This is a genomic window from Streptomyces sp. PH10-H1 (assembly GCF_030063355.1).
Classification (GTDB): Bacteria; Actinomycetota; Actinomycetes; order Streptomycetales; family Streptomycetaceae; genus Actinacidiphila.
In genome coordinates, this window is the sequence record NZ_JASISZ010000005.1 from 115344 (window position 1) to 173014 (window position 57671).

General features: G+C 69.2%; 50 protein-coding genes and 2 pseudogenes (2 of these 52 cut by a window edge). 19 read left to right on the forward strand and 33 right to left on the reverse strand.

Annotation, left to right across the window (positions count from 1 at the left end; genetic code table 11):
* Positions 1-1424, forward strand: partial view of an ABC transporter permease gene (locus QMK24_RS05400; RefSeq protein WP_283463972.1) — the 3' portion only. The gene continues 883 nt to the left of window position 1, outside the view; the window shows 1424 of its 2307 coding nt (coding positions 884-2307); its start codon lies off the left edge, out of view; it ends in the stop codon at positions 1422-1424.
* 89 nt (positions 1425-1513) lie between these two features.
* On the opposite strand, the gene QMK24_RS05405 is transcribed toward QMK24_RS05400, so the two are convergent.
* Positions 1514-2068: a hypothetical protein gene (locus tag QMK24_RS05405; RefSeq protein ID WP_283463973.1), complete on the reverse strand. Its 555-nt coding sequence runs from the start codon at positions 2066-2068 to the stop codon at positions 1514-1516.
* A 43-nt stretch (positions 2069-2111) separates the two neighbouring features.
* Between QMK24_RS05405 and QMK24_RS05410 the strand changes: the two genes are divergently transcribed.
* The gene (locus QMK24_RS05410; RefSeq protein WP_283463974.1) at positions 2112-2432 is read left to right on the forward strand and encodes a hypothetical protein; all 321 of its coding nucleotides are present in this window, start codon (positions 2112-2114) and stop codon (positions 2430-2432) included.
* A gap of 307 nt (positions 2433-2739) precedes the next feature.
* Here QMK24_RS05410 and QMK24_RS05415 read toward each other — a convergent pair whose 3' ends face one another.
* The 3 genes from QMK24_RS05415 to QMK24_RS05425 all read right to left on the reverse strand — a co-directional run bounded on the left by QMK24_RS05415 (position 2740) and on the right by QMK24_RS05425 (position 5720).
* Positions 2740-3009, reverse strand: coding sequence for a peptidoglycan-binding domain-containing protein (locus tag QMK24_RS05415; protein WP_283464064.1), 270 nt, complete (start codon positions 3007-3009; stop codon positions 2740-2742).
* Between the two features lie 255 nt (positions 3010-3264).
* The gene (locus QMK24_RS05420) at positions 3265-3951 is read right to left on the reverse strand and encodes a response regulator (protein ID WP_283463975.1); all 687 of its coding nucleotides are present in this window, start codon (positions 3949-3951) and stop codon (positions 3265-3267) included.
* The gene (locus QMK24_RS05425; RefSeq protein WP_283463976.1) at positions 3948-5720 is read right to left on the reverse strand and encodes an ATP-binding protein; all 1773 of its coding nucleotides are present in this window, start codon (positions 5718-5720) and stop codon (positions 3948-3950) included. The genes QMK24_RS05420 and QMK24_RS05425 overlap by 4 nt, the downstream gene beginning before the upstream one ends.
* Positions 5721-6019: 299 nt before the next feature.
* Here QMK24_RS05425 and QMK24_RS05430 point away from each other — a divergent pair, with 299 nt between their 5' ends.
* The 3 genes from QMK24_RS05430 (at position 6020) to QMK24_RS05440 (ending at position 8974) form a co-directional block, all read left to right on the forward strand.
* Positions 6020-6865: an ABC transporter ATP-binding protein gene (locus tag QMK24_RS05430; RefSeq protein WP_283463977.1), complete on the forward strand. Its 846-nt coding sequence runs from the start codon at positions 6020-6022 to the stop codon at positions 6863-6865.
* Complete coding sequence (locus QMK24_RS05435; RefSeq protein WP_283463978.1) at positions 6862-7857, forward strand: ABC transporter permease; 996 nt, start codon at positions 6862-6864, stop codon at positions 7855-7857. The genes QMK24_RS05430 and QMK24_RS05435 overlap by 4 nt, the downstream gene beginning before the upstream one ends.
* Before the next feature lie 73 nt (positions 7858-7930).
* The gene (locus QMK24_RS05440; protein WP_283463979.1) at positions 7931-8974 is read left to right on the forward strand and encodes an ABC transporter substrate-binding protein; all 1044 of its coding nucleotides are present in this window, start codon (positions 7931-7933) and stop codon (positions 8972-8974) included.
* 219 nt (positions 8975-9193) lie between these two features.
* On the opposite strand, the gene QMK24_RS05445 is transcribed toward QMK24_RS05440, so the two are convergent.
* From QMK24_RS05445 to QMK24_RS05540, 20 genes and pseudogenes are all read right to left on the reverse strand, one after another.
* Complete coding sequence (locus QMK24_RS05445) at positions 9194-9889, reverse strand: hypothetical protein (protein WP_283463980.1); 696 nt, start codon at positions 9887-9889, stop codon at positions 9194-9196.
* A gap of 102 nt (positions 9890-9991) precedes the next feature.
* Positions 9992-10582: an Rv1363c family protein gene (locus QMK24_RS05450; RefSeq protein ID WP_283463981.1), complete on the reverse strand. Its 591-nt coding sequence runs from the start codon at positions 10580-10582 to the stop codon at positions 9992-9994.
* The gene (locus QMK24_RS05455; RefSeq protein ID WP_283463982.1) at positions 10555-11829 is read right to left on the reverse strand and encodes an MCE family protein; all 1275 of its coding nucleotides are present in this window, start codon (positions 11827-11829) and stop codon (positions 10555-10557) included. Before QMK24_RS05455 ends, QMK24_RS05450 begins: the two co-directional genes overlap by 28 nt.
* Positions 11826-13133 (reverse strand): MCE family protein, encoded by a 1308-nt coding sequence (locus tag QMK24_RS05460; RefSeq protein WP_283463983.1) that lies wholly within the window; start codon positions 13131-13133, stop codon positions 11826-11828. The genes QMK24_RS05455 and QMK24_RS05460 overlap by 4 nt, the downstream gene beginning before the upstream one ends.
* Positions 13130-14299 (reverse strand): MCE family protein, encoded by a 1170-nt coding sequence (locus QMK24_RS05465; RefSeq protein ID WP_283463984.1) that lies wholly within the window; start codon positions 14297-14299, stop codon positions 13130-13132. Before QMK24_RS05465 ends, QMK24_RS05460 begins: the two co-directional genes overlap by 4 nt.
* A complete protein-coding gene (locus QMK24_RS05470; protein WP_283463985.1) occupies positions 14296-15300 on the reverse strand; it encodes an MCE family protein in 1005 nt (334 codons plus the stop codon). The genes QMK24_RS05465 and QMK24_RS05470 overlap by 4 nt, the downstream gene beginning before the upstream one ends.
* A complete protein-coding gene (locus tag QMK24_RS05475; protein ID WP_283463987.1) occupies positions 15297-16325 on the reverse strand; it encodes an MCE family protein in 1029 nt (342 codons plus the stop codon). The genes QMK24_RS05470 and QMK24_RS05475 overlap by 4 nt, the downstream gene beginning before the upstream one ends.
* Positions 16322-17557, reverse strand: coding sequence for an MCE family protein (locus QMK24_RS05480; protein ID WP_283463988.1), 1236 nt, complete (start codon positions 17555-17557; stop codon positions 16322-16324). The genes QMK24_RS05475 and QMK24_RS05480 overlap by 4 nt, the downstream gene beginning before the upstream one ends.
* Before the next feature lie 6 nt (positions 17558-17563).
* Positions 17564-18391 (reverse strand): MlaE family ABC transporter permease, encoded by an 828-nt coding sequence (locus tag QMK24_RS05485; protein WP_283463989.1) that lies wholly within the window; start codon positions 18389-18391, stop codon positions 17564-17566.
* A gap of 2 nt (positions 18392-18393) precedes the next feature.
* A complete protein-coding gene (locus tag QMK24_RS05490) occupies positions 18394-19164 on the reverse strand; it encodes an MlaE family ABC transporter permease (RefSeq protein WP_283463990.1) in 771 nt (256 codons plus the stop codon).
* Positions 19161-20120: an ABC transporter ATP-binding protein gene (locus tag QMK24_RS05495; protein ID WP_283464065.1), complete on the reverse strand. Its 960-nt coding sequence runs from the start codon at positions 20118-20120 to the stop codon at positions 19161-19163. Before QMK24_RS05495 ends, QMK24_RS05490 begins: the two co-directional genes overlap by 4 nt.
* A 280-nt stretch (positions 20121-20400) precedes the next feature.
* Positions 20401-21417 carry an RNA polymerase sigma factor gene (locus QMK24_RS05500; RefSeq protein WP_283463991.1) on the reverse strand — a complete coding sequence of 339 codons (1017 nt, stop codon included), beginning with the start codon at positions 21415-21417 and terminating at the stop codon, positions 20401-20403.
* Positions 21418-21614: 197 nt separating this feature from the next.
* A complete protein-coding gene (locus QMK24_RS05505; RefSeq protein WP_283463992.1) occupies positions 21615-22232 on the reverse strand; it encodes a sarcosine oxidase subunit gamma in 618 nt (205 codons plus the stop codon).
* A pseudogene (locus QMK24_RS05510) lies at positions 22225-25334 on the reverse strand (sarcosine oxidase subunit delta family protein). Before QMK24_RS05510 ends, QMK24_RS05505 begins: the two are co-directional and overlap by 8 nt.
* Positions 25335-25345: 11 nt before the next feature.
* The gene (locus tag QMK24_RS05515) at positions 25346-26578 is read right to left on the reverse strand and encodes a sarcosine oxidase subunit beta family protein (protein WP_283463993.1); all 1233 of its coding nucleotides are present in this window, start codon (positions 26576-26578) and stop codon (positions 25346-25348) included.
* Positions 26579-26719: 141 nt separating this feature from the next.
* A complete protein-coding gene (locus tag QMK24_RS05520) occupies positions 26720-29167 on the reverse strand; it encodes a GcvT family protein (RefSeq protein WP_283463994.1) in 2448 nt (815 codons plus the stop codon).
* Between the two features lie 207 nt (positions 29168-29374).
* The gene (locus QMK24_RS05525) at positions 29375-30322 is read right to left on the reverse strand and encodes an ABC transporter substrate-binding protein (protein ID WP_283464066.1); all 948 of its coding nucleotides are present in this window, start codon (positions 30320-30322) and stop codon (positions 29375-29377) included.
* Between the two features lie 69 nt (positions 30323-30391).
* Positions 30392-32377, reverse strand: a complete 1986-nt coding sequence (locus tag QMK24_RS05530) for an ABC transporter permease (protein ID WP_283463995.1) — start codon at positions 32375-32377, stop codon at positions 30392-30394.
* Positions 32377-33438, reverse strand: coding sequence for a quaternary amine ABC transporter ATP-binding protein (locus QMK24_RS05535; RefSeq protein ID WP_283464067.1), 1062 nt, complete (start codon positions 33436-33438; stop codon positions 32377-32379). Before QMK24_RS05535 ends, QMK24_RS05530 begins: the two co-directional genes overlap by 1 nt.
* Positions 33439-33572: 134 nt before the next feature.
* Positions 33573-35042 (reverse strand): aldehyde dehydrogenase family protein, encoded by a 1470-nt coding sequence (locus tag QMK24_RS05540; protein WP_283463996.1) that lies wholly within the window; start codon positions 35040-35042, stop codon positions 33573-33575.
* 220 nt (positions 35043-35262) lie between these two features.
* Here QMK24_RS05540 and purU point away from each other — a divergent pair, with 220 nt between their 5' ends.
* Positions 35263-36135 carry a formyltetrahydrofolate deformylase gene (gene purU / locus QMK24_RS05545; RefSeq protein ID WP_283463997.1) on the forward strand — a complete coding sequence of 291 codons (873 nt, stop codon included), beginning with the start codon at positions 35263-35265 and terminating at the stop codon, positions 36133-36135.
* 53 nt (positions 36136-36188) lie between these two features.
* On the opposite strand, the gene QMK24_RS05550 is transcribed toward purU, so the two are convergent.
* On the reverse strand, positions 36189-37064 hold the full coding sequence (locus tag QMK24_RS05550; protein WP_283463998.1) for a methylenetetrahydrofolate reductase: 876 nt from the start codon (positions 37062-37064) through the stop codon (positions 36189-36191).
* A gap of 18 nt (positions 37065-37082) precedes the next feature.
* Entirely contained in the window at positions 37083-38777 is a 1695-nt protein-coding gene (gene betA, locus QMK24_RS05555) for a choline dehydrogenase (protein ID WP_283463999.1), read from the reverse strand.
* A 169-nt stretch (positions 38778-38946) separates the two neighbouring features.
* Between betA and QMK24_RS05560 the strand changes: the two genes are divergently transcribed.
* The gene (locus QMK24_RS05560; RefSeq protein WP_283464000.1) at positions 38947-39744 is read left to right on the forward strand and encodes an IclR family transcriptional regulator; all 798 of its coding nucleotides are present in this window, start codon (positions 38947-38949) and stop codon (positions 39742-39744) included.
* A 70-nt stretch (positions 39745-39814) separates the two neighbouring features.
* Here the strand turns inward: QMK24_RS05560 and QMK24_RS05565 are convergent, their stop codons facing one another.
* The 3 genes from QMK24_RS05565 to QMK24_RS05575 all read right to left on the reverse strand — a co-directional run bounded on the left by QMK24_RS05565 (position 39815) and on the right by QMK24_RS05575 (position 42796).
* Positions 39815-40948: an aromatic ring-hydroxylating oxygenase subunit alpha gene (locus QMK24_RS05565; RefSeq protein WP_283464001.1), complete on the reverse strand. Its 1134-nt coding sequence runs from the start codon at positions 40946-40948 to the stop codon at positions 39815-39817.
* Between the two features lie 307 nt (positions 40949-41255).
* Positions 41256-42437 (reverse strand): NAD(P)/FAD-dependent oxidoreductase, encoded by a 1182-nt coding sequence (locus QMK24_RS05570; protein ID WP_283464002.1) that lies wholly within the window; start codon positions 42435-42437, stop codon positions 41256-41258.
* Entirely contained in the window at positions 42434-42796 is a 363-nt protein-coding gene (locus QMK24_RS05575; RefSeq protein WP_283464004.1) for a bifunctional 3-phenylpropionate/cinnamic acid dioxygenase ferredoxin subunit, read from the reverse strand. The genes QMK24_RS05570 and QMK24_RS05575 overlap by 4 nt, the downstream gene beginning before the upstream one ends.
* Before the next feature lie 242 nt (positions 42797-43038).
* Here QMK24_RS05575 and QMK24_RS05580 point away from each other — a divergent pair, with 242 nt between their 5' ends.
* On the forward strand, positions 43039-43251 hold the full coding sequence (locus tag QMK24_RS05580) for a hypothetical protein (protein ID WP_283464005.1): 213 nt from the start codon (positions 43039-43041) through the stop codon (positions 43249-43251).
* 103 nt (positions 43252-43354) lie between these two features.
* On the opposite strand, the gene QMK24_RS05585 is transcribed toward QMK24_RS05580, so the two are convergent.
* Positions 43355-44440: an S-(hydroxymethyl)mycothiol dehydrogenase gene (locus QMK24_RS05585; protein WP_283464006.1), complete on the reverse strand. Its 1086-nt coding sequence runs from the start codon at positions 44438-44440 to the stop codon at positions 43355-43357.
* Between the two features lie 455 nt (positions 44441-44895).
* On the opposite strand from QMK24_RS05585, the gene QMK24_RS05590 reads away from it, so the two are divergent.
* From QMK24_RS05590 to QMK24_RS05605, 3 genes are all read left to right on the forward strand, one after another.
* On the forward strand, positions 44896-46026 hold the full coding sequence (locus tag QMK24_RS05590; RefSeq protein WP_283464007.1) for a site-2 protease family protein: 1131 nt from the start codon (positions 44896-44898) through the stop codon (positions 46024-46026).
* Positions 46027-46573: 547 nt separating this feature from the next.
* On the forward strand, positions 46574-48166 hold the full coding sequence (locus tag QMK24_RS41695; RefSeq protein ID WP_502962484.1) for an HD domain-containing phosphohydrolase: 1593 nt from the start codon (positions 46574-46576) through the stop codon (positions 48164-48166).
* A gap of 95 nt (positions 48167-48261) precedes the next feature.
* Positions 48262-48561, forward strand: a complete 300-nt coding sequence (locus QMK24_RS05605) for a hypothetical protein (RefSeq protein WP_283464009.1) — start codon at positions 48262-48264, stop codon at positions 48559-48561.
* Positions 48562-48634: 73 nt separating this feature from the next.
* Here QMK24_RS05605 and QMK24_RS05610 read toward each other — a convergent pair whose 3' ends face one another.
* The 3 genes from QMK24_RS05610 to QMK24_RS05620 form a co-directional block, all read right to left on the reverse strand.
* Complete coding sequence (locus QMK24_RS05610; RefSeq protein ID WP_283464010.1) at positions 48635-49060, reverse strand: TIGR03667 family PPOX class F420-dependent oxidoreductase; 426 nt, start codon at positions 49058-49060, stop codon at positions 48635-48637.
* A 425-nt stretch (positions 49061-49485) separates the two neighbouring features.
* Positions 49486-49857, reverse strand: coding sequence for a MerR family transcriptional regulator (locus tag QMK24_RS05615; protein WP_283464070.1), 372 nt, complete (start codon positions 49855-49857; stop codon positions 49486-49488).
* Between the two features lie 26 nt (positions 49858-49883).
* Entirely contained in the window at positions 49884-50666 is a 783-nt protein-coding gene (locus QMK24_RS05620) for an SDR family NAD(P)-dependent oxidoreductase (protein ID WP_283464011.1), read from the reverse strand.
* A gap of 265 nt (positions 50667-50931) precedes the next feature.
* Between QMK24_RS05620 and QMK24_RS05625 the strand changes: the two are divergent.
* The 8 genes and pseudogenes from QMK24_RS05625 to QMK24_RS05660 all read left to right on the forward strand — a co-directional run.
* Positions 50932-51135, forward strand: a pseudogene (locus QMK24_RS05625) (ADP-ribosylglycohydrolase family protein); the annotation flags it as partial.
* 97 nt (positions 51136-51232) lie between these two features.
* Positions 51233-51601, forward strand: coding sequence for an ArsR/SmtB family transcription factor (locus tag QMK24_RS05630; protein ID WP_283464072.1), 369 nt, complete (start codon positions 51233-51235; stop codon positions 51599-51601).
* Between the two features lie 770 nt (positions 51602-52371).
* Entirely contained in the window at positions 52372-53148 is a 777-nt protein-coding gene (locus tag QMK24_RS05635; protein WP_283464012.1) for a GVDTG sorting domain-containing protein, read from the forward strand.
* Positions 53145-53879, forward strand: a complete 735-nt coding sequence (locus QMK24_RS05640; RefSeq protein ID WP_283464013.1) for a class F sortase — start codon at positions 53145-53147, stop codon at positions 53877-53879. The genes QMK24_RS05635 and QMK24_RS05640 overlap by 4 nt, the downstream gene beginning before the upstream one ends.
* Before the next feature lie 125 nt (positions 53880-54004).
* Positions 54005-54361 (forward strand): hypothetical protein, encoded by a 357-nt coding sequence (locus QMK24_RS05645; RefSeq protein ID WP_283464014.1) that lies wholly within the window; start codon positions 54005-54007, stop codon positions 54359-54361.
* Positions 54362-54752: 391 nt separating this feature from the next.
* Positions 54753-55928 (forward strand): branched-chain amino acid ABC transporter substrate-binding protein, encoded by a 1176-nt coding sequence (locus QMK24_RS05650; RefSeq protein WP_283464016.1) that lies wholly within the window; start codon positions 54753-54755, stop codon positions 55926-55928.
* A gap of 104 nt (positions 55929-56032) precedes the next feature.
* Positions 56033-56962 (forward strand): branched-chain amino acid ABC transporter permease, encoded by a 930-nt coding sequence (locus QMK24_RS05655; protein ID WP_283464017.1) that lies wholly within the window; start codon positions 56033-56035, stop codon positions 56960-56962.
* On the forward strand, positions 56959-57671 hold the 5' portion of the coding sequence (locus QMK24_RS05660) for a branched-chain amino acid ABC transporter permease (RefSeq protein WP_283464018.1). The gene runs 634 nt beyond the window's last position; the window shows 713 of its 1347 coding nt (coding positions 1-713); it begins with the start codon at positions 56959-56961; the stop codon falls past the right edge of the window. The genes QMK24_RS05655 and QMK24_RS05660 overlap by 4 nt, the downstream gene beginning before the upstream one ends.

Sequence of the window (57671 nt, forward strand, 5' to 3'; positions counted from 1 at the left end):
CCCCCGGGCAGGTCGCGCGCATGTTCCTGATCCAGCACGCCTTCCTCGCCGTGCTGGGTGTCGCCTGCGGGGTGGCGTCCACGCAGGCGCTCGGCACGCGCCTTCCGGGGCCGATCGGCGAGGCGATGAAACTGTGGCAGGCACTGCCCGAACACCGGTGGACCCTGGCGTACACCTGCCTGTCCACCGTGGCCGCGATCGCGGCCGCCACCGTGCTCGCCGCATGGCGCGCCGGTCGCGTCCCGCCGATACCCGCCGCCCGCACCGCGGCCCCGGGCCGCCACCGGATGTCGCGCACCGCACGACTGGCACTGCGCCTCCGGACACCTGCCGTGCTGGTCCTGGGGTGGCGCGGTGTCTCCCACCGGTCGGCGCGTTCCACCGCATCCGTCGCGCGGCTGACTCTCCCCCTGCTCATGATCACCGTTGCGCTGGGGACCCTGGCGACACTCGACCGGTTCACGAACGCCCCCGAGCAGGTCGGCCTCGCCGGGCAGCTGTCCGTGCGAGCGGACGGGCCCGACCAGACCGGTCTGGAACCGCTGCTGACACGACAGCCCGGTGTCGCAGCGGCCTATCCGGCGACCGAGGTCGCGGCCCTCGCGCCGGGCCAGAGCAGAATGATCACCCTGCGCGGGGTGGGCACGTCCCAACGCCAGTACCCCTTCGCCGCGGTCGAGGGCCGTGCCGCCACCGGGCTGCACGAAGCGATGGCGGGGCAAGGACTGCTCGACACCCTTCATGTGAGTGTGGGCCAGTGGGTGCGCGTCACGGTCGGCGGGACGCCTCAGATCCTGCACCTGGTCGGGCGCACCATCGAGCCGGAACACAACGGCGTGGTCATCTCAACCTCTTTGGACACCCTCCAGGAGCAGGACAGGACGCTCCGCGCCCAGTTCTACGAACTCCGGCTGCGTCCCGGCGCCGATCCGTCCGCGGTACGAACCGCTCTGCTCGCCGGGCACAGTGGCCTGGAGATCCGTAAGGTTCCCAACCCCGCCGAGGACCTGCTGCCCATCCGCGGTGTGGTCGCCGGACTCATCGCCGTCCTGGTCCTGATCGGTCTGGTCGAGCTGTCCACCGTGATCAGCGCCACCGTTCGCGAACATGGCCGGGATCTGCGGGCCTATCGATCCATCGGCCTCACACCCCGGCAGACGGTGGCGATCGTCACGACCAGCACCGGGCTCATCGCCCTGGCCGCGGCGGCCGTCGGCACCGTGCTTGGTGTCGTCGCGTCGAACTGGCTGATCAACCTCCAGGGCCGGTCGAGCGGAATCGGCGCCGGCATCGCGCGGTCACCCTCGGCCGGCTCCCTGGCGATGACCGCCGGCGCGGCGATCGCGATCGCCGTCGCCGCCTCCGTCCTCCCTGCGGCAAAGGCCGCTCACCGCACCTCGCTCGCGGGAATGGACCTGCGGTAGAGCCGGCTTCCGGACGACTGCGGCCGGCCGGTCTCCGCGCCTGCCGGAAAAGGTCATACCCGGTCCGCGGCACCGGTGTTGTTCCCACCTCACCAGTCGGCCTGCGCCGCCAGTTCCTGCGCCAGCTTCTGAACGGCTCCCGCGGAGAGCGACGTGCGGCCGTCCTCCCCCGCCACCGTCACGACGACCAGGATGTCCCCCGAGCCTGTGGTCGGCAGCTCCACGGAGACGACGTTACCGCTCGGCGTGAGCGTGCCGGTGCGCGGCTGGGCGTCCTGGAGCTTCTTGACGTAGGGGGCCAGGTCGTCGCGGCGCATCCCGGCGTCGCGCTGGATCAGCGGGAGCATCATCGGGAGCGCCGCACCCTTCTTGCCCGTGCCGACCGTGTAGACCTCCACCGGCTCGGACCCGATCCGGTAGTTGCAGTACAGGATCGTGCCCTGGTTCTGCGCCAGCGGAGAATCCGCGCCGACCGTGTGCTCGGTGTCCGCGCTCACCGTGTCGGAGCCGGTCGCGGGAACGGCGTTCCCGGCCGCGCCCGCGCTCTTCGCCGCCTTGGCGATGTCGTACGGCACGGGACAGGTCGTGGCCGGCTTGGCGTGCACGGCGTCCGCGAGCTTCACCAGCCCACCCCGCGAAGCCACGGCCACTTCCCGGACATGGGGACCGGTGCGCCTCATGCACGGGATGAACGTCGTCTACGGCGACACCGACGGCGACAATCGCGACGAGGCTGCCATCTACGTCGGCTGCAGTGACGGATTCACTCAGAATGGGCAACTCGTCGCCGGTTACGTGGTGTTCATCCATGCGGGAGACCGCCTCGCTGTCATCGGCTCGATCACCCCGCGACAGAATCCGCCGGGCGTATACCCCACGGCGCTCACGCAACTGGAGTTCGCACCAGGCCGGATCGTCGTGCAGGAGAAGTGGTATCGGCCCGCCGACGCTCATTGCTGCCCAGCGGTGGCGCCACCACCGTCTGGACCCGCGAGGGAAACCGGCTGACACCGGGCGATCCCCACATCACCTCCTGACCGGACGGGGCGGGCGGCCACACACGACGGCACCTTCGGCCCCTGCCCGGAGCCGTGCCTGCCCCGAGACCCCGAGGCGGTCTGCCTCCACGCTCTGTCCGCCCACCCCCTGCTGCGGCGGAACGCCGCGAAAGACCGTGCTCGTTCACTTTGCCCCCGGGCGAGTGGCCGTAGCGGGCGATCGTCTTGGTCAAGCGCTTCTCGTCAGCGGCCTCGACGAGCGCGGTCATCTCTCCGTCAACGGGTGACCGCGCCCGTCAAGGCCGGCTCAGATGAGGTCAGCCACAGGCGCTTGCGCTGTTGTAGTAGGCGATCTGATTGCCGTGACCGTTGTCGACGTAGTAATAGCGGGCGGCGCGATCGAAATACTCGGACTTGAGCATGCCGTTGTAGATGGCGAAATGCTGGCCGGAGTCCATGACAAGGTGAGAACTGGCTGCACCGAAAGTCGCGTTACCGACCACGCCGTCAGGGTACAAGCCGTGCGCGGACTGCCACTTCTTGGTTGCGGCAGTGGTGTCGTTCCCGAACCAGCAGTCAACCGACATTACGTATGGACATGCGTTATCTCTCCTGAACTGCCCATGAGGGAACTCCCCCACGCCTGAGGCGCCAAACCGCGTCCGAGGGACGCTGCCCGCTGACTTGATCGTCACGGCATGGAGGATCTTGCGACACGGCCGCCCTGCGCTGCAAACGGCTCGGCGCGTGAGACGTCCCCTACTCGTCCCACGCCCCTGACCTGGGGTTTGGGACGTCTCTAGTCCTACGCGCGGGGCGCCATCCCCCGCCTGACGGGCAGTTCACAGCCCCGAGCGGTAGCGGTGTTCGGGGCGGCCGGTCGTGCCGTAGCGAAGTTCCAGATGGACCATTCCTTCCCGGGTCAGGTAGGACAGATAGCGCTGCGCCGTTGCCCTGGAGACCCCGGTGAGTTCGGCGACGTCGGTTGCCGACAGATCGGCGCGGGCCGAGCGCACCGTCTCCCAGACGCGGGTCAGGGTCGGTGCCGAGTGGCCCTTGGCCGGGACGGGTGGCAGCGAGGTGGGCCGCGTGGCACTGAACAGGGCGTCCACTTCGGCCTGGTCGGTCTCCGCCTCCGGTGGAAGGGAGTCCAGGCGCCGGCGTAGCGCCTGATATGCCGTCAGCCGTTCATCAAGCGCGGCGAATCCGAAAGGCTTGACGAGGTAGCCGACGACGCCCAGCGTCATGGCGGTGCGCACCGAGGCGACATCCCGCGCCGCGGTGATCATGATCGCGTCGGGGCGGGATCCGCCGTCCTCGGTCAGCCGGCGCAGGACCTCCAGACCGCTGCCATCGGGGAGATAGACATCCAGGAGCAGCAGGTCGGGCTGGTGCTGCCGGACCGCATCCAGCGCGGCGGCGACACCGGCCGCCTGGCCGACCACTTCGAATCCGCCGGCCCGGGTGAGGTAAGCGGCGTGAATGGCGCTGACGCGGAAGTCGTCGTCCACCACCAGGGTTCTGATCACTGCCGTTCTCCCGTACGGACACGCGTGACTGCCCCGGCGCCCGTGACTGCCCCGGTGCCCGTGGCTGGTCCGACGCTCGTGACGGTCCCGGCGTCCATGCCTGGACCCACTCCGGCCGCCATCCCCGCGCCGACCGTGAAGACCTCGCTCAGCGGAGCGGGATCGGTGTCCGGCAGAGGCAGGAGCACGGTGAAGGACGCGCCGGGGCCCTCGGTGACGGTGATCGAACCGCCGTGCCGCTGCACCAGCCGGTGCACCAGGGCCAGGCCCAGGCCGCGGCGGGCTGTCCCCCGGTCCGGCCGGGTCGACCAGCCGTCCTCGAAGATCGATTCTGCCGCGCCGGGCGGGATTCCGGGGCCGGTGTCCCCCACGCTGACCAGCACCGCGGAGTCCGCTTCGATCAGTACCAGCCGCACTTCGGGCCCGGTGGCAGCGGAGCTGCCGGAAGCCGCCGCGTCCACGGCGTTGTCCAACAGGTTGCCGACGATGGTCAGCAGCCGGCGCAGATGCGGGGGCTGCTCACACAGCGCGGAGTCGTCGCTGAGCTCGATGCGCACCCCACGCTCGGCGGCGACCGTGGTCTTGGCCACGATCAGGCCGACCATCAGGGCGTTGCCGATGCGTTCCCGTACCGATTCGGCCAGCGCGGGTTCTGATACGGCCGAGCCCACCACGTACTCCAGAGCCGCCTCGCACTCGCCCATTTCCAGCAGGCCGGCGAGAGTGTGCATCCGGTTGGAGAATTCGTGCTGCTGGGCCCGTAGCGCGTCCGTCAGGCCCCGTACGGAGTCCAGCTCGCGCAGCAGACCGACCAGTTCTGTGCGGTCTCTCACGGTGACCACGGCGCCCAGTTCCTGGCCGTGCAGCACCACGGGCATCCGGTTGATGGCCAGGCAGTGGCTGTCGGTGAGCACGGTGAGGTCCACCCCGCTGAGGCTGCCGTCCAGGGCGCGGCGCAGCCGACCGTCCGGGATCACCTCCCGCAGCCGGGAGCCGAGTGCGGTTCCAAGTCCCAGCAGTCGTCGGGCCTCGTCGTTGACCACAGTGATCCTGCCGTACGGATCGAAGGCGACCACGCCCTCCCTGATGCCGTGCAGCATCGCCTCGCGGTCCTGGAGCAGCCCTGAGATTTCCTCCAGTTCCAGGCCGAAGGTGGAGCGTTTGAGCCGACGCGCGAGGACGTAGGAGGCGACGGAGCCCAGCGCGAGGGCCATCCCGGCGAACAGCCCGAAAGTCGGCAGTTCCCGCTTCAGCTCGCCGATGATCTCCTTGTCGCGCAGTCCCACGGAGACCTCGCCGACGAGGGTGCCCGTGGGCCCGTAGAGAGGGGCCTTGCCGTTGGCCGAACGGCCGGTGGCGCCCTGGTCGATCCCGGCGTGGTCCTTCGTGTCCAGCGCCATGATCGGTTCTTCCACGCGCTTGCCGATCAGATCGGGGTGGGGGTGCGAGTGCCGGATTCCGTGCAGGTCGATGACGACCACGTAGGAGGCGTCCGAAGCGGCCCGGATCCGTTGGGCGATGGTCTGCACGACACCGTTCCCGCCTCCGTACTCCATGGCCTGCTGGATCTGCGGGTCGGCGGCAGTGGTGTGCGCAATGGCCAGCGCCCGCTGCTCGTACTGGCGATCGAGCTGAGCACGCTGGGCGAAGGCCAGCAGGACGAAGCCGATGGCGCTGGTGACACCGAGGATCGCCAGTTGGCCGATGAGGATGCGCGTGGAGAGCTTCCTGTTACCACGCTGTGAAGGGTTCTGCTCACGGAGCGGCATCGACGGCACCTCCCTCAGCACGGCCGGGGTTGCGCAGATCGTGCCTGGTGAGAGCCGCCTTGTCCACCCCCGGTGCGCTGAGCACAACGTGCAGAACCTCGATGAATGCGGGGAAACCGCGCAACGCGCGCAAGGCTCGCCGCCCCGCGGCCGCCGCTCTATGTTCTCGGCACCCCCCGGAAACGCCGGCGAAACGCCGGTGAAACGCAAGCGGATCACCGGGTGTATCCGGCTTTACGCGACACCGCATCAGCGGTCGAACGAACGGCACCACGAGCAGTCCCAAGGCGGTGCGAATAGTGAACGAGACAGCGAGCAGCGCGGTTCCCGCGATCGAGCTGCGCGGTGCGACCAAGAGGTTCCGCACTCCATCGGGCGGGATCTACACCGCCCTGCGCGATCTGGACATGACGGTCGCACCGGGCGAATTCTGCGCGGTGGTCGGACCGACCGGCTGCGGAAAGTCGACCACCCTTTCCCTCGTCTCCGGTCTGGAGCAGGCCAGCGTCGGCCAGACCCTGATCCATGGCGAGCCGGTCAACGGTATCGACCCCCGGGTCGGCTTCATGTTCCAGACCGACGCCGTCTTCCCGTGGAAGTCCGTGCTGGACAACGTCGCCGCCGGGCCGCAGTTCCGTGGCGCTCCGAAGAAGGAGGCCGTGGCGAGGGCCCGCGACTGGCTGCGCCGAGTGGGCCTGAGCGGATTCGAGGACCGGCTTCCGCACCAGCTCTCCGGCGGCATGCGCAAGCGTGTGGCCCTCGCCCAGACGCTGATCAACGAACCCGAGATCCTCCTGATGGACGAGCCGTTCTCTGCGCTCGACGTACAGACCCGGCAGATCATGTCCGACGAACTGCTGTCGCTGTGGGAGCTGACCCGGCCGGCCGTCGTGTTCGTCACCCATGACCTGGAGGAGGCGATCGCACTCGCCGACAAGGTCGTGGTGCTCACAGTCGGCCCGGGCACGGTGAAGGACACGTACCACATCGACCTGCCACGGCCCCGCAAGGTCCAGGAGATCCGCTTCCACCCGCGCTTCATCGAGCTGTACGAGCACATCTGGTCGAGCCTGCGCGACGAAGTGCAGACGGCGTACGCCCGCACGGCGGGTGTGCCCCCGCAGAAGGCGGGCGTCCCCTCATGACCGAGCTGATCTCCACAGCAGCGCCCTCCGTCCCCGGGAGCAGCAACATGACCGCAGACACCGAACCCCCCGGCCAATCCGGCCTTTCCGGCCTTTCCGACCCTTCCCACCCTTCCAACCAATCCAACCAATCCGATCCTTCCGTCCTCTCCGACCTCGACGAGGCGGCGCTGATCCGTTCCGCCAAGGCGCGCGTGCGCCGTCGCAAACTTCTCATCCACGTGGTGCAGATCGTCCTCGTCGTCGTGGTGCTCGGCGGCTGGCAACTGGGCGCCTCGCAGGGCTGGCTGGACACCTTCACCTACGGCTCGCCCTCCGGCGTCGTCGACCAGCTGAAGACCTGGTTCTCCGAAGGGACCGCGCTCGGCTCCATCTGGCACAACATCGCCGTCACCCTGCAGGAGACCGTTCTCGGCTTCCTCATCGGGACGGTCTCCGGAGTGGTGCTGGGCATCGCCCTCGGCCGGATCCATGCGCTGGCCGAGGTCATGGCGCCGTTCATCAAAGCCGCCAACTCGATCCCGCGCATTGTTCTCGGCTCGATGTTCATCATCTGGTTCGGCCTCGGCCAGACCGGCAAGGTCGCCCTGGCCGTGGTGCTCGTCTTCTTCTCGGTCTTCTTCAACGCCTTCCAGGGGACCCGCGAGGTGGACCGCAATCTGATGGCCAACGCACGGGTCCTCGGTGCCTCCGAATGGCGGGTCACCACGCAGGTCGTCCTGCCCTCTGCGATGACCTGGATCGTCGCCTCCCTGCACGCCGCCTTCGGCTTCGCGCTCATCGGCGCGATCGTCGGCGAGATGCTCGGCGCGCAGGCCGGACTCGGCCAGCTGATCGCCCAGTCGCAGGGCCTCTTCAATGCCGACGGTGTGTACGCCGCGACCCTGATCATTGCCGTCCTGGCTCTGGCCGCCGAATTCATCATCGCCCGCTTCGAGAATCGCGTACTGCGCTGGCGGCCCACCCAGCTCTCCGAATCCGCGGCGCTGTGACCTTGATCCCCGCCGCGCGGCGCCGACCCGCCGCTACCTGTCCCCCGCTCGACTCACCCGAAGGAGACCAGCAATGATGCCGGTCAAGAAGTCCGTTCTCGTCACCGCATGTGCCGCGCTCGCCCTCTCCCTGACCGCCTGCGGCGGGGGCGCCGCCAAAGCGGCCCCGAAGAACGCCGCCGGTGAAACCACCGTCAAGATCATGGTCGGCGGTCTGGAGAAGCAGATCTATCTGCCGGTGATGCTTGCCAAGCAGCTGGGTTACTTCAAGGCGCAAGGCATCAATGTGGAGCTTCAGAACGAGCCGGCCGGCGTGGACGCAGAGACCGCGATGATCGCCGGACAGGTGGACGCGGTGGTCGGCTTCTACGACCACAACATCGACCTGCAGTCCAAGGGCAAGTCCACCGAATCGGTGGCGCAGTTGCTCCAGGCCCCCGGAGAGGTCGAGATGGTCCGCAGCGACCAGGCCGACTCCGTGAAGAGCCCGGCCGACTTCGCGGGTAAGCACCTGGGGGTGACAGGACTCGGTTCGTCCACCAACTTCCTCACCCAATACCTGGAGGAGAAGAACGGCGTCAAGCCGGGACAGGCCACCTCGGTGGCGGTGGGAGCCGGCTCCACGTTCGTCGCCGCGATGCAGAACAAGCAGATCGACGCCGGCATGACGACCGAGCCGACCATCTCCATGCTCCAGCAGAAGGGCCTGGCCAAGCCCTTGATCGACATGCGGACGACGGACGGCGCCAAAGCCGCCCTGGGCGGTACATATCCGGCGTCATGCCTGTATCTGACCACCGGCTACGTCCAGAAGAACCCGGAGGCGGTGCAGAAGCTCGTCAACGTGTTCGTCCAGACGCTGAAGTGGATCCAGGGTCACAGCGCCGCCGAGATCACCGACAAGATGCCGGCCGACTACTACGCGGGCGTCGGCAAGGACGTCTACACCAAGGCCCTGGACAACGAGAAGGGCATGTATTCGCCCGACGGCCTGATGCCCGCCGACGGCGCACAGACCGTGCTGAAGGTGCTCAGCTCCTTCGACCCCACGGTGAAGGGCCACACCATCGACCTGTCGAAGACCTACACCAACGACTTCGTCCAGAAGGCGAAGTGATCTGAAGACGGTCGCTGCCCGGAGCCGGACGACTCCGGGCAGCGACCATACTGCTGTCCCGGTCGGGTCATCCGGGCGCTCTGACTTCCGGGCGACCGCCAGGGCGTCCGACCTCGGCGGACCGCGGGAGTCCGGGCCCCGCCGAGTCGAGACGCACGCCCTCAGATACCCGCGCCAGAGACTACGTCTGACACAGGATCTGTCAGCTGATCAAAGACGCTACAGCGCGTCGACGGCGCTGACCTTCCAGCCCTGGGATGTGCGTACGAGGGTCATCCGCACGCGGTTGAGGTCCAGGCGCGGGCCTGCGACCTTGGTGCTGGTGGTGACCTGGTTCATGAACAGCAGGACGGTCACCTTGTCGGCCGAGCCGGAGAGCACCGAGACCGCCGGGGCGCCACCGGCCGGGGGTTTCGCTACGGTGGCCTTGACCACGCCGTGGTACTGCGCGGCGGTCGGCTTGACCACGGTCGTGGTCGTCTTGCGGTACTGGTCGCGGAAGGAACCCGTCAGGAAGCGATCCGCGGCGGCGAAATCCCGGTCCAGGTACCGGTAGTCGTACGACAGGATCACCGGCGCCGCCGTCAGCACCGCGGCCAGTGCGTCCGCCTTCGAGTGGCGCGTCCGCTCGGTCTCCCGGTACTGCCAGCCGAGCATCGATGTGGCGAGCAGACCCGCCACGACCAGGACGGCGAGTACCGCGCTGAGGAGGCCGGACCGCCGGCGGGACGGTTTCGCCGCCGCCGTTGCCTCCTGCTCCCTCTGTTCCTTGCGCGGCTCCTGCGCGGGCGGCTGCCGCTGCCCTTTGGGAGGCTCGGCCGTCTCCGGGGGCTCGACCACGACCACTCTCCCGAAGAGCTGCGCACGGTGTGCCTTCTCGGCTCGCTTGGCCGCGGCGCGGGCGGCGGCCGTCACGGAACGCTGCCGAGTCGTACCGGTGCCGGCACGCCCTCGAACAGACGGGTTCACCACGATGTTTCTCCCAACTGGCGTTACGGGTGGGGGGAGGTGTCCGGATCAGCCGACGAACTCGACATCGGACGTCAGCCATCGCCCGCCCTGGAGCACGAGGTCGAGCTGCAAGCGGTAGTTGCGGGCCTGCCCCTGGGGTGCGGCGATGTTGGTCACCTTGCTGTCGACGACGATCAGGACGCGCGCGGAGTGCCCGTCGGACCTGGCGATCCCCGCCTCCAGCACCTGTCCCTCTGAGACGGACTTGTTGGTGCCGACCAGTTTTGTCAGTTCCGTGGTCTGGGCGGCGAACTGCTTCTTGAAGTCGCCCGTGGCACCGTTCAATACGTTCGCGCTGTCGCGCTCGTAGTGCCGGTAGTCCAGGGAGGTGAAGTTGAGCGCCGACTGGCGGGCCGCCGCCACGATGTCCTGATCGCGCCGCTCCTGCTGATGCTGCTGGTACAGCCGCAGACCGAGGTCGCCGGAAAGCGCCGTCAGGAGAACAGCCGCGCCGGCGAGTGACGCCGGGAGCACCCGGCTGCGGCGGGCGGAGCCCACCACTGTGGCCGGGAGCCGGCGCAGCGGCCCCGCCACCCGGGCCAGGAGCCGGTGGTCCAGGAGCCGGCGGGTCATGCCATCGGTCCGACGAGCAGCCATTGCCACGAGTCCTTTCCGAACAAACTCTGTTCACCGCCGGTCGAGCCGATCTCGACGGTGCTTCCGTCCGGGCCGCCGGCGGCGCCGGTCGCGGGGTCGTAGGGCGTGAGGTACGACGCCTGGCCGTACGAGGACCCGCCCGGCCCGGATGCCCGCGGGGCGTTCTGCGCGCCGCGGACGGACGTCTTGCCGCCGCGTGGAGCCGTACAGCGGGCGGAGGTGTTCGCCGAGCGCTCACTCGTGTCCCCGGGGTCGCGCCGCTGCGTGCCGTATCCGCTCCGGCACGACGGCGGGTCGTCGGCGTTCAGCACCATCCCGAAGTGACTGGTGCCGTCCCCCGGCAGCACGGTGAAACTGCCGGCGACCACCACCGGGAAGGTGACCAGGGTCTGCTCCATGGCCGGGAGCCGCGCCACGGCGATCTGGGCCCCGCTGATCAGGTTCCCCAGCAGGACCGGCACGGCCGTCCGGTTGGCCTTGAGCAGACCGTCCAGCTCCCGCGAGGCGGACACCCCGCCGTCCACCAGCTTGCGCAGGTCCCTGTCGCTGGTCCTGAGCTGGTCGGTGAGGGCCGCCAGGTCGCGGGAGAACGACTTGATCGCCGAGCCTTTGTCGGCCTGCGTCTTCAGGACCTTCCTGGAGTTCTCGATCAGGGCGGTCGTCTCCGGCAGCGCGTCGGTCGCCGACCGGACCAGCGCGTTGCCCGAATCGACCAGCCGGGTCAGGTCCGGCCCGGTTCCGGCGAATGCCTTGCCCAGCTCGTCGACCGTGATCCGCAGGTCGTCCTTGCCGACGGAGTTGACCAGCCGGTCCAGGCTGAGTATCAGCGTCGTGGTGGGCAGTGGTGTGCGCGTGTCCCGGCGGGCGATGGTGCTGCCGTCCCGCAGATAGGGGCCGTTCCCGGCACGGGGCTGCAGGTCCACGTACTGCTCGCCGACCGCCGAGCGGTTGGCCACCACGGCGAGCGTGTCCGCGGGGATCCGCGGGCCGCCGTTGATCCGCAGGTCCACCCTGACGCCGCCGGAATCCAGGCGGAGCCCGCCCACCCGGCCAACGGGCACCCCGCGGTACGTGACCTCCGCGCCGGGGAAGACGCCGCCGGCGTCGGCGAAGTCGGCCCGCACGGTGTAGCCGCGGCCGAGGGCCCAGTCGGCCAGGCCCACGTATTCGGCACCGACGTACGACACGCCGATCGCGGTGACGGCGGCGAAGGCGAGCAGTTGTGTCCTGACCATTCGAGTGATCACCCTTGCATCCCCTTCGTCATCAGTGCCGCGAGAGACAGGTCGATACCGCTGAGGGCATCGGATCCACCGCCGGATCCACCGCCGGAACCGTCGCTGTACGAGGCGTAGTAGCCGCTGGTGCACACCGGGGGGCACAGCACGCCGGTGCCGCCCGGCGGCGGACTCGGGCCGGACGGGATCGTGGGCGGATCAGGCAGATCCGGCAGACCAGGCAGCTTGGGGATCGTGGGGAGACCGGAGGGCTTGGGGAGCCCCGGGAGCGTCGGTACCGGTGCCGGTTTGCCCGGGGGCTTGGGTGCCGGGGAGCCGGGGGCGACGTTGCCGTAGAGGCTCTTGAGGTCGAGATCGGCGGTGACGTCCAGGTTGGTGTAGTCGCCCTTGATCGCGTCCACCACGTTGCGCGGGAACGGATACGTGGTCAGCAGCTCCAGCGCGTTGGGCAGGTCGTCGCCCGCCTGGTTCAGCCTGGTGAGGATCGGCTGCAGCTGCCGCAGGCCGGCGATGGTGTCGTCCCGGGATGCGTTGATCACCTTCGTGCCGACCGTGCCGAGTTTCGACAGGGCGGTCAGCATGAGGGTCAGTTTGGGGCGTTGGGCGGCCAGCACCTTCAGCGCCGGCGGGATGGTGTCGACCGCCTGGCCGATGGTGGCGCTCTGCGCGCCCAGGGTCTTGGCCAGCTTGTCGATGCCCTCCATCGCGCGGATGATCTCTGCCCGCTGCTTGTCGAGTCCGCCGACGAAGGTGTCCAGCTGCTTGAACAGGTCCTTGACCCGGTCCTCACGGCCCTCCAGGGCCTTGTTCAGCTCCACGGTGATCGTGTGGAGCTGGGCCACCCCGCCGCCGTTGAGCAGCGCCGACAGGGCCGACAGCACCTCCTCTATCTCCGGGTTGCGGCCGCTGCGGGACAGCGGGATCGTCGCACCGTCGCTGAGCGTGCCGGCCGGCGCGACGTCCGGCGGAGCGGAGAGCGAGATGTACTTCTCGCCGAGCATGCTGGTCTGGCGCACCTCTGCGATCGCATTCCCCGGCAGCTTCACCGAGTCGGCGACGCGCAGCAGTACCTGGGCGTGCCAGCCGTCCAGCCGCACCTTCTCGACGGCGCCCACGGTGACGTTGTTGACCTTCACCGCGGACTGCGGCACCAGGTCGAGGACGTCGGTGAATTCCACGGTGACGTGGTAGGCGTGGCCATCCGCGGCGGCGCCGCCGGGCAGCTGGACGTCGGACAGTCCGTTGAACTCGCAGCCGGTCATCAGCACCGATGCGGCTACGACCCACAGCGCCGCGGTACGCGGACCCCTCATACCGTGCCTCCCAGAATTCCGCCGAGCGTCCTGTCCACCGAGGACGACCCCGGCACCGGCCGGGCGGCTCCGGTGACGGGGTTGGCCGACGGCAGATCCGGGAGGGAGTCGAACAGCCTCCGCATCTCCCTGCAGTCGGTCTTCTTGCCGGCCGAATTCAGCAGGGAGCACAGGAGGCCACCCGGATCCTGGGCCTGGTCGGCGTTGTTACGGGTGTCGAGCGTGCCCGATGCCGGGTTGTAGGCGTTCTGCAGGTTCGACAGACCGGCGGGAGCCACCTGCAGGAACTCCTCCAGCGCGGCACGCTGTTTGACCAGCACGCCGGTGATCTCGCTGAGGCCCTTCACATCGGAGGTGAGCGACTTCTTGTTGTCGTGGACGAAGCCGGCCACATCGGTCAGCGAGGTCGCCAGGAGCTTCAGTGCCGCCGCGAGGTCCGTGCGTTCGCCGGCAAGCTGATCGGCCACCCCCGCCAGGCTGTCGTTGAACGACCGGACGTTGCCGTCGTCGGCGGCCAACGCTGCGGTGAACACCTGGAGATTGCGTACTGTCCCGAACAGGTCCTTCCGGCCGTCCGCCAGGGTGGTGACGGCCTGTGAGAGGTCCTGGACGGTCTGGTGCAGTCGGTCGCCCTGGCCGTCCAGGTTGTCCGCGCCGACCCCGAGCAGCCGGGACAGCGAACCGTCCTTGTTGGCGCCGTTCGGGCCCAGCGCGTCCGCTGTCGTATGGAGGCTGTCGAAGATCCGGTCCAGTTCGACGGGGACGGCCGTCCGCTGCTCGGGGATGACGCTGCCGCTCTTCATCGCCGGGCCGCCGCGGTACACCGGGAGCAGCTGGAGGTAACGGTCGCTCACCACCGAGGAGTTGATGATCGCGGCCTTCGCGTCCGCGGGGACCTTGCGACCCGCCTCGTACTCGATCTCGACGCGGACCTTGCCGCCCTCCGGCGTGATGCTCGTGACCTCGCCGATCCTGACGCCCAGGACGCGCACGTCGGAGCCGGGGTAGATGCCGACGGTGCGGGGGAAGTACGCGGTGACCTGGACCGTTTGCGACCGGGGCCAGTAGGCGGTGGCCAGAGTGACGGTCATCAGCAGCGCCGCGACGAGCGCCACGCGGCGGACACCGTGCCTTTTCAGCGGGAACGTCCCGCGAAGCCGGCTCATCGTGACCCTCCTGAAGGTATCCGCGCGGAGGATCCGACCCGCGGAGTCGGGGGAACGGCGACGAGATTCTGGATGTAGCTGTCGAACCAGCGCCCGTTCCCGAGGGTGTTGGTGAAAACCCGTGCGAAGGGGGCGAGCAGCGCGACGCTGCGGTCCAGGCTGCTCTGGTTGCGCTGCAGGAGGGCGACCACCGCGTTCAGGTGGTTCAGGGCCGGGCCGATCTGCGCGCGGTTGTCGTCGACCAGGCCGGAGAGCTGGACGCCGAGTGCGGCGGCGTTGCGCAGCAGCGCGTGGATCACCTGGCGCCTGTTCTGGATCTCCTTGAACAGTGCGTCGCCGTCGTCGATCAGCGTGGTGAGCTGTCCCGACCGGTCGGAGAGCACTTTGGTCACGCCGCCCGCGTGGCCGAGCAGCTCGCGCAGCGCGTCGTCGCGCGATGACACGGTCCTGGAGAGCCGGGACAGTCCGCTGATGGACGCCTTGACCTCGGCCGGAGAGTTCTTGAAGGTCGTGGAGAGGGTGTCCATGGCGGTCGCCAGCCGCTGGGTGTCGATCTGTTCGGTGGTTGTGGTGAGGTCGCTGAACGCCTCCACGACGTCATACGCGGAGACGGTGCGCTCCAGCGGGATCTCGCTCCCGGCGCTGAGCCGGCCGGAGCCTTTTGGCTGCAACGAGAGGTACTTGGCGCCCAGGATCGTCTTGACCCGGATCGAGGCGCCGGTCTCGGTGCCGAACCGGGGGTTGCCGTTGATCCGGAAGGCCACCCGGACGTGGTCGCCGTCCAGGTCGACATCGTCGACCTTGCCGACCTTGACTCCGGCGATGCGGACCTCGTCGCCGGACTTGAGGCCGCCCGCCTCGGAGAAGGCGGCGGTGTACTTCTGGCCGCTGCCGATCAGCGGCAGATCCTGGACGTTGAACGCCCCGAAGATCAGCAGCGCGATCACGGTGAGGCCGACACCCCCGATCACGACGGGGTTGCGCTCGCGGAAGGGGATCACCGGCCGCACCTCGCCTGGGCGGTGTGGAAGTCCGGAGTGAGCACAGCGGCGGTCTTCGGCAGCACGATCCGGCCGTCGAAATCGCACAGGTAGAAGTTGAACCAGGAGCCGTAGGAGGCCGTCCCGGTCAGCAGGTCGAGTTTGCGCGGCAGCCTTTGCAGGACGCCCTCCACGGTCTTCTCGTTGTGCTGCAACGTCCCGGTGACCTTCGACAGCTGGGCGATGTCGTTCTGGAGCGCCGGCCGGCCGTCGGCGAGCAGGCCCGTCGTGGCGGCCGACAGATCACTGATGCTCGTCAGGGAGTCCCCGATCGCCGTGCGGTCGCCGGACAGCCCGGAGACCACCCGCTGCAGCTGTCCGAGGAGGTCGGCGAAGCGGGTGCTCCGCTTGTCCAGGGTGCCCAGCACCTCGTTGAGCTTGTCGATGACCGAGCCGATCAACTGGTCGCGGTTGGCGAGTGTCGAGGTGAGCGAGGCGGTGTGGGCGAGGAGGCTGTTGATCGTGCCGCCCTCGCCCTGCAGGGTCTTGATGATCTCGAACGCCAGTTGGTTGACGTCGTTCGGGCTCAACGCGGCGAACAGCGGCTTGAACCCGCCCAGCAGCGCGGTCAGGTCGAGTGCGGGCTGGGTCCGGGAGAGCGGGATCGTCACCCCGGGACGCAGCCGGGAGCCGTCCCCGGCGCCTTCGGTCAGCGCGATGTACCGCTGCCCGACCAGGCTGCGGTAGCGGATGACGGCACTGGTGCCGGAGAGCAGCGGCCGGTCGCGGGAGACGCTGAACGTGACCTCGGCCAGCGTCCTGTCCTTGATACGGATGTCTTGGACCTGGCCCACCCGGACCCCGGCCACGCGGATGTCGTCGCCGTCCTCCAGGCTCGTGACGTCGCTGAACACCGCCTTGTAGGTGTCCGACGGGGTGAACCGGATGTTGACGATGGTGGCCGCGAGCAGCGTCGTCGCCAGCACGGTCACCACCGCGAAGATGCTGAACTTGACCAGCGGCGCGGTCGTTTCCCTAGCCCTCATGCGACACTCACCGCCGTTCCCCTGGCCATCGGGCCGAACAGCAGGGTCGCCACGGCCGGCACCTGGTCGGCGGGGACGCCGAGGACGGGGGCCACGAGCGAATCGACGACATGCTGCTCGGCCGCAGTCCCGGCGATATTGCCGGAACTGCCCGCCGAGGTACCGTCGTTGAGCTTGACCGGCGGAGCGGGAACGCCCGGACCGGGCAGCCCCCTGCAGCTGGGACCGGAACGGTCGGCATAACGCGGCTCCTCGCCGGGATGGTAGGCGGGCCGTGGCAGGACGACCTCCAACGTGATGTGGAATCTGCCACCCTTGAACACCTGCTCGGCCAAGGGCTCCTCCTTCGCCAGGCCACCCAGCAGACACGGGTATTCCGGCGAGTAGCGCGCGAGCAGGGCCAGCGTCGGGCGGGAGACGCGGGCCAGGGTGATGAGCCGCTGGGAGTTGTCGGCGAGCACGGCTCTCGCGGTGTTCGCGACGGTCGTGGTCCCGGTCAGGAGCGCCGCCAGCGCCTCCTTCTTCTCCACCACGGTCCGGCTGCCGACGACGGCGTTTCTCATGATCCTCAGCAGGTCGGGGGCGGCGTCCCCGTACACCCCGGCCACATCGGCGAAGAGCGAGATGTCCGTCGTGAGCGACGGCAGGTGCGGGTTGAGCCGTCGGAGGTAGTCGTCCACCCGCGTGAGGTTGCCGCCGACGTCATCGCCGCGGCCTTCGAGGGCGTCCGAGAACGCGGACAGCGTGGCGTTCAACTTGGCCGGCTGGACGGTGCGCAGCAGCGGAAGCAGGTCGTTCATGAGCTTCTCGAGCTCGATGCCGGTCTTCGTGCGGTCCTGGGTGATCACGTCTCCGGCGCGGATGTGCCGCGGCGACGGGTTCTCGGGGATGACAAGGTCGACGTACTTCTCACCGAACAGCGTCTTGGGCAGCAGCCGCGCGTTGACGTCGGCCGGAATGAGAGCCACCTCTTCCGGCTGCAACGCGATGTCGAGGGTCGCCCGCTCACCGTCGACGTGCACCGAGCGGACCTGGCCGACGATCAGGCCGCGCAACTTGACGTCCGCGGCCGGATCGAGCTGGTTGCCGAGGGTGTCCGCCTGCAGAGTGATGAAGACCGCCGGCGTGAACACCTGCTGGTAGACGGCGACGGCCAGCGACAGCAGCATCGCGATCACGACGATGAAAGCGATGCCGTAGAGCCGCAGCTTGATGGTCTGTGTCGATATCAACGTCAGCTACCCCGCGATCCGGACGGTCGTGCTGGCTCCCCAGATCGCCAGGCTGAGGAAGAAGTCGAGGATGTTGATGGCGACGATGGACGTGCGCACCGCCCTGCCCACGGCCACACCGACCCCGGCCGGCCCGCCCTTCGCGTGGTAGCCGTAGTAGCAGTGCACCAGGATGATCAGCACGGCGAAGACGATCACCTTGCCGAACGACCAGAGCACGTCGACCGGCGGAAGGTACTGGTGGAAGTAGTGGTCGTACGTGCCGGACGACTGCGCGTAGTAACCGGTAGTGATCGTCCGGGCGGCGAGGTACGAGGAGAGGAGCCCGACGACATACAGCGGGATCACCGCCACGAATCCGGCGATCATCCTGGTGGTCACCAGGAACGGCAGCGAGGGAACGCCCATCACTTCCAGCGCGTCGACCTCCTCGCTGATCCGCATCGCCCCGAGCTGGGCGGTGAAGCCGGCGCCGACCGTGGCGGACAGGGCGAGCCCGGACACCAGCGGCGCGATCTCGCGGGTGTTGAAGTAGGCGGACAGGAACGCCACGAAGTTGGACGTGCCCAGCTGGTTGAGCGCGGCGTAGCCCTGAAGGCCGACCTCGGTGCCGGTGAAGAAGGAGAGGAAGGCGATGACGCCGACGGTGCCGCCGACGACTGCCAGCGCGCCCCGGCCGAAGCTCACTTCGGCCAGCAGGCGCAGCACCTCCTTCTTGTAGCGGCGCAGCGTGCGGCCGGTCCAGGCGAGTGAGCGCCCGTAGAAGGCCAGCTGGGTGCCGAGTTCCTCCAGGGAGCGGAGCGGGCGCGTGAAGAAACGATCCGGCAGAGCCATCGTCAACCCCTCTGCGGAACGACTTGGAAGTAGACCGCGGTCATCACGAAGTTCGTCACGAAGAGCAACATGAAGGTGATGACCACGGACTGGTTCACCGCGTCTCCGACGCCCTTCGGGCCGCCTTTCGCGGTCAGGCCCTTGTACGAGGCGACGATCGCGGCGATGGCGCCGAAGACCAGTGCCTTCAGCTCGCCCGCGTACAGGTCGGGCAACTGGGCGAGGGTGGTGAAGGAGGCCAGGTACGCGCCGGGCGTGCCGTTCTGCAGGATCACGTTGAAGAAGTAGCCACCGGCCACACCGACCACTGAGACCAGCCCGTTGAGCAGGACCGCGACGACCATCGAGGCCAGTACCCGGGGTACCACCAGCCGGTGGATCGGGTCGATGCCGAGCACTTCCATGGCGTCGATCTCCTCACGGATCTTGCGGGCTCCGAGATCCGCGCAGATCGCGGAGCCGCCGGCCCCGGCGATGAGCAGCGCGGTCACGATCGGTGACGCCTCCCGCAGGACCGCCAGCACCGAGGCGGCACCGGAGAACGACTGCGCGCCGAGCTGCCGGGTCAGACTGCCGACCTGCAGCGCGATCACGGCCCCGAAGGGGATGGAGACCAGCGCGGTCGGCAGGATCGTGACGCTGGCGATGAACCACGCCTGCTGGATGAACTCCCGCGCCTGGAAAGGGCGTCGCGGTAGCGTACGGACGACGTCCAGGGCCAGAGCGAACAGTCTGCCCGTATGCCTGAGCCCTGCTGTCGGTGAGAGGCTCACGCGATCGTCACCTCCCCCGGGTGCAGCTTCGCCTCGTGCTCGGCGATCGCCTCCCAGCGCGGCGGGCGGGTGATGTCGGGGCTGGGCAGCAGACGCGGTGTCACGCCACCGCCGGACGCACCCTTGCCGCCCTTCGGGCCGCGGTGATGACCGGCGTCGAGCTCGGCCAGCTCCTGCTCGACCTGAGCCGCGTCCTTCTCCTCCGCCATCCCGATCGGACCCTGCATACGGCCGTTGAGGAACTGCCCCACGACCGGTTCGTCACTGGCGAGCAGCTCTTCCCGGGGGCCGAACATCACCAGCTCGCGCCGGAACAGCAGCCCGATGTTGTCCGGCACCTGCCGGGCCGATGCGATGTCGTGGGTGACGATCAGGAACGTCGCGTCGATTTGCGCGTTCAGGTCTACGATCAGCTGGTTCAGGTACGCCACCCGTACCGGGTCGAGCCCCGAATCGGGCTCGTCGAACAGGATGATCTCCGGGTCCAGGACCAGCGCCCGCGCCAGTCCCGCCCGCTTGCGCATGCCCCCGGAGATCTCACCGGGCAGCTTCTTCTCGGCACCGATCAGACCGACCATGTCCATCTTCTCGAGCACGATCCGCTTGATCTCGCTCTCCGGCTTGCGGGTGTGCTCCCGCAGCGGAAAGGCGATGTTGTCGTAGAGATCCATCGAGCCGAACAGCGCACCGTCCTGGAACAGCACGCCGAACAGCTTCCGCACCTCGTACAGGTCGTGTTCTCGCAGCCGCGTGATGTCCTGTCCCGCGATCAGGATCGAACCCCGGTCCGGCTTCAACAAGCCGACGAGCGTCTTCAGGAACACCGACTTGCCCGTACCCGAGGGGCCGAGCATGACCGATATCTCCCCGGCAGGCAGCGTGAGCGAGACGTCCTGCCAGATGACCTGGTTGCCGAAGGACTTGGTCAGCCCTTCCACACAGATCTCGACTCCCATCCGGTCACACCCTTCAGCCATGGACGAACGATCGGGGGGACAGCGCCGGGTGCGCGGACATCACGGGGGGAATGTGCCGCGCACCCGGCTGCTCGGGTCACCATTGCGGTGAAATGGACGAGCAGCAGTCGGGCTGTCCCTCCCATGTCGCACTGCCGCCCTCCTGCCGTACAAGCAGGTCTGTCATCTGCTCTACGGGGGAGGGCGGCGCGTCCGTCGCGGAAAGGGGTAACTTTTTTACGAGCTTGTTTCGCCAGGTTTCCCTCGGCGTCCGATCAGGTCAGTGCTGAGGCAGCCGCACGCCGGTGACGCCGGGCGGCAGGAGGCCGCCGGGCAGGTCATCGACCGGTACGACGACAGCCGGGGCGGAGACCGGCGGAACGGCAGGTACCGACGGCACCGGGGGAACCGCCGGGGCGGACGGTACAGCCGGCGCCGGGACCGACACCTGCGGCAACGCCGGCAGCAGGCCCGCAGACGGCTGTCCCCCGCCCGGGAGACCGAGGCCGTGGGGCTGCCGCGGTGCGGCGGCCGGAACGGGCGACGACGGAGCTCGCCGGCTGTCGTGGACGGCGGCGGGCGAACCGACCGCCTGGGACGCGGAGGACTGCGGGAGGCGGGACCTGTCCACGTCGTGCGAGGCGGGAAGGGCGAGTCCCACGATGACCAGCGTCGCCGCTGTGGACACCCAGGCCGCCGCCTGAGTGCTCCCGCCCCCGCCCCCGCCTCCGCGAAGCCGGCCGCGCCCGCACAGCCACAGACCGGCAGCCAGCGTCCCGGCCAGCGAGTTGCGAAGCGTCCGCCGCGCCCTCGCCAGCAGCGACTCGACCGCCTCGTAACTCAGGCCCATCGTCCGTGCGACCTGCCCGACGTCCAGATCCTCCGACTTGAGCCGCAGCGCCTCGGCCTGCCGGGCCGGCAGCTCCACACTCCGCGACGCAAGCCACTGCGCCTCCGCCCGGTCACACACCGCTTCCTCGACGGGCACCGGTCCGGGCCCGAAGAGCGCCGAACGGCTGCGTACTTCGGCCTCCCGGTTGACCTGCCGATACCGGTCGACACACAGCCGCATGGTCACCGTCGTCAGCCACGCCCCCAGCCGCTCGTCCTCGACATGCGGGCTCTCCACGGCGCGCAGCATCGCCTCATGCACGGCATCCTCGGCGTCCTCGACACTCATGGATCGCCGCCGCGCCACTTTCAGCAGCTGCTCCCGATGACTCCACATCCGCTGCCATCGCTCGTCCGATCCACCGTCCGGCCGGCCCGAACGCACGGGATGCGTCTCCGTCGCCATGAGGACCCCTTCGCGATCTCAAGATCAAAACCCGGGGCCCGACATACCCTGCTTGATTGCCTGATACGTGGCGGAAATCCAACGGGTCCCTGGCGGGAGCAGACATTACCGCCCGGTACACCGGATGGGGAGGGGGAAGCCCCGACGAATCCGGCCGGGGTCCCGGCCGCTATGTGTACGGTCCCCTCCCCGCTCGGTCACGTCGGCTGCGACAGGGGCGCGCTGATGTACTCCGATGCGGCGTCGAGAAGCCAGTCGGCCAGGTAGCCGGCGAACGAGGAGCGTACGAGCACCCAGAAGCCCGGCCTGTGTTCGTCCCGCGGCACCAGGACCACCTGGGCGCGGGCCAGGGTGGTCTGTGCGCACCGGCCCGCGCTGAAGGACCGCGGGTGCAGGTCGAGGGAACAGCCGTGGGACAGCAGGTCGCGGGCTGATGGTCCGGCGACGAGCAGCGTCGTGCGCTGGGCCGAAACGTCGACGACGGCGGCGTGCTCGTCGCCGATCGCCGCGCGGAGCCGTGACTGGAGGCCGGCTTGCGTCCCGGCCGGGCCCACGAGCAGCCACTCGTCGGGACCGAGCCACAGCACTGCCAGTTCGCCGCCGCGCACGGCGGTGTTCGGCTCCAGCGGCAGTGCGATGCCCAGGGCGAGCCCGACAGCGCCGGCCGCCGGGCCCTTGGGGTCGAGGCGCACAGTGATCTGGGCGAGGAACGGGAGTTCAGCCAGTCGCACGGCACCACCGGATGCGCGGGTGGCGGCTGCGAATCGTCGGCCGGTGTGGGCCAACGGGCTGGTACGGGTAGCGGTTTCAGCCATCGCGGCGTGCCCCCTCGGGGTCGTAGAGAACAGGACTTGCGACCGTCACCGGGATCAACTCGTCCCCCAATGGGGCGTACAGTCGCTGGCCGATGCGGTTCTGGCCGCCTCGGATGAGGGCGAGGGCGAAGGTCCGTCCGAGCGCCGCACTGCGGTAGCTCGAGGTGACATGCCCCAGCATCGGCACGGGCGGCTCGGGAAGCCGGCCGTCGGCGATCAGGTGGGCGCCTTCGGGCAGCAGGGTGCCGGGGTCGTCCGGGAGCAGAGCGACGAGCTGCTTGCGGTCGGGCCGTCGGCTCTCGGGCCGGGCGTGGGAGCGCTTGCCGATGAAGTCGGCCTTCTTCTTCGACACCACCCAGCTCATGCCGAGGTCCTGCGGTGTCACGGTGCCGTCGGTGTCCTGGCCGACGATCGGATAGCCCTTCTCGGCCCGCAGGACGTGCATCGTCTCGGTGCCGTACGGCGTGATGCCGAGCGGGCGGCCCGCCTCGTACAGCGCGTTCCACAGCGCCGGTGCCTTCCACGGCAGCACGTTGATCTCGTATGCCAGCTCGCCGGAGAAGCTGATCCGGCAGACCCGGGCCGGGATTCCGGCGACGTCCGTATCGCGCCAGGCCATGAAGGGGAAGTTCTCCGAGTCCACAGCGAGGTGCGGGGCGAGACCGCCCAGCACCTCGCGGGAGCGGGGCCCGACCAGCGCGACGGTGGCCCACTGCTCGGTGACCGAGGTGCAGTGCACGCGCAGCTCCGGCCACTCCGTCTGCAGCCACTCCTCCATCCAGTCCAGTACGGCGGCGGCGTTGCCCGTCGTGGTCGTGACGAGGAAGCGGTCGTCGGCAAGTCTGATGGCGGTGCCGTCGTCGAAGACCATGCCGTCGGGGCGGCACATCACCCCGTAGCGGATCATGCCGACCTTCAGGGTGCTCATCATGTTGGTGTAGAGCCGGTCGAGGAAGACACCGGCGTCCGGGCCTTGTACGTCGATCTTGCCGAGCGTGGAGGCGTCCATGAAGGCGACGCCCTCGCGGGCGGCGCGGCACTCGCGCAGCACCGCCGCTTCCCTGTCCTCACCGTCCCGCGGGTAGTACCAGGGCCGCTTCCACTGCCCGACATTCTCCAACAGGGCGCCGTGCGCGACATGCCAGCCGTGCAGTGCGGTCACGCGTACCGGGTCGTGCAGGACACCGCGGTCGCGTCCGGCGAGCGTGGCGAAGCCGACGGGCGCGTACGGGGCGCGGAAGGTCGTCGTCCCGAGTTCGGCGACGTCGACGCCGAGCAGGTGGGCGATGACACCGCCGGCGAGCACGCCGGAGGTCTTGCCCTGGTCGTTGGCCGTGCCGGCGGTGGTGTAGCGCTTGAGGTGTTCCACGGAGCGCATGCCCGCACCGGTGGCGCGGGCCAGGTCCTCGACGGTGACGTCGCGCTGGAGGTCGACGAAGTGCGTGGAACGGTCGGCGGGGTCGGGGCCGGGGACGACCCACAGGTGCGTCGCGGGTGACCGGGGTTCTTCGACGGCCACCGGGAGCGGGACGGGGCTCGGGGCGGTGAAGCCCTCGGCCCCGACCGCCCGGGATCCCGCGGCCGCGCCGCCGGCCAGGCACCCGGACAGGTCGAACACGCCACGGGCGGATCCTGCGGCCTCGACCGCCTGGCGGCAGCCGTCCGGCACGAACGAGCCGAGCCCGGCGTCGTAGCGCAGCCGCCCGCCCGCCTGGCTGAACAGATGGACGACGGGGTTCCAGCCGCCGGAGACCAGCAGCAGGTCGGCGGCGATCTCACGGGACGCCGAGCCCTCGCAGACCGGAGCCACGGTCACCGATGAGACCCGCGGTACGCCCGCGGTGCCGGTCACCACATGTCCGGCGAGCACCGTGATGCCGGCGAGCACGGCGCGGCGCGCCCACTCCCCCGGCTCCGGCCGGGCGTCGACGACGGCGGCGATACCGACGCCCGCCGCCGCCAGGTCGAGTGCGGTGGCGTACGCGCTGTCGTTCGTGGTGAAGACGACCGCGTGGCGGCCCGGGGCGACGCCGTACCGGTTGACGTAACTACGGGCGGCGCCGGAGAGCATGACACCGGGACGGTCGTTGTCGGCGAATGCCAGCGAGCGTTCGTGGGCGCCGGTGGCCACGACGACCCGCCGGGACCGGATCCGCCAGACGCGCTCGCGGGAGACATGCGCGGGGGCCCGGTCGCCGAGGTGATTGGTCCGGCGTTCGACGGCGAGCACGTAATTGTCGTCGTAGTAGCCGAAGACCGTGGTGCGGCGCAGCACGCGCACGTCGGGCGCCGCGTCGAGCCGGTCGCCGACCGTGGCAACCCAGCCGGGCAGCTCATTCGTGGAGAGCAGGCTCCCGCCGAGTTCGGGCTGCTCGTCGGCGAGGATCACCCGTGCCCCACTGCGGGCGGCGGCCGCGGCCGCGGCGAGACCGGCCGGTCCGGCGCCCACGACCAACAGGTCGCAGTGAGCGTTCACGGCGTCGTAGCGGGCGGGGTCCGGTTCGGTGGCGAGCCGCCCCTGTCCTGGCAGGCCGCTCGCGGCGAGCCCGTCGTACAGTTCGACGGTCGTCGCCGGAAGCATCGGTTCGGGGAACGGCGCCTCGATCTGCACGACGGCGTTGGGTTCTTCGCCGCCGGCCGAGAAGATGCCGCGCGGGCGGCCGAGTTTGATGCTGGTGCCCGTCTGATGGACGCCGCCCGCCAGCAGTGCGGAGGCGAGGGTGTCGCCCCGGTAGCCCTGGTACACGACGCCGTCGAAGCGGAAGTTCAGCGGCTCGTCACGCGCGATCCGGCCCCCTTGGGGCAGTCGGAACGGTTGTGGGGTCATGCGATCACCGGCCTTGGTTCGCCGACCCGGTAGACGGCAAGGATCTCGTTGGTCGCCGTGTTCCGGACGGCGTTGAACCAGCGCCGGCAGCCGGCCGCGTGGTTCCACCGCTCGGGGAACGGTCCCTTGGGGTTGTCGCGCAGGAACAGATAGCGCGCCCAGTCCTCGTCGGAGAGGGCCGCCGGATCCTCGGGGTACGGCACGTGCGCCTGACCGCCGTAGTGGAACTCGGCCTCGTCGCGAGGCCCGCACCAGGGGCATGGGATGAGCAGCATCGTCGGGCTCCTCAGTGGGCCACCGCGGCCGCGCCGTGCTCGTCGACGAGCGCGCCGGTGGTGAAGCGTTCGAGTGTGAAGGGGGCGTTGAGCGGATGGGGCTCGTCGTGGGCGATGGTGTGCGCGAAGGCCCAGCCGACTCCCGGCGTGGCCTTGAAACCGCCCGTACCCCAGCCGCAGTTGACGTAGAGCTGATCCACGGGCGTGAGCCCGACGATCGGTGAGGCGTCGGGGCTGACGTCGACGATTCCGCCCCAGGTCCGGAGCACATGGGCGCGGGCGAAGACCGGGAAGAGTTCAAGGGCGGCGGCCATCTGGCGTTCGATGATGTGGAACGCGCCGCGCTGCGTATAGGAGTTGTACGCGTCGATCCCCGCGCCCATCACCAGCTCGCCCTTGTGTGCCTGGCTGACGTACACGTGCACCGCGTTCGACATCACGACGGTGGGGTGCACCGGCTCCAGCAGCTCGGAGACCAGGGCCTGCAGCGGATGGCTCTCGATGGGCAGCTCCAGTCCGACCATGGAGGCGAGCACCGATGAATGGCCGGCCGCGCACAGCGCCACCTTGCCCGCCGCGATCGGACCCAGCGAGGTCTGCACACCGGTCACCCGGCCGCCCCGCACATCGATGCCGGTGACCTCGCAGTTCTGGATGAGGTCGATACCGGCGGCGTCCGCGGCGCGGGCCAGGCCCCAGGCGACGTGATCATGCTTGGCGATCCCGGCTCGCGGCTGGTACGTCGCCCCCATGACGGGATACCGCACGTCCGGCGAGATGTTGACGATCGGGCAGACGTCCTTGACCTGCTGGGGGTCGAGCCATTCGGCGTCCACGCCGTTGAGCCGGTTGGCGTGCACGCGCCGCACGCTGTCGCGTACGTCCTGGAGGCTGTGGGCGAGGTTCAGCACGCCTCGCTGGGAGAACAGGATGGGGTAGTCGAGGTCGTCCTCCAGCCCTTCCCACAGCTTGAGCGCGTGCTCGTAGATCGCGGAGCTCTCGTCCCAGAGGTAGTTGGAGCGGATGATGGTGGTGTTGCGGGCCATGTTGCCGCCCGCGAGCCAGCCCCGTTCGAGAACCGCGACGTTGGTGATGCCATGGTTCTTCGCGAGATAGTGGGCGGTGGCGAGGCCGTGTCCGCCGCCGCCGACGATGACCACGTCGTACGACCGCTTGGGGTCGGGCGTGCGCCACAGCCAGTCGGGGTGCTCGGGCAGATCGGTGCCAGGGGTGCGGGGGCTCATCGCGCGTCTCCTCTGTGCGCTCACGTCGTTGCTCCTCTCCTGCGGTTCGTGCGGGCGTTCAGTCGCGGCTGCGGGCCGGTGGCCGGGCTGTGCCCATCCGTTCCGCCGTGCGGAACGCCTGCCCACAACCCAGCTGGGCTCCTAGCCACGAAGCCGCGACATGGCGGGGTCGAACAGCGGCTCTTCTGCCACGACCGCGGTGACGCGCCGGTCGAAGTAGCCGATGTCCAGCTCGCGCCCGGGGGTGGCGAGTTCGGCGGGCAGCCAGGCGTAGGCGATGCCCTTGCCGATCGTGTAGCCGTAGGCAGCGCTGGTGACGTAGCCGACGCAGGCCGCGCCGTCGTAGACGGGCTCCTTGCCCATCACCACAGCGGCCGGGTCCTCGATCGTCAGGCAGCTGAGGCGGCGGCGTACCGAGCCCGCGCGCCGCTCCAGCGCCGCCCGTCCAATGAAGTCGCCCTTGTCCATCTTCACGGCGAAGCCGACTCCGGCCTCGTACGGGTCGTGTTCGTAGGTCATGTCGGTGCCGAAGGAGCGGTATCCCTTCTCCAGGCGGAGGCTGTTGAAGGCGCCCCTCCCGGCCGCGATGCCGCCGTGCGGCCGCGCGGCCTCCCAGAGGGTGTCCCACAGCTTCTGCCCCATGTCGGCGGTGGTGTACAGCTCCCAGCCGAGTTCGCCGACGTAGCTCAGGCGCATCGCGGTGACCGGGACGGCGCCGATGTGCGCGCGCTTGGCGCGGAAGTAGCGCAGGCCGTCGTTGGAGAAGTCCTCGTCGGCCAGCGGCTGGAGGACATCGCGCGCCTTCGGGCCCCAGAGGCCGATGCAGCAGGTGCCGGCGGTGATGTCGCGTACGGCGACATCCGCTCCCCCAGCCACCGCTGGGAGGTGCCGGGTGAACCAGTCGAGGTCCAGGTTGCCGTTGGCGCCGACCTGGAACCGGTCCCGTCCGAGCCGGGCCACCGTGATGTCGCTGCGGATCCCGCCGTCCGTGTCCAGCATCAGGGTGTACGTCACCGAGCCGACCGACTTGTCGACGTTCCCGGTGGTCAGTCGCTGGAGGAACGCCGCGGCGCCGCGGCCGGTGACCTCGAGCCGCTTGAGCGCCGTCATGTCGTACATGGCGACGGTCTCGCGGGTGGCCTGGGCCTCTGCGCCGACAATGGGCGACCAGTAGCGCGCGGCCCAGTCGTTGGGGACGGTGATGTCCCGTCCGGCCAGGAGGGATTCGTTGGCGGCGTACCACTGGGGCCGCTCCCAGCCGGACGCCTCCAGGAAGACCGCGCCGAGTTCCCGCTCGCGGGTGTGGAAGGGACTGGTGCGCAGCGGCCGCGGAGCGCCCGCCGGCTGGAGCGGGTGCAGGATGTCGTAGACCTCGGTGAAGTTCTGGCAGTCGCGCGCCAGCACGTAGGCGGGGGCGAGCTGGTGCGGCTCGAAGCGGTTGACGTCGCACTCGTGCAGGTCGAAGGAGGAGCAGTGGCCGTCGACGAGCCATTCGGCCATGGCACGGCCGACGCCCGCGGAGTGAGTGACCCACACCGCCTCGGCCACCCAGAATCCCTTCACATCGGGTGATTCACCGAGCAGTGGCATCCCGTCGGTGGTGAACGAGAAGAGCCCGTTGATGCCCTCCTCGACCTTGGCCTCCCGTGTCGCCGGCAGCAGCGAGCGGGTCTCGGTCCACGCGTCGGCGAAGTCGTCCTCGGTGAACCGCAGGACCGAAGGCATCCGCTCCGTGGAGTCCACCGGGGCGATGTCGTCGGCGGAGACCGGCATGGGCCGGTGGCCGTAGTAGCCGATGCCGAGCCGGTCGTAGCTGTCGCGGTAGTAGAGGTCGGCGTCCTGGTGCCGCAGGATCGGGCGGACCGCTTCCTGGGTCTGCCCGGCGAGTGCGGGCACCGGGCCGGTCCATGCCAGCTGGTGCGCCAGGGGCGTCAGCGGAAGGTTCATCCCCACCATGCGGGCGACCTTCGGGCCCCAGATGCCGGCGCAGCACACGACGATGTCCGCGAGGATCTCGCCCTGGTCGGTGACGACCGCGCTGACGCGGTCGCCGTCGGTGCGGATGTCGAGGACCTCATGACGGGCGAGCAGGCGCGCGCCGCGCGCCTCGGCCCGACGGAGCTGTGCCTCTACCGCGAGCACCGACTTGGCCAGGCCGTCGGTGGGGACCAGGAGCCCGCCGAGTACCCGCTCTCGGTTCACCAGCGGGTGCAGCTCGACGCACTCGTCCGGGCCCAGCAGCCGGGACTCGATGCCCCAGGCGGTGATCCATCCGTGCCGGCGCCGGAGCTCGATGAGGCGCTCCGCGGTGGTGGCGACTTCGAGGCCGCCCACCTGCAGGAAGCAGGGCTGCCCGTCGACGTCGAGGGAGCAGAGCTTCTCGACGGTGTAGCGGGCCATCTCGGTCATGGTCTTCGAAGGGTTCGTCTGGAAGACCAGGCCCGGGGCGTGGGACGACGACCCGCCGGTGGCGGGCAGCGGGCCCTGGTCGACGACCGTCACCTCGGTCCAGCCCCGGGAGGACAGTTCGTCGGCCAGCGCCGCTCCCACGACGCCCGCCCCGATGATGACCACGCGCGGACCCGCCATCGTCGCACCTCCAGTTTAGGAGCAGTCCAGTTGCTGTCAGCGCAACATGCTTCAGGTTGCGCAACTCACATTGCCGGTCACCAAGTGCGGTGTCAAGGGGTGCGTTCGGGCCGGGCAACGCGATGCGCACAGGCCCGGAAACAGCCGTGCCCGGCGGGCTGTCGCGGCAGCCCGCCGGGCACGGATCCTTCTGTCGGATCTGCCGGCTCAGCCCTTCCCGAGCCAGGCGTTCACCGTGTCGCGGTGGCGCTCGACCCACTTCTTCGCGGCGTCCTCGGGCGACATCTTGTCCTGCGCGATGTACTGCGCCACGAGGTTCTGGTCGGTGTTCGTCCACGTGAAGTTCTTGACGAGCTTGTAGGCGGGGCTGCCGGAGTCGGCGAACTTCTTGCTGACGATCTTGTCAAGGGGGTACGGGGGGTAGTCGCAGGCGACCTTCTCCGGGTCGGCGTCGCAGCCCGGTTTGTACGCCGGCAGGCCCACCTTGACGAGCCTGATCTCCGAGAACAGCCACTGCGGTTCGTAGAAGTAGCCGATGACCGGCGTCTTCTTCGCTTCGGCCTGACGGAATGCCTGGATGAGCGCCGCCTCGCTGCCGGCGTACACCACCTTGTAGTCGAGGTGCAGATTCTTCACCAGGGCGCCGTCGTTGGTGACGAACGACGGATCTCCGTCCAGCAGTTGGCCCTTGCCGCCGGACTCGGACGTCTTGAACATGTCGGCGTACTTGTTGAGGTTCTTCCAGTCGGTGATGTCCGGGTACTTCGCCGCCATCCACGGCGGTACGTACCAGCCGATGACGCCCTTGTTGCCCGTCTCACCGACGGCGACGGCCGTCTTCTGCTGATCGATGTACTTCTTCCGCAGATCGTCGTGACCCCAGTTCTCGACAACCGCGTCCACCTCGCCCGTGCCGAATCCCTGCCACGCGACCTCTTCCTTGAGGTCCTTCTTCGTCACCTTGCAGCCGAGGTCCTTCTGGGCCACGTACGCGATGACGGCCGCGTTGGCCTCGTAACCGACCCATGGGTTGACCGCGAGATTGAACGGGCCGCATTTCCCGGCGCTGCCGCCGGCCGGGTCCGAGCCCGAGCCACCGACTTTCGCGCCACCGCAACCGCTGAGTACGAGAGCCAGCGCTGCCAACCCCACCATGCCGAGGCGCCGCCGCTTCAGCGGATGCGCTGTGATGACGTTCTCCAACACGTGTCCTGCCCTTCTGCCTCAGCGCCCGCCGGGCGCTCTTCCGGCCCGGTGTGCCGCTGCTTGAGTGATCCGGTCGAACATGACGCCGAGCAGCACGATCGCAAGGCCCGCCGCCAGGCCCTTGCCGTACAACTGGCCCTGTGAGAAACCGGCGACGACGTCGTAGCCGAGGGCACCCGCCCCGACCAGCCCGCCGACGACGACCATCGACAGTACGTAGATCAGTCCCTGGTTCGTCGCGAGAGTGAGCGCCCGGCGCGACATCGGCAGCTGCACCTTGGTGATGATCTGCCAGGTGCTCGAGCCGGCCGCAGTCGCCGCCTCAACCGTGGTCGGTGGCACCGCGCGCACCCCGTCCGCGATGATCTTTATCGTCACGGGTGCGGCGAAGACGATCGCGGCGACGATCGCCGTGAACCGGCTGGCGCCGAACAGCGCCAGGAACGGCACGAGATAGACGAACGACGGCATCGTCTGACCCGCGTCGAGGGCGGGCCGGATCAGCCGGTCGGCCATCGCGCTCCGGCCCATCCAGACACCCACCACGATGCCGAGGGACATCACGATCAGCGCGGCCACCACGGTCGAAGCCAGCGTGGTCATGCTGTCCTGCCACAGGCCCGACGCGACGATCGCGGCCACGCACACCGTCGCCGTGGCGCCCGCACGCCACCCGCCCAGCACGGCGCCGAGGGCGATCACGACCGCGCCGACCAGCCACCACGGGGAGCCGGTCAGCAATTCCTCGAAGGGGTTGAGCAGCGCCGTGGTGACGACATCGCGCAGACCGTTCGTCACTCCCGCGAAGCTGCCCTGCGCCCAGTTCGTCACGCTGTCCGCCGAACGGGCGATCGCGCTGCCCACACCGGGGTCGGCGGGGAACTCCGCCGCCCATACATAGGTGTGCGACAGCCAGACGCATACGACGGCGAGCACGCCACCGCCGATGAGCAACGGGCGACGCGCTCGGGGCCGACGGCCGTTGCCGCGCCTGGCCACCTCCACGCGCTCGCTCGCCGCAGTCGTCACGCGGTCCAGCACGATGGCCATGACGACGATGGCGAGACCGGCGTTGAACGCCACACCCACGTCGAGCGTCTCGAGTGCCTTGACCACCGTCTTGCCGAGGCCCGGCGCGTCGATGAGCGCGGCGATCGTGACCATGGACAGCGCGGCCATGATGGTCTGGTTCACGCCCAGCACGATCGTGCGCTTCGACATCGGCAGCAGGACCTTGGTGAGCGTCTGAAGCCGGGTCGAGCCGAGGGACTCGGCCGCCTCCACCGTGGTCCGCGGCACCGACCGGATGGCGTGCGCGGTGAGGCGCACCGCGGGGGGTGTCGCGTAGATCAGCGTGGCGATCGTGGCGGACGCCGGACCGATGAGGAAGAACAGTGTCAACGGGGCCAGGTACACGAACGTCGGCATCGTCTGCATGAAGTCGAGCACCGGCGTGACGACCCGGTTCGCCCGGTCGGACAACCCTGCCCACACCCCGAGCGGGATGCCGAAGAGGAGGGAGACCAGGACCGCGGCCACGGTCAGCGCCAGGGTGTCCATGCTCTCCTGCCACAGTCCCTGCAAACCGAGGAAGACGAACCCCGCGACGGCCAGCGCCGCTACGCGCAGGTTGCCGAAGGCCAGTGAGACATAGCCGGCGATGGCGACAACGCCCAGCCAGCCGACCGCGGGGACGGGCCGGCCGAACGAGGGCTGGGAGATCAGCGCCTGGATGAAGGTGACCAGGTTGTCGATGACCAGCCGGATCTCGTTGAAGAAATAGCGGAAGACCGGGCTGCTGTTGCGGCTGGCGCCGATGGCGTCGTTGATCTCGTTGAACTTCCGGTGCAGCGAGGTCAGGTCGGCCGTCCCGAGCGCGAGCGTCTGATGGCCGCGCAGCAGGAACCACAGGACGACCCAGCCGGTGAGGATCGCGGCCACGACAAACCGGCGGGTGCTGCGCGCCGGCGCGAGTCGCACGGCCGGCTCGGCGAGGACCGCCATCAAGCACCACCCTCAGTACCGGCGATCACCGCGAGGATCTCCTCGTCGCCGACGATGCCCAGCAGCCGTCCGTCCGCAACCACCTTCACGGGCTTGTCCGCGGCGAGCACCGCGCGCGTGGCCTCCTGGACCACGACGTCCGGGCCGAGCTCGGGCCCGTCGAGAGCGTCGTCCGGCCGCACCGGGCGCATGATCCAGCGCAGCGTAAGGACTTGCGCGCGCGGCACATCGCGGACGAACTCCCGTACGTAGTCGTCCGCCGGCGCGCCGACCAGCTCGTCGCCCGTACCGCACTGCACCGTACGGCCGTCGCGCATGATCAGAATGCGGTCGCCGAGTTTGAGTGCCTCGGAGAGGTCGTGGGTGACGAACACCATCGTCTTGCCGACCTCCCGGTGCAGCCGGATCACCTCGTTCTGCATGTCCCGGCGGATGAGCGGGTCGAGCGCGGAGAACGGCTCATCGAAGAAGAGAACGTCCGGCTCGCCGGCGAGGGCGCGGGCGAGCCCCACGCGTTGCTGCATGCCGCCGGACAGCTGGTCGGGGTAATGGTGCTCCCATCCGGCGAGACCGACCAGCTCGATGACGTCCATCGCCCGCCGGTTGCGCTCGGCCCTGCCCATGCCGCGGATCTCCAGGCCGTACCCCACGTTGTCCAGCACTCGGCGGTGCGGCAGCAGCCCGAAGTGCTGGAAGACCATCGAGAACTTGTGCCGCCGCAGCTCGCGCAGCCGCTTCTCGTCGGCGCCGCGGATGTCCTCGCCCTCGAAGAGCACTTCGCCGGCGGTCGGCTCGATCAGCCGGGTAAGACATCGCACCAGCGTCGACTTCCCCGAGCCGGACAGGCCCATGACGACGAACACCTCGCCGGGCGACACATCGAAGCTCACGTCCCGGACGGCCGCGGTGCAACCGGTCCGCTCCATGAGTTCGCGGCGGGAAAGACCGCACAGCTCCGGCGATTCCGGCACCGTCGCGGCCTTCGGCCCGAAGACCTTCCACAGCCGGTGTACGGAGATGACCGGAGTCGTGCCCCCGGATACGCCCCGCTGTGGCGGCAGCTGTGCCGGTGTATCGGTCCCTGCTGTGACGGCGACCGGCCCTCCGGCCAGGCCGACCTGGGTCTTCTCGGTACCTGCGGGCACTATCGACCTCTCTTCGGATGGCACGGCCGCGCTCAGCAGTGGCAGAGCGCTCAGCCGCGGAACCAGTGCTGCGGCCGGGGTTGGATGTTCTGCCAGATGTGCTTGGGTTCGCGGTACTCCTCCAGACCGGTCGGACCCAGTTCCCGGCCGACGCCCGAATGCCCGAAGCCGCCCCACTCCGCCTGCGGCACGTAGGGGTGGTAGTCGTTGATCCAAACAGTGCCGTGCCGCAGCCGCCGGGCGACGCGCTGGGCCCTGCCCGCGTCCTGGGTCCACACCGCTCCCGCGAGTCCGTACTCCGTGTCATTGGCGATCCGCACGGCATCGTCCTCGTCGGTGAACCGCTCGACGGTGAGCACCGGGCCGAACGACTCCTCGTGCACCACGCGCATGTCCTGGCGGCACTCGTCGAGCACGGTCGGCAGGTAGTAGAAGCCGCCCGCGAGTGACGGATCGTCGGGGCGGTGGCCGCCGCAGCGCAGCACGGCGCCCTCCGCGAGGCCCGCCGCGACGTAGCTCTCGACCTTCGACCGGTGCTGTGCGGAGATCAGCGGCCCGGTCTCGGCGTCGGGGTCGAAGGGGCCGCCCAGCCGGATGCGTCCGGCGCGCCGCACCACCTCGTCCACGAAGGCGTCGTGCAGCGAGTCCTCGACGATCAGACGCGTACCGGCCGAGCAGACCTGGCCGGAATGGAGGAAGACGGCCGTCAGGGCGAAGTCGACCGCCGCTTCGAAGTCGGCGTCGGCGAAGACGACGTTGGGGTTCTTGCCGCCCAGTTCCAGGGCGACCTTCTTCACCGTTCCGGCGGCCGTCGCCATGATCCGCTTGCCCGTCTCGAGCCCGCCAGTGAACGAGACCATGTCGACGGCGGGATGCTCCGCGAGCGGCGCACCGACCTCGGCGCCGGTCCCGAGGACGAGGTTCGCGGCGCCGGCCGGCAGGCCGGCCTCCTCCAGCGCCCGCATGAGCAGGACCGCCGTCGACGGGGTGAGCTCACTGGGCTTGAGGACCACCGTGTTGCCCGCCAGCAGGGCCGGCGCGACCTTCCACGCCGCCTGCAGGAGCGGATAGTTCCAGGGCGTGATGAGCCCGCACACACCGACCGGCTCGTAGACCACCCGGCTGATCGCGTCGTCGCGCCCGGTGTCGATGACTCGGCCGGCGCTGGTGCCGGCAATCCCGCCGAAGTACCGGAAGCACGCCACGATGTCGGCGATGTCGTACTCGCTCTCCACCAGGCGTTTGCCCGTGTCGAGCGATTCAGCGCGGGCGAACTCCTTTGCGTCGCGCTCGATGACGCCAGCGGCGCGGAGCAGCAGCGCGCCGCGCTCCCGCTCCGGTGTCCGCGGCCAAGAGCCCTCGTCGAAGGCGCGCCGCGCCGCGGCGATCGCGGCTTCGGTATCGGGTCGCGTCCCTTCGGACACTGTTGCGACGAGAGTGCCGTCGGCGGGGCAGCGGATGTCCCGGTGGCCGGCCGCCACCGCTTCGCGCCACATGCCGTCGAGATAGAGGTCTGCCACGCGGGGAGCCCTTCATACGGGAGACATTGTTGCGTATTACGCATTGCATTGCCCGAGGGGGAACACGATCGTGCACCAGGTGGCGTACGTCAAGGGGTTGTGCGGGCGGGTTCGCCGGGCCTGGCAGTTGCGCGAACAGCCTTGACCCACTGCCGCAGCGAGCGGACTATGTTGCGTATCAATCATCCTGTTGTGTAATACGCACCAACGGAGGATGCGCATGTCTCCTCGACCGCAAGCCGGCCGCGAGTTCGTTCTCACCCTCTCGTGTCCCGACCGGGCCGGCCTGGTCCACGCCGTGAGCGGCTTCCTCGTCCAGCACTCGGGCAACATCCTGGAGAGCCAGCAGTTCGACGACCGGCTGCAGGACCGATTCTTCATGAGGGTGCACTTCGATGTGTCGGATCCGAACACCGGGCTGGAGGAGCTGCGGTACGGCTTCGGCCCCGTGGCCGAGGCATACCAGATCTCCTGGAAACTGCACGACGCGTCGACGCCGACCCGCACACTGATCATGGTGTCGAAGTTCGGCCACTGCCTCAACGACCTGCTGTTCCGCATGCGCACCGGAGCGCTCAACATCGAGATCCCGGCGATCGTCTCCAACCACCCCGACTTCAGGCCGCTGGCGGAGAGTTACGGCATCCCCTTCCACCACATCCCCGTGACGGCGCAGACGAAGACCGACGCGGAGTCGCGTCTGCTGGAGCTCGTCGACGCCCTCGGCGTCGACCTCGTGGTGCTCGCCCGCTACATGCAGATCCTCTCGGACGACCTGTGCAAGCAGCTCGAAGGCCGCGCCATCAACATCCACCATTCCTTCCTGCCGAGCTTCAAGGGCGCAGGGCCCTACGTCCAGGCACACGTGCGCGGCGTCAAGCTCGTCGGGGCCACAGCGCATTACGTCACCTCCGACCTCGACGAGGGCCCGATCATCGAGCAGGACGTCGTCCGCGTGGACCACTCACGCGACCCCGATGAGCTGGTCACCGTCGGCCGGGACGTCGAGGCGCAGGTCCTGGCCCGCGCCGTTGAGTGGCACACCGAGAGCCGGGTCATGGTCAACGGCTACCGCACCGTCGTCTTCCGCTGACCTGCCCCTCCGTCCAGGGGACGCCCCCGGTGGGGCGTCCCCCAGGACCTGTCCTAGGCGGCGAGCCGTTCGAGCATCCTCCGGCGCCAGCGCTCGGTCTCGGCGATCTGGTTGAAGGTGAAGAGGTGCAGGCCCGCCACCGCCGAGGTGGGCGAGGTGAGTGCGGCGGCGCTCTTCGTCAGCAGCCGGTGGGGCGAGTATCCGCCCGGCGCCGCGAAACGAAGGAACCACGAGGGGTGCCGGGTCAGGAACTTCGCCGATTCCCCCACCCCGATCTTCGTTGCCATCGACAGCAGCTTGGCCCGTTCCACGGGCCCGGCCACGCCCACGTGGACCGGCAGCGTGATCTCCCTGCGGCGCACCCGCCGGACCCACCGGCCCAGCACCTCGGGATCGAAGCACAGGTTGCTGACGATGTACGTCGCATGACCGCGCTTGTCCCACATCGACTGGACGGTGACATCGTCATCGATGAGGGGATGGCTCTCCGGGTAACCGGTGATGCCGACGTGTGCGAACGGGCTGCCGAGCTCCCTGAGCCGCCGCAGTACGGGCAGGGCCGCGTCGTACGGACCGGCGGGCGGATCCGCGTCGCCGGCCGGCACGAACACGTCGTCGATGCCGGCCGCCAGCAGCCGGTCGACGATGTCCGTCAGGTGCACGTCGTCCACCAGCATCCGGGCGGGCACGTGCGGGACGACCCGGTAACCCTGCGCGGCCAGGCGCGTCGCCAGGTCCAGCGTCGGGGCGAGGCCCTTGGCCGGTGACGCGGTGACGGTGACCGTCACGTCCGTGCCGACCCACTCCAGGACCTTGTCCTCGGTCGCCTTCGTCGGCAGTACCTCATAGCGGACCGTGCGCAACAGCTCCGGCAGGCCCCCGGGGCGGGAGACCTGCACGGATCGCGGGGGAAACGGCGTACGCCGCATGATCGGGCTCCCGCCTTCTCAGGCGGGCCCGGGGCGCTGCCCCTGCCCGGCGTCGCGGCGGGGGCGGTGGTGCCGGTAGAACTCAGCCTTCGACGGTGGCAGCGGGTCTTTGCCCAGGATGAGGTCGGCGGCCTTCTCGGCGACCATCATCACCGGCGCGTAGATGTTGCCGTTGGTGACGTACGGCATCACCGACGCGTCCACGACCCGCAGTCCCTCCAGGCCGTGGACCCGCATGTCCGCCGGGTCGACCACGGACATCTCGTCGGTGCCCATCTTGCAGGTGCACGACGGGTGCAGGGCGGTCTCGCCCTCCTTCGCCACCCAGTCGAGGATCTCCTCGTCCGTCTCAACGCCCGGTCCCGGCGAGGTCTCCCCCGCGTTGAAGGGGCTCATCGCGGGCCGGCCGAGGATGTGGCGCGCGGTGCGGACCGCCTCGACCCACTCACGGCGGTCCTGGTCGGTGGACAGGTAGTTGAACCGCAGAGCCGGGTGGACGCGCGGATCCTTGCTCTTGATCTTCACCGAGCCGATGGCGTCGGAGTACATCGGCCCGACGTGCACCTGGTATCCGTGCCCGCCGGACGGCGCGGACCCGTCGTAGCGGACCGCGATGGGCAGGAAGTGGAACATCAGGTTGGGGTACTCGACATCCTCGTTGCTGCGGGCGAAACCGCCGGCCTCGAAGTGGTTGGTCGCCCCGGGGCCCTTGCGGAACAGCCACTGGAGCCCGATCCACGGCCGGTGCCGCCACTTCAGGTACGGCTGCATCGAGACCGGCTGCTTGCAGGCGTACTGGACGTACACCTCCAGGTGGTCCTGGAGGTTCTCCCCCACACCCGGCAGATGGTGCACGACGTCGATGTCCAGCGCCCGCAGCTCCTCGGCGTTGCCGACTCCCGACAACTGGAGCAGCTGCGGGGAGTTGATCGCACCGCCGCACAGGATGACCTCGCCGGCGCGCACCTGCCGGGGCGCGCCGCGGCCGCGCTGGTACTCGACACCGACCGCGCGCTTGCCCTCGAACAGGACCCGGGTCACCAGGGCGCGCGTCCGCACCTCGAGGTTGGGCCGCTTCTTGACCGGGTGCAGGTAGGCGCGCGCGGCGGACAACCGCCGTCCGCGATGGACATTGCGGTCGAAGGACGCGAAACCCTCCTGCCGGTAGCCGTTGACGTCGTCGGTCAGGGGGTAGCCCGCCTCTTGCACCGCTTCCAGGAAGGCGGGGAACAGCGGACTGGATGCCGGGCCGCGCTCCAGCACCAGGGGTCCCGAACGGCCGCGGAACTCGTCCTCGGAGTCGGACGCGAGGCAGTTCTCCATCCGGTTGAAGTACGGCAGGCAGTGCGCGTAGTCCCAGGTCTCCATCCCGGGGTCGGCCCCCCAGCGCTCGTAGTCCAGGGGGTTGCCGCGCTGGAAGATCATTCCGTTGATGCTGCTGGACCCGCCCAACACCTTGCCGCGGGCGTGGTAGATGCGCCGCCCCCGCATGTGCGGCTCGGGCTCGGACTCGTACTTCCAGTCGTAGAAGCGGCTGCCGATGGGGAACGTCAGCGCCGCGGGCATGTGGATGAAGACGTCCCACAGGTAATCCGGCCGGCCGGCTTCCAGCACCAGCACGCGGTTGCCCGGATCCGCGGACAGCCGGTTGGCCAGCGCACTGCCGGCCGAGCCGCCGCCGACGATGACGAAGTCGTATTGCTTGGGCACCATTGCTGCCTCGTCTCTCCCGCAACCTTCGGCCGGGGGCCCCGGGCCTTCGATACGCCGCCACGCTAATACGAGTATCGCTATGCGCGCTAGGTTGCGGACCACGCAACTTCCGAAGCTCTGGACGCCGCGTTTCGCACCCCGTGTTGGTGACAGCACTTATAGTTCCGCTATGAGCAACGACAACATCGGCACCGAATCCGCAGGCGCCCCCGCGGGCGGGGTGCAGTCCGTCGACCGCGCCGTCAGCGTCCTGGAGATCCTGGCCCAGCGCGGCGAGGCGGGCGTCAGCGAGGTCGCCGCGGAGATCGACGTCCATAAGTCGACCGCGTTCCGGCTCCTCGGCGCTCTGGAGGCACGCGGGCTCGTCGAGCAGGCAGGTGAGCGCGGCAAGTACCGCCTCGGCTTCGGGATCGTGCGCCTGGCCGGGGCAGTCACCGGCACCATAGACATCACCAAACAGAGCCGCGCGGTGGCCGAGCGACTCGCCCAGGACATGGGGGAAACCATCAATCTCGCGGTCATGGAGTCCCATTACGCGATCAACCTGGAACAGGTGCGCGGCCCGTCCGCGGTCACCGCGCACAACTGGGTCGGGCAGCTGACGCCGCTGCACGCCACCTCCAGCGGCAAGATCCTGCTGGCTCAGCTCAGCGCGAAACGCCGCGCCGAACTCCTCGCGGAGGCCGGCTTGGAACGCTTGACATCGCACACCCTGACCTCGAAGGTGCGGCTCGAAAAGAGCCTCGCCGAGGCCCGGGAGCGCGGATATTCCATCACTCTCGAGGAGTTCGAGATCGGCCTAAACGCGATGGCCGCGCCGATCCGCTCGAAGGACGGCGAAGTCATCGCCGCCATCAGCGCATCGGGCCCGGGGTACCGGTTCACCGAAGAGCGCATGCACGAACTGGCGCCGCTGCTGATCGAGGGCGCGGAAGAGATCAGCCACCGCATGGGCTACCTGGGCTGAGCCGTCGGAGGACCGGGGTCGGAGGACGGGGCCCCATTGACCGCGGGGAGCGTGGCTGCCCGGGCCGGGACTACCGCGACTGCCGGGTGCCCAGACGGTCATGGATCCAGTCGTGGAACTCACCGATGTGGCGCTCGCTCGGCACGAGGACTCCGCCCTTGGCGTACAGGCGCGAGCTCATCGCCGGCTGACAGCGCTCGCACGCGTCGAAATCCTGCCGGTTGACCCGGTCGAAGAGTTCGACGGAGCGACTGACGTCCTTGCCGCTCTCCACCACGCCCTTGAGGTACAGCCAGTCGCATTCGACGATGGTGCGGTCGGCCGCTACGGGGTACATCCGGTGGAGGATCACGTGGTCCGGCAGGAGGTTGATGAACACCTGCGGCCTGACGGTGATCGCGTAGTACCGGCGGTCCTGCTCCTCGGAGACCGTGGGGATGCGGTCCAGCCCCTCGGAGCCGTCGACGGTGAACCCCTTGATGTCCGCACCGAATTCGGCGCCATGGCCGACGAAGTACTGCGCGGCGTACCCGTCGGCGAACTCGGGCAGCACCTCGGTGAGTTCGGGATGGATGGTGGCGCAGTGGTAGCACTCCATGAAGTTCTCGATGATCAGCTTCCAGTTCGCCTTGACGTCGTAGACGATCCGCTTCCCGACCTCGAGGTCGGCGATGCCGTACCGGTCGATCGCCGCCACGTCGCCGAGACGTGCCACGACGGCGCCGACGACCTGCTCCTCGAAGGAGGGCGGGGCGTCCGCGAGGCAGATCCAGACGTAGCCGAGCCACTCCCGCACGTGCACGTTCACCAGGCCGTACTCGGTACGGTCGATGTCCGGCATCTTCGTCAGGTTGGGCGCCGCGACGAGCTTGCCCTCGAGGTCGTACGTCCACGCGTGGTACGGGCACTGGAACGCCCGCTTGACCTCTCCGGCCTCCTGCGTGCACAGCTTCGCGCCGCGGTGCCGGCAGACGTTGAAGAAGGCGCGGACCGAGTTGTCGCGCGCACGGGTCACCAGGATGCTCTCACGCCCCACGTCCACGGTCCGGTACCCGCCCGGCTTGCCCAGCTCGGAGGAGCGTGCCACGCAGAACCACATCTCCTCGAAGATGCGCTCCTGCTCCAGGCGGAAGATCTCCGGGTCGGTGTAGTAGTCACCGGGAAGGGTGGCGATCAGGCTCTCCGGCAGGCTGGTCGTTGTCACAGTGCACTCCTCGCGGAAAACGTCGTCGATCGGATCGTCACGCGCCGGTGGAAGCGCAGTCCCGGAACGGCGCTGTGCGGTGTGCGGTGCGCGGCGTTGTACGGCGCTGTGCGGCGTTGTGCGGCGTTGTGCGGCGTTGTGCGGCGTTGTGCAATAAGCAACTCGGCGTGGAATACGCAACAGAATGTGGCGTCCCGGTACCGGTGTCAAGATGTCTGCGGAACATGAGCGGGGGCTTGGGATACGTAAGCGCCCACCACCCCGTGGTGCGGCGCGTGCACTCCTGGGCGCGGGCACGGCCCGGTGTTCACGCGGACCCTGCCGTCTGCGCCGCCGCGGCGACGAGCTGCCGACGCCAGCGCGTGAACAGCCGTGCCTGGTCCATGCCGAGCACGGCGACCGGATCGCCGGCGCGCCGGTAGACCGCGAGGAAGCTGCGACCGTCGACCGAGCCCTCCTCGACGGTGACGCTGTCCGCGTCAGCGGCATGCCCGGCGAACTGGATCCGGATGCCGTACTGGTCCGACCAGAAGTAGGGCGGCCGGACCGGCTCGGGCGCGGCCGTGCCACCGGAGAGCAGGGCGGCCACGGCTGCGGCCGGACGCTCCCGCGCACCCGTCCAGTGCTCGACCCGGCGATGCGCGCCTACGGTGGGGTCGTACCAGGCCGCGCAGTCACCGACCGCGACGACGCCCGGGACCGTCGTGCTGCCGCCGGCGTCGCAGCGTACGCCGTTCCCCAGCGCGACGCCGGACCCTTGCAGCCATTCGACGCACGGACGCGCGCCCACCCCGACGACGACGACGTCGGCCGCCAGGCGGCGGCCGTCCTCGAGCACAATCGCGTCCACCCGGCCTCTTCCGCTGAGCTGCCGCACGCCGACACCGCACAGCAGCCGCACGCCGTGGTCCATGTGGAGCGAGGACACGACGCCCCCCATCGCCGCCCCGAGCGGACCGGCCAGCGGCGTCGACGCCGCCTCGACGACCGTCACGTCGAGGCCGAGACCGGATGCGGTCGAGGCGACCTCGGCACCGATGAATCCGCCGCCGATGACGACGAGCCGGCCGCCGCGCGCCAGGTCCGCACGCAGGGCGCAGGCGTCCTCGACGGTGCGCAGCACATGCACGCCGGCGAGGCCATCACTGCCCGGCAGGGTCCGGGCGGCCGCGCCGGTGGCGACCACGATCCCGTCCGCGGTGACCGACCGGCCGTCCGCGAGGCGCACCGAGCGTTCGCCGCGGTCGAGTCCGACAGCGGTCGCGCCGAGCACCCACTCGGCGGCGAGGTCCTCGCCGTCCGCCTCGAGCATGAGGGCGGCTTCGTCGATCTCGCCTGCGAGGAACTCCTTCGACAACGGCGGCCTGTCGTACGGGCGGTGCGGCTCGTCGCCGATGACGACGAGCCGACCGTCGTAACCCTGCTTGCGCAGCGAGCGGGCGGCCGACAGGCCGGCCAGCGACGCGCCGACGACGGCCACGGTCTTCACGCGGGGCCTCCGGCCGCGCGTGCGACCGCGCAGGGCGGGAGGTTCGGCCGGGCGGCGGACAGCAGGAGGTGGATCACGCCGTCCTCGACGAGGACCTGGTGAGTGCGCACGGGGAGCCTGGCCGGCGGCGCGTCGACGCGACCCGTGCGCAGGTCGAACTTCGAGGCGTGCAAGGGGCACTCGACCTCGCACCCTTCCAGCCAGCCGTCGGAGAGCGAGGCGTCCTGGTGGGTGCACGTGTCGTCGATGGCGAAGAGCTCCCCGTCCTCGGTATGGAACACCGCGACGGGCGGGTCGGACTCGAGCCGGCAGGCCTCGCCTCGCGGAAGTTCGGCGAGACGGCACACAGGAATCATCATGACACCTCGGTGCGTATAGCGAAACGGATTGCGATTGACGCAACATCAGTTTGAAGGCGGCCCCAGACCCTGTCAAGGCATTGAAAAGGACAGCGCGAGCGCCGCCGAACGTTGCTCTTTACGCAACGCTCGGCATAATAGGAAACTTCGACCACTCGTCGCGGATGGACCCGCCGCGGCGATCAGCGTCTTCGGTCTGTTCACGTCGGTACCGGGCCGACGGGCTCCCGCACGGCAGGACCGTGCACGACACGGTCAAGGCGTCGCACGTCGGTCCCGGCCGGCGCGAGCTCATCAACGAGCTGCACAACCAGAAGTACACCGACGCGCTGGAGCCGGAGAAGGCCGAGCAGGCGGCCGAGCAGAAGGCGGCCGGCGTCCACGTCGACGTCGACCGCAACTGGGTGGTGGTCAAAACCCGTAGATCGGCGGCCAACCCGCCGATCTACGGTTGAAGCGGCCCGCGGTCTCCGGCCGCGGTCGGCCCATTCCACGTCCCGCCGTCGAGGCTGAACGTCCCGCTGGTGACCAGGTGCTCGACGCGCGGGGCGCCGGCCATTACAGGAGCACCACGGAGCGCAGCACATCGCCGCCGCGCATCTTTTCGAAAGCCTTCTCCACGTCTTCGAGGCCGATCGTCTCGGAGACGAAGGCGTCGAGGTCGAATCGCCCTTGCCGGTAGAGATCGATGAGAGCCGGGAAGTCACGCGACGGCAGGCAGTCGCCGTACCAGCTGGACTTCAGCGAGCCACCGCGCCCGAAGACATCGAGCAGCGGCAACTCCAGGCTCATCCCGGGGGTGGGGACGCCGACGAGCACGACGGTGCCCGCGAGGTCGCGGGCGTAGAACGCCTGCTTGTAGGTCTCGGGGCGGCCGACGGCCTCGACGACGACGTCCGCACCGAACCCGCCGGTCAACTCGCGCACCGAGTCGACGACATCGGCCTTCGTCCCGTTGACGGTGTGGGTGGCCCCCATGCTCCTGGCCCGCTCCAGCTTCCGCTCGTCGACGTCGACAGCGACGATCGTGGTCGCCCCCGCGATCCTCGCTCCGGCGATGGCGGCCATTCCGACACCGCCGCACCCGATGACGGCGACGGAGTCACCGCGGCCGACCGCGCCGGTGTTCACCGCCGCCCCGAAGCCCGCCATGACGCCGCAGCCCAGCAGCCCGGCAGCGGCGGCCGGAGCCGCGGGATCGACCTTCGTGCACTGGCCCGCGGCGACCAGGGTCTTCTCCGCGAAGGCGCCGATGCCGAGTGCGGGGGCGAGCGGAGTGCCGTCGAGCAGCGTCATGGGCTGGGTCGCGTTGCGCGTCGAGAAGCAGTACCACGGCTTGCCCTTGCGGCAGGCCCGGCACTGGCCGCAGACGGCCCGCCAGTTCAGGATGACGAAGTCGCCGGGCTCGACCTCGGTGACGCCCTCGCCGACGGCCTCGACGATCCCGGCCGCCTCGTGTCCGAGGAGGAAGGGGAAGTCGTCGCTGATGCCGCCCTCACGGTAGTGCAGATCCGTGTGGCAGACCCCGCACGCCTCGACCTTCACCAGCGCCTCGCCCGGGCCGGGGTCGGGTACGACGATCGTCTCGAGGGAGACGGGCGCGCCCTTCCCCCGGGCGACAACAGCGCGGACCTCGTGAGCCATGAGCACTCCCTCGTCTGCAACGAGCCACAAGGTGTTGCATATCGCAGCACCAGTTTCCTGTTCCGCAACAGAGCATCGAGGAGTCCGCGCTGCGGGTCAAGACCTCAGGACGCCCGGGCCCGCCGCGGGAGCCAATAGTGGATGCACGCCGGATCCGGCGACAACGGATGCCCGGAGGGCAGTTCACGGGCGATCTCCCGGATGCCGTGCCCCATTCACAGGTACTTCGCCAGACGCGGATGGCGCGCTCCGCGGCCGCCGCACGTCCGTGACGATCGAGTGACGGAAGTGACGGAAGTGAGGGAAGTGAGGGAACGATAAAGCGCTCCGGCACGGCGACGGAGGGAGATCCCGAGAGCGACAATTGTGAGTGAGTGCCGTGCTGGTCGGTTCACGGATCGCAGGTCGCGAGGTCCTGCTCGGATGGACCGGGTGCGGGTCGGCAGGAGACGACGATGAACGGCTCAGTCCGTGTCGGACGTGTTTTCGGGGTCGCGCTGCGGATGCACTGGAGCGTACCGCTGCTGGTGGTCCTGTTCGCGTACGGTCTCGGCCGCCAGATCCTGCCCGCATGGACCCCAGGGCGCTCGAATGCGGTGTACACCTTCGCCAGTGCCGTAGGAGCCGTGCTGCTCATGGCCAGCGTGCTGCTCCACGAGACGGCACACGCCGTGACGGCGCGCAGGAAGAAGATCTCGGTGCAGGACGTGACCCTGTTCGCGCTGGGCGGGATGACCCGGATGGGGCGACCGGAGACCGCCGCGGTGGCATTCGCGGTGGCGGTCAGCGGGCCGCTCACCAGCCTGGCCATCGGAGGCGCCGCGCTCGGGGCGGGAATCGGGCTGCACGCGCTGTCCGGCTGGGCGGTGCCCGCCGCCGTCCTGATGTGGCTCGGCTGGGCGAACCTGTTCCTGGGCGTGTTCAACCTGCTGCCCGCCGCGCCGCTCGACGGCGGAAGAGTGATGCAGGCACTGCTGTGGTGGCGCACCGGAGACCGGGACCGGGCGGACCGGGCGGCCTCACGGAGCGGTCAGGTCATGGGAGTGCTGCTGATGACCGCCGGCTGGATCTCCCTCCTGCGCGGGGCGCCGGGCGGGCTGTGGCTCGTCTTCGTTGGTCTCTTCATCACGGTCGTCGCCGGCGCTGAACGGCAGCGCGCCGCCCTCCACACGGAACTGCGGGGGGTACGGGTGGCCGACGCCATGTCCAGCCCGGTGACGTCCGGTGCCGACTGGTTGACCGTTGACCGTTTCATCGACGACGTGGCAGTGAAGTCTCACCATTCCGCCATGCCGCTGCTCGACTTCGAAGGCCGTCCCAGCGGAATCGTGCAAGTACGCAGGCTTGCCGCGATACCGGGAGCGCGCCGCGAGTCGCTGCGGGTGCGCGAGGTGGCGACCCCGCTGTCCCAGTGCGCGGTTGCCGCTCCGAACGATCTTCTGAGCGATGCGCTCGACAAGCTCCGCCCGGGTACCGGCATGCGGATCCTCGTCGTGGACATGGGCCATCTGGTGGGGATCGTCACCGCGAAGGACATTTCCCGGCTGGTGCAGCGACACACACTGGGCGGCCAGGGGCTCAACTGAGCCGGGGTCCTACACCGCCCAGCGGTCCGGCCGGGCATGCCTCGCCGGCAAGACCGGCACGGGAACGCGTGCCACGGACACCGCCTCCTTCCGCTAGGGCGATTCAAGGGGGACAGAACGGACCAGCAGGGCTCGGCGCCCCCAGGTCCGGGCCGCGAGGATACGGGCCCTGATGTGCCCACCGAAACCACCTCTTTCGAGCCGACGGGCAGCAGCCACACGGTCTTGTGTTCCCATACTGACCGTCCGGGCAGCAGATGTCCCGGCTTGGGGCTGGGATCAGGGCTTCCATCGGGGCGCCGATAGCAGAACCGCAGCTCACACCCGATTTCCGCAGCTCATGGGGGTTCGCGGAGGTGTCAGGCCGCGAAACTGCTGGTCAGCGGGGCCGAGGGCGCTGTTCGACCGCAGTGTGACGAGGCTGCGGCGCAACGGGTGCCCGCTGCTCGGTGGTCGATTCCCCGGTCACCCCGGCAGCGACGCGCGTTCAAAGGCCCGTACGGCTCACCGGCTCGCGAGGCCACGGCTCCGGGGTTAGAACTGAGGTATGGCCGCCGTCGTCTCGGACGTGCGTGGCGCAGCACCGCGTCTGGCCGAGGTGCTCGCCGCGGTCTCGCTCCTCACCGACCTGGGGATGGGCGAGGAACAGGGAGAGGCTATGCGGTCGTGCCTGGTCGCGACCGGCCTGGCTCGCAGCCTGGGGGTGAGCGGGCAGCAGTTGGTCGATGTCTACTACGCCGCGTTGCTGCGCCACATCGGCTGCACTGCGACCGCCTCGGACGAGGCCGCCAGGTTCCGGGTGGACGAGACGGTACTGCGGCCGGTCGTCTCGGTAACCGACTTCACAAGACCCGCGCAGCTGCTGGCCTGCGTCCGCGCGGTCGCGTCGGCGGTGCCGCCCGCGCGCCGGCCGGCGTTGGCCGCGAGGCTCGCGACGTCGAGCCGGTGGGGAGCCGGCGTTCAGCATGCGACCTGCGAGTTGGCGGCCGCACTGGCACGGCGTCTGAGCCTTGGGCCAGGCGTCTGTACGGCGCTGTTCCAGCAGTTCGAACGCTGGGACGGCAAGGGCGCGCCCGACGGACTGCGTGGTGAGGAGATCAGCCTGGCAGCTCGGATCTCCGCTCTCGCCGCGCAGGCGGTGCGCCTCGCGGAGACGGCCGGACCGCAGAGCGCCGTGGAGACCCTGCGGGAGCGCAGTGCCTGGCTGGGCCCGGATCTCGTCACCCGCTTCGCCGAGGAGGGCCTCCGACTGCTCGCGCAGGAGGACATCGACGACCCGTACGAGACAGCGCTCGCCGCGGAGCCGCAACCCTGGCTACGGCTGTCCACCACCGACCTGGACCGGCTGGCCTTGGCACTCGGCGATCTGGCCGACCTCAAGTCCCCCTACCTGCGCGGTCATTCCAGGGGCGTTGCCGTCCTCGCCCAGCAGGCGGCGCGCCACCTGGGCGCATCGGACGACGAGACGGCGATGGTGCGCCGGGCCGCTCTCGTCCACGACCTCGGCCGCATCGCCGTACCCAGCAGGATCTGGGACAAGAGCGGTCGGCTCACCGCGCTGGAGCAGGAGGCGATCCGGCTGCACAGCTACCACGGTGAGCGGGTGCTCAACCGGAGTGCGGCACTGCGGGACGTCGCCGCCGTCGTCGGCCAGCACCATGAGCGGCTCGATGGATCGGGCTACCACCGGCAGACGTCCGGGGCCGCTGTGCTGCCGACCGCCAGAGTGCTGGCGGCCGCGGACACCTACCACGCCATGACCGAGCCGAGGCCGCACCGAGCCGCGCACACTCCGGCCGAGGCTGCGGCGGTCCTGGAAAGTGAGGCCACGGCGGGTCGGCTGGACCCCCGGTCGGTGGGTTCGGTGCTGGCAGCGGCGGGGCTCGCCCGTGGGCGTAGGGCGCCCTGGCCGGCCGGGCTCAGCGACCGCGAGGTCGAGGTGCTCGGGCTGCTGGCCTGCGGCTCGACCAACCGGGCCATCGCCGCCCGGCTGTCCATCTCGCCGCGTACCGCGGAACACCACGTGGAGCACATCTACGCCAAGATCGGCTGCTGCACCCGCCCTGCGGCGGCCTTGTTCGCCATGGAACACGGCCTCCTGGCTGATCGGCAGGTTCTCGAATCCGCAGATATGGGTTGATCTACCGATGCGATGGGAGGCCTGCCCGCACGACCCTGGAAGTGAATCAGCCGGTCACCCCGACCGGCACCTGATCGGACAAGGACGTGGCAGTGATGTACGCACGGCTCAGCACATACCAAGGCCCTTCCATCCCGGACCAGGCCGACCTGGCCGACGGCAGCGACGCGGCCCTCAACCAGGTGCGCGAGATCCCGGGCTTTCAAGGGGTCTATCTGCTGGCGGACCGGGTCACCGGCCAGACCCTGACCCTCACCCTGTGGCAGGACGAGGCAGCGATGCGCGCCAGTGAGGTCCGCGCCACCGAGATCCGCGAGGAGAGCGCGGAGCGCGATCAGGCGAAGATCGTCTCCGTCGAGCGCTTCGAGGTCGGGTTCGTTCACCTCGAATCCTGATCAGCGGCGTCCTGATACCCCCTTGAGAACCGACTGTTCCGCCGGGCGCATGGCCTCGGGGATCGCGGCACGGTCAGATGTGGAGTTTCGTCGGCGTGATGATCAGCGCGGCGGAGAACAGCTCGGCGAACCGTTCGGGAGTGCCGAACAAGGCCCCGATGCGCTCGGTGTATTTGGCCAGGTATTCGGCCTGCTTGTTCGCAGCAGGCTGGTCGGGGACCTGTCTGGCGATGCCTTCCATACGCACGATGTTCCTGCCGATGTCGGTGACGTCCAGTCCCAGGCTCACCTTGGGGTTGGCGGCGATGTTGCGCAGCTTCTGCGTTCCCGGCTGGCTGTAGAGCAGGATCGTCTCGTCCTCGCGCAGCAGGAACCAGACGGGGACGCTGACCGGTTGCCCGTCCGGACGCACGGTGGCCAGCCAGGCCATGAGGTTCTGACGCAGTCGGGCCTCGACCCGCTCGCGGTCGCCCGCAGGCAGGTGTGACGTGAGTTCCATGGTGTTCGCCTTTCTCGGTGATCTCGTGGGGACGCTACCCGAGGGGTATGACATTCCCTGCCGAGCGCGCACGAGGCTCTGCCCGGTGTTCCGCGTGCTGGAGCACGGACTCCCGTCCTCGCACCATCCAATGCCGGGTGCAAGGGCCCAACAGGCGTATCGCGGCGAAGAGATGACTGAGACCGCGGCAGCGCGGACAGGGACGTGGAGATCCTCGCGCTGCACCTTCAACTCGCCGTCCTGCACCGCCAGATCGACACACCGAAATTCATCACGCCTGACCGGACGTTCCTCGCCGCGCTCCTGCACCATCTCCCCCGCGTCCAGTTACGGCAACTCCACCTGATCGTCTCCCCCGACACGATTGCTTGCCGAGCACATCCTCGACCAGCTGCGGTTCGTGGGCGTACTCGGCGCGCACCTGGTCAGGCCACCGGGCGGATCCGGTCACCGGCGGCCTGTCGCACCGCAGCTTCCAGCCGGTCCCTTGCCTCGCTCTGGGCTGCGATGCGCTCGTTGAGGACCCTGAGCCGCTCCCACGCGACCCGCAGGCCCTCATCGGAGGGCGCTGTCGCAGCTACGTCTCCGTCCAGGCACGGCAGGAACACCCGCACGTCGTCCAGGGTGAGCCCGGCGGCCAGTAGGAAACGGATGTTTCGGACGCGCACCACCGCCCGCTCGTCGTAGACCCGGTAGCCGTTGTGGGCCCGCTCCGAAGAGATCAGCCCCGCCTGCTCGTAGTGCCGCACCGCACGAGCCGTCGCCCCGGACGCCTTCGCCAACTCGCCGATCCGCACACGCTCCACCTCCGAGACCACTCCTATCACGCCACTACCGCCCCGCCATCGACCGGGAGCACCACCCCGGTGACGAACGACGCGCCCGGCGCGGCAAGCTGGGTGATCGCCCAGGCCACTTCCTCCGGCCGACCAATCCGGCCCAGCGGGGTGTACGCCAGGCGCACCTTCCCCGCCGCGGCCCTCTGCTCCGGCGTCAGGCCCTGGTGCTCGGCGATTGGGGTGTCGATCGCGCCGGGCGCGACTGCCACCACCCGGATCCCGCGCGGTGCCAGCTCGACTGCCCAGCTGCGGGTCAGCAGCTCCAGCGCGGTCTTGGTCGCCGCGTAGACCGAGCTGCCCAAGCTGGCCGGCCAGGCGCGCTGCCCTATCGACGTGCTGACGTTGACGATCACCCCGCCGTCGGAGGTCTCCAGAGCCGGGAGTGCGGCCTGCGCCAGCAGGATGGGCGCGATCAGGTTGGTGGTGAGCAGGGGCTCGATCACTTCCCTGGTGAGCGTGCCGAGGGCGCCTTTGAGGACGATGCCGGCGTTGTTGACCAGCACGTCCAACCGCCCGTGCGCCTCCATCACCGCCTGGACGATCCGCTCGGGCGCGCCCTCTGCGGTGATGTCGGCAGCCATCGGAGTGATCCGGTCGCGGCCGGCGGCTGTCTCGTTGAGGGGTTCGACCCGCCGCCCGACCGCGATCACGTGCGCGCCCTCGGCTGCGAAGGCGCGGGCGGTGGCCCGGCCGATGCCGGTGCCGGCGCCGGTGACGACGACGATCCTGTTGCTCTGCTGTGCAGCACTGTTGTCCATGCCGGTCATCGTTCAACCCTGCCGCCAGTGGCAAGGTCAAGCAGTGCCTGGCGGTGGGCCGCAGAGATGGAAGAGTGGGACCTCCGCTCCGCCATCAATCTTCGCCGCATGATGCGCGGCGTTACTGCCCAGCACACCACCGCCGGCCCAGGGCGCCACGCACCGCACCGGATGGCTGCGCCAAGAGCCCTGGCTGTACGCACAGCGTGCCCCCGGCAACGCGTGCTTGTCCGGCCTGCGCGACCCCAAACCGCCCCGCACTCCCATCGACGCCGCCTTCCTGCTCTCCGTGAACCATTCCGGCGACAGCGACTCCACCGGCTCCCTCTGCGGCAACCTCCTCGGCGCCCACCACGGTGACGTTCGCCTGCCACACCACTGGCTGATCCAGACCGAGGGCCGCGCGACGATCACCACGCTCGCCGATGACTTCGCGGCCGAGGTACATCCGGGCGAGGGACGCAACTGGATCTACTGACCCCATCAAGCACCGCTGCCCGAACGGGAGAGAAGACGCCCCGCAGCATCCTCTGTCACGGTCAGCGTGCCCTTGGAGAATCCGATGTCCCGCTGCCCTGACCACCGCCACCGATCTACCGCCGACCCTCCCGGAGCCACCGGACCTCCCGCTCCCCCTCCCGGAACCCGCCGTGGAGGATCTGCGGCTGGAGACGGTGCTGGGCGCCCTGAGCGACCCCCTCCGCCTCGCCGTCGTCCGCAAACTCCTCCTCGAATCCGAGGATTTCGACCATTCCTGCGGCTGGTTCGGTCTCGACCGGCCCAAGTCCTCGCTCACCCATCACTTCCGGGCACTACGCGAGGCGGGCCTCACCAGGCAACGCCAGTACGGCTTGGAGCGACGCAGTCACGTACGCGTCGCCGACCTCGAGGCCCGCTTCCCCGGCCTGCTCGCCCTGGTCGCGAACTGGACACCAAGGGCCTAGGAGACCGCTGAAGATCTTGCTCTGGGCGCCCGACTCGCCCCGCATTGACGGTAAATGTCAATCGGCATGAACTAGGGCAAGCCGGGATTCCCTTGTACGACTACTGTCGTACTGCATGCTAGGTTCAACTCACTTCGTACCGCAGCGTGTTGGTGGGTACGGCCATGCCGAAAGCCGGGCCGGACCCACTGGGGCCGTCAGCGGGAGGCGCGGAACGGTGCGGGCCCGGCGACCGGCAGCGGCCCACCACTACCGGTCGTCACGTCACCGGGACCTCCTGGCCCGTAGCAACCCCATAGCGCTCCTCCCCACGTACGCGGGCCAGCCGGACGTTCAGTCACACTCCGACCGCGCTCCGGCGACTGCTGCCCGGACGGCGGCAGCCGCCCGGTTCACGTCGCGAGCGCGGGTGCGAGACCGAACGTCGGCGCCAGGCTCGGGTCGTTGAACCCAGCTGACGGTCGTCGACATCTTCGACGGCGACACGCCGACCCAACGGCGGTGGGTGCTGGCCCGACGCAGCCACCGCCCGGTGGTTTGCCGACGCCGGCCGAGGTGCTGAAGGTCGCGCACTGCGTGTCGAAGTAGGCCGGGTGGTGCCGGCTCACAATGGTTTGCACCAATCCGTGGGCCCTTCGGCTTCGAATACCCAATGTGAGTCCGATCTCGGCGGTTCCGGGAGACAATCCTCAGCCGCCGTTCCTCCCTATGGCACAGGGGCCGCTTGTCACGCGGCACGGTATCGCCGCGGAGCCCCGCTTGGAGAAGCCATGAACAGGACCATCCTTCCGCTGGTAGGTCTCGCGGCTTTCGGTTTGCCGCTGGCCTTGCCCGCTGTGGCATCCGCACAGTCCACCGGCGGTGACGTGAACTATCAGGCCACGCTCGACCCGGTGGCCACGAACATGGTCAACGGATCGGGCACCGCCACGGTGACCCTGTCCGGCAATGAGGCCACCATCTCGGTGACCGCGAACCAGCTGCTCGACAGTGCCCCGCACGCCCAGCACATCCACATCGCGGGTTCCGGCGAATGCCCGAAGGCTGACGCGGCCCACGACCACAACGGGCACAAAGCCATCAGCACCGCCGACGGCCTTCCCGCCTACGGGAAGATCGGCACATCGCTCACCACCACCGGTGACACCAGCCCCAACAGTGCCCTGGCCGTCGACCGCTTCCCGAGCACTGGCGCGTTCCACTACACCCGCACCATCACCGTGACCCCGGACGTAGCCCAGCAGATCCGGGCCAACAACGCCGTCATCGTGGTGCACGGAATCGACTACAACCACAACGGCAAGTACGACAACGTCCTCGGAGCCAGCGAGCTCGACGCGAAGCTCCCCCAGGAAGCGACCGCACCGGCCATCTGCGGAGCCCTGAAAGCCATGCCGGTCGGCGGGGCGGGCACCGGTGACGGTGCAACCCAGGCCACCGGCAGTCCCAACACCGCGGACCTGCTGGCCACCGGCCTGGGCGGCGCAGCCGTCGCCGCTCTCGCCGGCACCCTGCTCCTGCGGCGTCGGGCCGCATCGAAGCAATGACCGACCAGCCCACGACCGACGGTGACCTCGCCCAGGAGCCGGAAGGAGCCGCCCCCTACCACGCGGGGGGCGGCCACCGCCGCCGCACGGTCGTCGGTCTTGCCGCCGCCCTCGCCCTCGCGGCCGGCGCCATCACCGTCTCCCTCACCGGTCACGGCGCCGGTGCCGGACCACCACCCCAACCCGCAGTCGCGGCAAGCCAGTCCACTCAGGCAACCCCTGCGCGGCCCACTCCCCCGGACCCCTCAACGCCCGCTGCCAGCACGGGCAATGTACTGCCCGCCTCCCTACCCGTAACGCTGGACGTCCCCGCCATCGGGGTGCACACCAGCCTGCTCGAACTCGGCCGGAATACCGACGGCACCGTCCAAGTGCCGTGGCAGCCGCTCAAAGCCGGCTGGTACAAGGGCTCTCCGACCCCCGGGCAGCTCGGCGCCTCTGTCATCCTCGGCCATGTCGACTCGAAGGAGACCGGCCCGGCCGTCTTCTACCGGCTCGGCGCACTCACCCCCGGAACCCGCATCACCGTCACCCGCGCCGACCGCACCATTGCGACCTTCACCACCGACACCGTCCGCGAATATCCCAAGGACCACTTCCCCACCCTGGACGTTTACTCCACCACCGCAGACCAACCCCAACTCCGCCTGATCACCTGCGGCAACTGGGACGCCCGAACCCACTCCTACCTCGGCAACATCGTCGCTTCCGCCACTCTCACCACCAGCTGAACGACCGGCGCCCGAACGCCTCCATCACCTGGGCCGCCTTCCTGCACTCCCAGGCCGACGCCCTGCTGGCCTGCGACTTCCAGGAAACGATCTCCCTGTCCGACACATGGCTCTACGTGCTCGCGGTGATCGAGCACGCAAGCCGCCGGATCCGCGTCCTGGGTGCCACCGCACACCCGACCGCCTCCTGGGTGACACAGACCGCGAAGAACCTCGTCATGGACTTGGAGGACGCCGGCACTCCAGCGCGGTTCCTGCTCCGGGACCGGGACGGGAAGTTCCCCGAACTGTTCGACGCCATCCTCGCCGACGCGGGCATCGAGGTCGTGCCGCAGTCTCCTGGTGATCTGCATCGCGAGCGACCTCACGCGCTACGACGCTCACGCAGTGAAACGTCCTCCGGCGGGAGACGCTGGTCGCTCCGGGGCGGGGGCAGCCACGGTGGCCGCTTCGTGCTGCGGCTCGCCGGGGGCGGCGCGTAGCCCGCTCGGGTGACAGGACGGCCCCAGTCGGCCAAGTGCACCCGAATGGACGCAATCAGTGTCGGTTGCGGGGTCCCACCTGCGGTCTGCGTCTCCGTCGGCTGGGCCTCGACCGGGGGCGAGAGGTCCAGCAGGGGACACGGCTGCTCCAGTCGGAGTAGTGCAGACCAGGACATAACCAGCCGCGTGCTTCACTGTCTCGATCTTTCGTGACGGGTAAGCCAGGAGCTCATCACCTCCGGGTTGCCCGCCTTGCTTGCGAAGTCCGAGTGGGAGAGCATTTCGTACAAATCGCTCATATGTTGCGATGCTCCGCTGGTCTCCATGGCCGAGGCTCATGCCGGGCGTCGCCACGAGCGTCAGCAACACGAGCGACTGCAAGGGGTTCATCGTGCGTAATCGAACGATCATCATGGCGGGTCTGCCGCTCGCGACCGGGGCACTGCTCCTCTCCGCGTGCAGCAGTAACAAGGGAGGTGGTGGCGGTGGCAAGCCGTCCTACACGATTGCCTTCCAGGGGCCGCTGACCGGCCCGAACGCCCAGCTCGGCATCAACGAGGACTTCGGCGTCAGGCTGGCCCTCCAGCAGGCCAACGCCAAGGGCGACCTGCCGTTCACACTCAAATTCAAGGACGCCGACGACCAGGGCGACCCGGCGAAGGGCCCGAGCGCCGCGCAGCAGCTCATTGGTGACAGCAGTGTCGTGGCCGTGGTCGGCCCGACCTTCTCCGGCCCCACCAAGTCGGCCGAGCCGCTGTTCACCCAGGCGAACCTGGCTTCGGTGAGCGCGTCCGCGACCAACAGCCAGCTAACCTCGCTCGGCTTCAAGACGTTCTGGCGGGTGGTCCCTCCGGACTCGGCCCAGGGCTCCGCCGCTGCCGACTACATCGCCAAGAAACTGAAGGCGAAGAAGGTCTACGTCCTGGACGACAAGTCCGACTACGGCGTGGGACTGGCCGACAACGTCAAGTCGCAGCTCGTCAAGAACGGCGCCCAGGTGGTGACCGACAGCGTCGCCGCCGGCACCAACGACTACTCGGCCGTCGCCACCAAGATCGCCAATTCGGGCGCCGATGCGCTCTACTACGCGGGCTACTACGCGGACGCGGCTCCGCTGGCGAAATCACTCAAGCAGACGAACTTCGCCGGCACACCGATGTCCGGCGACGGTACGAACGACCCGAAGTTCGTCCAGCTCGGGGGCGCAGCGGCCAACGGCTGGCAGTTCACCTGCCCCTGCCTGTCGGCGACCGCCGCGACCGACGCCACGGCGAAGGCGTTCGTCGCCGCCTACACGAAGCTGGCGAACCAGCCGCCCGGCACCTACTCACCGGAGGCGTACGACACCGCCAACACCATTATCTCGGTGATGAAGTCGATCGGGAAGGACGTCACCCGCGCCAAGGTCGTCGACGGATTGAAGACCGTGGATTACAAGGGGCTGACGAAGCAGATCAAGTTCCTGCCGAACGGTGAGGTCTCCGAGAAGGGCATCTTCATCTACGGCGTCAAGGACAACAAGATCACCTTGATCGGCACGGTGGACAAACTGATCGCCGGCAGCTGATCCGAGGATGCTTCAGGGTCCGAGCCGGTGCGGCCCGGGTGTATCGGGACGGTGTCCCGGGATCACCGGGCCGTACCGCTCGCGTAGAGGAAGACGTCACGCCCATGTGTCTCACTGACCATTTCTGGCAGTTCCTGGTCCCGGGTCTCACCCTGGGCGCGCTCTACGCGCTGGTCGCCATCGGCTACACCCTGGTGTACGGCGTCCTTCAGCTGATCAACTTCGCGCACAGCGAAGTGTTCATGTCCGGCGGTTTCGGCGGCCTCTTCGTTACTCAGGCGCTGGTCGGCAGCGGCGGGACACCACACGGCTTCGATTCGGTGCTCTACATGATCACGGGCATCGCCATCGGCGCGGTGGTCGGCGGCTGTCTGGCCTTCCTGCTGGAGCGGGTGGCCTATCGGCCGCTGCGACGGCGGAACGCGCCGAGGCTGGTCTATCTGATCACCGCGATCGGTGCGTCCATCTTTCTGTTCAACCTGACCGGCAAGATGTTCGGCCGCGACAAGACCAACATCCCCGAGCTGTACACGGACGGCGTGATCTTCAGGCTGTTCGGCGCGCAGGTCCGGGTACAGCAGATCGTTATCGTCGTGACCGCGGTCGTCATGATGGTGCTGCTGGACACGGTCGTGTCCCGCACAAAGCTCGGCGCCGGTATCCGTGCGGTGGCGCAGGACGCGCAGACCGCGAGCCTGATGGGTGTCAACATCAACCGGGTGATCTCACAGACCTTCGTGATCGGCGGCCTGCTCGGGGGCGCGGCCGGTTTCCTCTTCGGCTCGTACCTGAATGTGCATTACCAAATGGGCTTTCTGCCGGGCATCAAGGCGTTCGCCGCCGCGGTGCTCGGCGGAATCGGCAACATCCGGGGCGCGATGCTGGGCGGCCTGCTGCTGGGCATCGTGGAGAACCTGAGCCAGTCGTGCATGTCGAGCCAGTGGATCGACGTGATCGCCTTCATCGTGCTGATCCTGGTGCTGATGTTCCGGCCGACCGGAATCCTCGGCCAGCGTCTGGGGCGTGCCGCATGAGCAGCAACGGGATGATGTCCGAGGCGCGGGCCCGCAGGTCGCGGCTGGACCCGCGATGGATGCGGTTGGGCGGCTGGCTGGTGATCGCCGCACTGCTGCGGCTGATGACCGACACAGCCCAGGGGACGCCGACGGACCACCTGCTGGTACTCCGCTCCGCCTTCTCTTCACTGGCCCTGCTCTGGTGGCTGGTGACCGGGGCCGTGGTCTGGGCGGTGCTGGAGGCGTACCGGGCCCGGGGGCTCGGGGCCGAGGCGGCTGAGCGGACCGCCGGGCCCCGCGAGCGCTGGGCGAAACTGTGGGACCGGCCGCTGAGCAAACGGCTGGCGCTGCTGGTGGTAGTGGTGCTGGCGATCCTCGTGCCGCCGGTGCTGAGCGAGTTCTACCAGCGGGTGCTGGTGGACCAGGTCGCGGTGTTCGTGCTGCTGGCGGTCGGCCTGAACGTCGTCGTCGGGTGGGCCGGTCTGCTGGACCTGGGGTATGTGGCGTTCTTCGCCATCGGTTCGTACACCGTCGCCTACTTCACGGGTGCACTCCCGGTGAAGCCGGGGTTCACCCTCAATCCGTTCGTGGTGATGCCCATCGCCGTGGCGGTGTGCCTCATCGCCGGCCTGCTGCTGGGCGCGCCCACGCTGCGCTTGCGCGGCGACTACCTGGCGATCGTCACCCTGGGCTTCCATGAGATCGTCCAGCTGTTCATCGTGAACAA

Excerpts from the sequence above, each read along its gene's own strand:
- QMK24_RS05410 (WP_283463974.1), top strand. The coding sequence starts at position 2,112 with ATGAACGTCGTCTACGGCGACACCGACGGCGACAATCGCGACGAGGCT.
- QMK24_RS05415 (WP_283464064.1), bottom strand. The coding sequence starts at position 3,009 with ATGTCGGTTGACTGCTGGTTCGGGAACGACACCACTGCCGCAACCAAG.
- QMK24_RS05425 (WP_283463976.1), bottom strand. The coding sequence starts at position 5,720 with ATGCCGCTCCGTGAGCAGAACCCTTCACAGCGTGGTAACAGGAAGCTC.
- QMK24_RS05435 (WP_283463978.1), top strand. The coding sequence starts at position 6,862 with ATGACCGAGCTGATCTCCACAGCAGCGCCCTCCGTCCCCGGGAGCAGC.
- QMK24_RS05440 (WP_283463979.1), top strand. The coding sequence starts at position 7,931 with ATGATGCCGGTCAAGAAGTCCGTTCTCGTCACCGCATGTGCCGCGCTC.
- QMK24_RS05450 (WP_283463981.1), bottom strand. The coding sequence starts at position 10,582 with ATGGCTGCTCGTCGGACCGATGGCATGACCCGCCGGCTCCTGGACCAC.
- QMK24_RS05460 (WP_283463983.1), bottom strand. The coding sequence starts at position 13,133 with ATGAGGGGTCCGCGTACCGCGGCGCTGTGGGTCGTAGCCGCATCGGTG.
- QMK24_RS05465 (WP_283463984.1), bottom strand. The coding sequence starts at position 14,299 with ATGAGCCGGCTTCGCGGGACGTTCCCGCTGAAAAGGCACGGTGTCCGC.
- QMK24_RS05475 (WP_283463987.1), bottom strand. The coding sequence starts at position 16,325 with ATGAGGGCTAGGGAAACGACCGCGCCGCTGGTCAAGTTCAGCATCTTC.
- QMK24_RS05485 (WP_283463989.1), bottom strand. The coding sequence starts at position 18,391 with ATGGCTCTGCCGGATCGTTTCTTCACGCGCCCGCTCCGCTCCCTGGAG.
- QMK24_RS05495 (WP_283464065.1), bottom strand. The coding sequence starts at position 20,120 with ATGGGAGTCGAGATCTGTGTGGAAGGGCTGACCAAGTCCTTCGGCAAC.
- QMK24_RS05500 (WP_283463991.1), bottom strand. The coding sequence starts at position 21,417 with ATGGCGACGGAGACGCATCCCGTGCGTTCGGGCCGGCCGGACGGTGGA.
- QMK24_RS05505 (WP_283463992.1), bottom strand. The coding sequence starts at position 22,232 with ATGGCTGAAACCGCTACCCGTACCAGCCCGTTGGCCCACACCGGCCGA.
- QMK24_RS05515 (WP_283463993.1), bottom strand. The coding sequence starts at position 26,578 with ATGAGCCCCCGCACCCCTGGCACCGATCTGCCCGAGCACCCCGACTGG.
- QMK24_RS05520 (WP_283463994.1), bottom strand. The coding sequence starts at position 29,167 with ATGGCGGGTCCGCGCGTGGTCATCATCGGGGCGGGCGTCGTGGGAGCG.
- QMK24_RS05525 (WP_283464066.1), bottom strand. The coding sequence starts at position 30,322 with ATGGTGGGGTTGGCAGCGCTGGCTCTCGTACTCAGCGGTTGCGGTGGC.
- QMK24_RS05530 (WP_283463995.1), bottom strand. The coding sequence starts at position 32,377 with ATGGCGGTCCTCGCCGAGCCGGCCGTGCGACTCGCGCCGGCGCGCAGC.
- purU (WP_283463997.1), top strand. The coding sequence starts at position 35,263 with ATGTCTCCTCGACCGCAAGCCGGCCGCGAGTTCGTTCTCACCCTCTCG.
- QMK24_RS05550 (WP_283463998.1), bottom strand. The coding sequence starts at position 37,064 with ATGCGGCGTACGCCGTTTCCCCCGCGATCCGTGCAGGTCTCCCGCCCC.
- betA (WP_283463999.1), bottom strand. The coding sequence starts at position 38,777 with ATGGTGCCCAAGCAATACGACTTCGTCATCGTCGGCGGCGGCTCGGCC.
- QMK24_RS05560 (WP_283464000.1), top strand. The coding sequence starts at position 38,947 with ATGAGCAACGACAACATCGGCACCGAATCCGCAGGCGCCCCCGCGGGC.
- QMK24_RS05575 (WP_283464004.1), bottom strand. The coding sequence starts at position 42,796 with ATGATGATTCCTGTGTGCCGTCTCGCCGAACTTCCGCGAGGCGAGGCC.
- QMK24_RS05585 (WP_283464006.1), bottom strand. The coding sequence starts at position 44,440 with ATGGCTCACGAGGTCCGCGCTGTTGTCGCCCGGGGGAAGGGCGCGCCC.
- QMK24_RS05590 (WP_283464007.1), top strand. The coding sequence starts at position 44,896 with ATGAACGGCTCAGTCCGTGTCGGACGTGTTTTCGGGGTCGCGCTGCGG.
- QMK24_RS41695 (WP_502962484.1), top strand. The coding sequence starts at position 46,574 with ATGGCCGCCGTCGTCTCGGACGTGCGTGGCGCAGCACCGCGTCTGGCC.
- QMK24_RS05605 (WP_283464009.1), top strand. The coding sequence starts at position 48,262 with ATGTACGCACGGCTCAGCACATACCAAGGCCCTTCCATCCCGGACCAG.
- QMK24_RS05610 (WP_283464010.1), bottom strand. The coding sequence starts at position 49,060 with ATGGAACTCACGTCACACCTGCCTGCGGGCGACCGCGAGCGGGTCGAG.
- QMK24_RS05620 (WP_283464011.1), bottom strand. The coding sequence starts at position 50,666 with ATGACCGGCATGGACAACAGTGCTGCACAGCAGAGCAACAGGATCGTC.
- QMK24_RS05635 (WP_283464012.1), top strand. The coding sequence starts at position 52,372 with ATGAACAGGACCATCCTTCCGCTGGTAGGTCTCGCGGCTTTCGGTTTG.
- QMK24_RS05640 (WP_283464013.1), top strand. The coding sequence starts at position 53,145 with ATGACCGACCAGCCCACGACCGACGGTGACCTCGCCCAGGAGCCGGAA.
- QMK24_RS05655 (WP_283464017.1), top strand. The coding sequence starts at position 56,033 with ATGTGTCTCACTGACCATTTCTGGCAGTTCCTGGTCCCGGGTCTCACC.